A 54,832-nucleotide genomic window follows, 5' to 3' on the forward strand; every position below is an offset into this window, starting at 1 on the left:
GGGTGGCGCTGGTGCGCACCACCGCGTGGGTGGCCCGCCCGGCGACCACGACGACCCGCAGGTCGGCGGAGCGACCGTGCTGCGACGCCTTCGGCAGCCAGCGCTCCAGGTGCAGTCCGTCCGGGGCGAGCGCGTCGACCAGGGCGGCGATCTCCTGCTCCCGTTCGAGGCGCCGCACCCTCAGGGAGTTGTACAGCCGCCCGCCGACGGCGCGTTCTACCGATGTGGTCGCCCTGATCCGCCCTCGGGGGCCGGACTCGACGGCGAGCACCCCGGACGCGGACGAGCCGTGCGCCGGCTTCACGAACAGCCGCGGCATGCGGTGTTCGCGCATCAGCCGCCGTACGTCGCCCCAGCCGCCGACCCGCGCCGCGGACCGGCCCGAGGTCGGGGAGGCGGGTACGGGAACGCCGGCCGCGTCCAGGGCGGCGTGACAGCGCCGCTTGTCGAACAGCACGGCCAGCTCGTCCGGGTCGTCCAGGCGGACGCCGCCCTCCAGGCCGCGCACGGCGGTCAGGAAGCCGGCGTACCAGCGGGCGGAGCCCTCGACGCGGGTCGGGTCGTCGGTGCCGCGCAGCAACCGGTCCACCTCGGGATGCTCGCCGGGCGAGTCGATCCGCACGACCTCCTCCGGCGCGAAGACGGCCCCGCCGTCCCGCAGGACACGCGTCCAGGGAACGACGCGCGGCGCGGGCAGCCCGGCCGCCGTCATCGCCGCGGTGAACAGGGTCACCCGCCGGTTGCCGGGGTTGCCGACGACGGCGACGGGCGGGAACGGCCCGGCGGCGGGCGTGGTCGCCGGGGAGGCGGACGGCACCGGCCGGTGTGCGGGCACGGGCCCGGTCGACGCGGACGGCACCGGCCGGAGTGCGGACACGGCCCCGGTCACTCCCCCACCGCGACGTACCGGTTGACCGTGCCGTCGTCGTCCACGTCCTCGTCGGCGTCGTCCGCGTCGAGGTCGACCTCTACGCCCGCGGGCTCCAGCGTCTGCCGGATCCGCTCCTGGAGGGCCTCGGAGATGTAGTGGTGGTGCAGGTCGAGCCTCTTCAGATGGGTCAGCGGCTGCCCGGCGAGCAGCGCGGTGGCGCCCTCGTCGCTCAAGGTGCCCATCGACAGGTCGAGCACCTCCAGGCGGGCGACGACCGGCGCAAAGGCCACGGCCACGGCGACCGCGTCCTGTATCTCGCTGTTGCGCAGCGCCAGATGACGCAGCCGGGGCAGCCGTTCGCCGGACAGCAGCGGGGCGAGGTCGGCCGCCTCGCTGTCGGCGCCGTACCACGACGTGCCCAGCCACAGGTCGAGGTGTTCCAGCGCGGGCAGGTCGCTGGCGCCGATGCCGCGCACGACAGCGACGGGCAGGCCGCCGGTCTGCACGGTCAGCTTGCGCAGCCCCTCGTGGCGCAGGGCCGTCCAGCCCAGCCCCTCGCCGCCGCGCACCCCGAACTCCTCCAGCTCCGGGAAGCCGGCGAGCAGACCGCTGACGTCGGTCTGGTTGATCCAGGAGATCTCGCACTCCTCGTACGTCATGTCGCCGAGGAACAGCGCGCGCAGGGCCGGGAACCGGTCGCGGGCGGAGAGCAGCGCCTCGATGACGGCCGACGAGTCGGTGTCGAAGGCGTCCTCCCAGGCGCCCACGATCACCGCGCGCACCTCGGTGGTGTCCACGGCCGAGCAGAAGCGGGCGAACACCTGGGGCCACTCCTCCTCGGCGTCGTAGGTGTCGCTCGCGATCCGCCAGGCGACCGAGGCGGCCGCGGGCAGCTCCCTCTTCTCGTCGGGTCCGGGGAAGGTGCAGGCGGGCAGCCCGTACAGCTCCTGAAGGTGGTCGCCGATGGTCACGCGGACTGCTCCTGAACATGAGGTGGGCGTACTGGGGTCGTGCCGCACGGCGGTGCGACGTGCAGCAGTTCTACCAACAGGCACTGACAACGCGGGGCGCCGGGCGGAGGGCGAAAGGGCGGAGGGCAAAGGGGCGGAGGCACAGAGCGGTGGGCAAAGGTCTGCGTTCGCCGGGCGCCCACGCGTAGGGTCCGGCAGAGGTGGGCAGATCCGGTGCGCGCCCGGCAGACCGGCGGATCCGGCAGGCACGAGCAAGCACAGGCAGGCACGAGCAGGCACAGGCAGGAGGCACCGTGAGCGATTCCGAGGAACGGTCACCGGCGGCGGTGGTGTTCGACGCGCTGGGCGCGGACTACGAGAAGGCGTTCGCCGCCTCACCGGCCCATCTGGCGTCCCTGGACTGGCTGCTCGGGCGCCTGGCACCGGGCAGCCGCGTACTGGACGTGGGCAGCGGCACCGGCCGGCCCACCGCCGCCACGCTGGCCGGGGCGGGCCATGACGTGCTGGGCGTCGACGTCTCCCCCGTCATGGTGTCCCTCTCGGCCCGGCAGGTCCCGGACGCGCGCTTCCGCCGCGCCGACATCCGTGAACTTCCGCTGGAGGAGGCCTCGTTCGACGCCGTGTGCGTGTACTTCTCACTGCTGCAGATGTCCCGGCAGGAGCAGAGCGGGGTCGTCGGCAGGCTGGCGCGGGCGCTGCGCCCCGGCGGCACCATGGTGCTCGCCACGGTCCCGGCGGACGTGGAGGACCTGCCGATCGACTTCATGGGGCAGCCGGTCCGCGCGACCAGCTTCGGCGCCGAGGACTTCGCCACGCTCGCCCGCTCGGCGGGTCTGACCGTCCTGGCCCGCCACGCCCGGGAGTTCACCCCGGCGCACGCCTCGGCGGCGCCGGAGCCGCATCTGTTCCTGTACTGCTCGAAGGCGGAGGGCTGACACCCGCCCTGTCGTGCGGCCGGTGCGCGGACGGCGGGCTCCCGTCGCCCTGCCGGTGCCGTGCCCAGGCGCAGGCCCGCAGGTCGGCGTCGAACAGGACGTCCGCCGCCGTGCACGCGAGGGCCTGTGCGGCGGCGGTCAGCACCGCCCGGGCCCGGGGTGAGGCGGCCGCCCGGGCGAACTCGGGGGTGTGGTCGGATCCGTCGGCGTCCATGATGGCGACGAAGGGGTGGATGGCGGGGACCCGGGCGCTGACGTTGCCGATGTCCGACGACCCCAGCTGGACCCCGGGCACCGGTGGCGTCAGCGTGATGCCGGCCCGTGAGACGTGGGCGGCGAACCGCTCCGAGAGCACCTCGCTGTCCTGGAAGTGGTCGTAGCGCACCGTGACCCGCTCCATCTCCGCCCGGGTTCCCGTGGCCCGTGCGACGCCCTCGGCGCACTCGCGCACCTGGTCGGTCAGGGCGTCCAGTTCGGCCGTGGTGGCGGCACGCAGACCGAAGCGGCCCTCGGCGTACTCGGGGACGATGTTGGTGGCGGTGCCGCCGTGCGTGACGATGCCCTGCACATGGGAGGCCGGCGGCAGGCGCCGCCCGAGCGCGCGCACCACGTTGAACAGCTCGATCAGAGCGGCCAGCGCGTCGATCCCCTCGGTCGGGTTGCCCGTCGGATGCGCCGCGCGTCCGTGGAAGCCGATCCGGTACTGCACCTGCGCGGTCAGTGGCGCGCGCACCCAGTCGTACACCCCCGGATGGAACATCAGCGCGGCGTCGACCTCGTCGAACACGCCGGCCTCCACCTCCAGGGCCTTGCCCCCGCCGCCTTCCTCGGCCGGGGTGCCGACGGCCACCACGCTGCCGTGTGCCCCGCCGAGCACCGTGTGCAGGGCGAGCGCGGCGCCCAGGCCGGCGGCGGCGATCATGTTGTGCCCGCAGGCATGGCCGAGGCCGGGCAGCGCGTCGTACTCCAGGAGCAGGGCCACCGTCGGCCTGCCGTGGCCCGAGCGGGCGGTGAACGCGGTCGGCATGCCCGCCACCTCGCGTCGCACGCTGAGCCCGGCGCGCTGGAGCTCGCCGGTGAGCAGGCCGGCGGCCCGGTGTTCGGCGAAGGCGTACTCGGGCTCCGCGTGCAGGCGCAGGGCGACGTCCCACAGTGCGTCGGCCCGGCCGGCCACGTCGGCGCGCAGGGCGTCGTGGACGGCGTCCGGTGTCACAGTCACACGTCCTTTCGGGGGCCGGTGGTAGTGGCGGGACGGGTTCCAGGGTGCGCGGCGCTGACACCCTCGGAGTTTCACTCGCCGTGGCGGTGCAACACGGTGGGTACGGCCGCTCCGCAGCGGCCCCTCGGCGCGGCCGTCCGGCCCGCGGCCGGTGACCCGTGCGACCGGGAGGAACAATGGACCACTCGCGTGCCCCTGTCCTGGAGGCGCTGCAGGAGTTCCGGCGCCGTGGCGACATCGCCTACGGCCCGCCGGGCCACAAACAGGGCCGGGGCGCGGATCCACGGGTGGTGGACGTCGTCGGCATGGACGTCTTCCGCTCCGACGTGCTCAGCCTCAACGGGCTGGACGACCGCCGCCAGTCCCAGGGCGTGATCAGCCAGGCGCAGGAACTCATGGCGGACGCGGTCGGCGCGACGGAGGCGTTCTTCTCCACCTGCGGCAGTTCGCTGTCGGTCAAGACCGCGATGCTCGCCGTGGCCGGCCCCGGGGAGAAGCTGCTGATCTCCCGCAACGCCCACAAGTCCGTGGTGGCGGCCGTCGTCGTCAACGGGGTCGAGCCGATCTGGGTGCACCCGAAGTTCGACACCGAGCGGCACCTGGCGCATCCGCCGGAGCCCGACGACGTACGCAGGAATCTGCGCGAGCATCCGGACGCCAAGGGGATGCTGCTGATCACCCCGACCGACTGGGGCTCCTGCGCGGACATCGCGGGTGTGGCCCGGGTGTGTCACGAATTCGACGTGCCGCTCATCGTGGACGAGGCGTGGGGCGCCCACCTGCCGTTCCATCCCGGGCTGCCGGCCTGGGGCATGGACGCCGAGGCCGACCTGGTCGTCACGAGCGTGCACAAGATGGGCGGGGCCATCGAGCAGAGTTCCGTCTTCCATCTGCAGTACGACCGCATCTCCAGCGAGGCGCTCAAGCAGCGCGAGGACCTGCTGGGCACCACCAGCGCCTCGACGCTGGTGTTCGCGACCCTGGACGGCTGGCGGCGCCAGATGGTGGAGCAGGGGCACGACCTGCTGGAGGCGGCCCTCCAGCGGGCGCGGCGGATCCGTGAGGCGGCCGGCGAACTGCCCGGGCTGCGGGTCATGGGCCAGGAGATCGTCGAGGAGGGGCTGGCCGCCGCCTTCGATCCGCTCAAGATCGTGATCGATGTGCGTGAGCTCGGCATCAGCGGCATGCAGGCCAACGAGTGGCTGCGCGCGAACCGGCACGTGGACGTGGGAGGCTCCGACACCTGCCGGATCAGCGCCTCGATCACCCACGCCGACGACGACACCACCGAGCGGGTCCTGCTGGACGCCTTGCGGGCGCTGGTCGAGAAGGCCGACACCATCGAGCGGCAGCCGGCCGTGCGGTTGCCGGAGCCGTCCACGCTGGAGCTGGAGCAGGCCATGCTGCCCCGTGAGGCGTTCTTCGCACCGGTCGAGCACGTGCCCGCGGAGCGCGCCGCGGGACGGATCAGCGCCGAGACGATCAGCCCGTATCCGCCCGGCGTCCCGGCGATCGCGCCCGGCGAGGTCATCACCGACGCGGTGCTGGACTACCTGCGCAGCGGTGTCGAGCACGGAATGCTGATCCCGGACGCCGCCGACTCCACGGTGCGGACGCTGAGGGTGGTGGCCCGGCCGTGATCCGTGTCGGGGCCGGTGCCCCGGGTACTTGGACATCCGCTACGGGGTGCGACGAACGGGGTGGCGCGGTGCGCCCCGCCCCGCCGCGCCGAAGGGAGTGGTGATGACGCAGCACGGTGACGACCCGGCCTCGGCCCGGCGCGCGTCGAGCGCCGGCCTGCGGCTCGCGACGGTGCTGCCACCGGAGGTCACGGGGACGCAGGACCTGCCACGCGACCGTACCCAGGCCATTCTGGAGGCGACCAAGCAGGTGGGTGCGCTGCTGAAGCAGCAGGGCCATCGGTTCGCGCTGGCCGGCAGCGTCGCCGCGTACGCGCACGGCGCCGGCACCAATCTCCAGCACGACGCGGATTTCTGCGTCCGTGCCGAGGACGCCGACACGGTCGCGGACACCCTGCGTGAGGGCGGCCTCGAGGTGCTCGTCCCGCCGGAGGACTGGCTGCTGAAGACCGAGTGCTTCGGCCAGTCGATCGACATCATCTTCGAGCTGGCGCACCACCCCGTGACGACGGAGATGCTCGACCGGGCCGAGGAGATCCCGGTGGAGTCGGTCGTCATGCCGGTGCTGTCGGCGACGGACCTCGTCGCGAGCCTGGTCTCCGCGTTCTCCGAGCACTACTGCGACTTCGGCGCCGTCCTGCCCGTCGCCCGCGCCCTGCGCGAGAAGGTCGACTGGGAGCAGGTGCGGCGCGAGTGCGGTGAGGAGCCGATGCCCGCGGCGTTCCTCTTCCTCCTCGAACGCCTGAACGTGATCGCCCCGCAAAAGGAGCTTCCATGAGCACCATGGACTACCGCGTCGCCCATCTGCGCGAGCGCCTCGCCGAAGGGACGCTGGCCGAGCTGGGCGTGCAGGTCGTCGTCCACGGCGAGTCGGTCCTGGTGACGGGCACCGTGCCGTCCGCGCACTGCCGTGACGAGGTCGCGCGTCTCGTGTCCGAGGCGCTGGGCGGCCTCATGGTCCACTGCGACCTCGTCGTCGCCGAGGCGTCGTCCCCCGACCAGGCGGAGGAGCTGGCATGATCCGCATCGCAGCCGTCGGAGACATCCACATGGGCCCCGACAGCCAGGGCGTGCTGCGGCCCGCGTTCGAGACCCTGCCCGACTGCGCCGACGTGCTGTTGCTGGCCGGTGACCTGACCCGGCACGGCACGCCGGAGGAGGCCCGCGTGGTGGCGCGGGAGATCGCCGGCCTGGGCGTCCCGGTGGTCGCCGTGCTCGGCAACCACGACCACCACGACGAACGGCCCGAGGAGGTCACGGCGATCCTGAAGGACGTCGGCGCGCACGTCCTGGAGGGTGAGGAGACCGTACTGGACTGCCCCGCGGGCCGCATCGGGGTGGCCGGCACGAAGGGGTTCGGCGGCGGCTTCGCCGGGCGCAACGCCGGGGAGTTCGGGGAACCGCTGATGAAGGAGTTCGTGCGCTACTCGCGCCGCTGCGCCGACGGTCTTCGGTCGGCGCTGGAGCGGCTGGCCGGGCAGGACTGCGCGGTGCGGATCGCGCTCACCCATTTCTCCCCGGTGCCGGACACGCTCGCGGGGGAACCGCTGGAGATCTACCCCTTCCTCGGCAGCTATCTGCTGGCCGAGGCCATCGACGAGACGGGGGCCGACCTGGCGGTGCACGGGCACGCGCACGCGGGCACCGAGCACGGGATGACGAGCGGCGGGGTGCGGGTGCGCAACGTCGCCCAGCCCGTGATCGGGCGGGCGTTCCACGTCTACCACCTGTCGGCGCCGGACCGGGAGCCGGCCGTGGCGGGGGCGGAGCCCGCGCGCTGACGCCGGGGTGGACCGGTGGACCTGGACACCGTCGCCGACGAGCTGTACGGGCTGCGGCCGGAGGAGTTCACCGCCGCCCGCAACATCCGCGCGGCGGCGGCCCGCACGGCCGGCGACCGGACGCTGGCCGGGGAGATCGCCCGGCTGCGCCGCCCGAGCCTGTCGGCGTGGGCCGCCAATCTGCTGGTGCGCGAACGGCCCGACGCTGTCGCACCGCTGCTGGAGCTCGGTGAGGGGTTGCGGCAGGCGCACCGCGAGCTGGACGGCGGGCAGCTGCGCGAGCTGACACGTCGGCAGCGCTCGCTGGTCGGTGCGCTGGCCCGGCAGGCCCGGCAGCTCACCGCCGACGCCGGGCATCCGATCGGTGACGACGCCCAGCGCGAGGTGGAGGCCACCCTGCACGCCGTGCTCGCCGACCCGGAAGCGGCGCGCGAGTGGGCCGCCGGACACCTGGTCAAGCCGCTGGAGCAGCCGGTCGGATTCCCCACCGCGGGGCCGGATGCGGTGCGCCGGGCGGCCACGGCCCGGCCCCCGGCCGGGGCCGTGTCCGCCCCTACGGCTGAGCCCACGGCGGGTACGACGCGCAAGCGGGCACCCGCGGAGGCCCGCCGGGACAGGGCACGGGAGGCGGAGCGGCGTCGCCGGCTGGAGCGGGCGCGCAAGGAGGCCGAGGCCGCGCAGCGGGAACTGGACACGGCGGAGAAGGAGGCAGCGGCAGTCGCCGCGCAGGCCGACGCCGCCGGGCACCGCGCGGAGGAACTGCGTGGGCGCGTGAGCGAGTTGCGTGAGCGCCTGCGGCAGGCCGAGGAGGAGCAGCGCGAGGCGCACGCCGACGAACGCGAGACCCGCGAGCGGGCCCGGTCCGTGGACCGCCGCCTCAGGGACCTGCGCCGCCAGGCGATGACGGCGGCGACGAAACTGGCGGAACTGGAAGGCGCCACCGACACCTGAGCCCCGAGGCCGGCGAGACCTGCTCTCCCCGGGGACGGGGCCACGTAGGTCGCGTGTCCATGTCCTGCCAGGTCGTGTCCATGTCTTGCCGCGGACCGGCGCAGACGATTCAATTCCCTCACCTCCCACAGGAGAACGCCTGCCCACACCCAGCGAAGGGGTTCTTCTTGATCGCGCTCCGCATCACCGCCCTGACCGCGGCGGCCTGCGCCACCGTGCTGGCCGTCGCCGTGCCGTCCTCGGCGATCAACTCCTACAACGCCGTGCCCGCGCCCGAACGCACCGAGGTGGGCGCGCTGGTGGCCACCTGGGACGACGACGGCGACCCGAGCACACCCGACCGGGTGGACTGGGTCTGCTCCGGCACGATGATCGACGCCGACACCTTCCTGACGGCGGCGCACTGCACCACCGACTGGCCGGACGACGTGCGCTTCTACGTCTCCCTCGACCAGGACGTGCAGTCCGGTCTGGACGCCGCCGCGCAGAAGTACCCCGGCGACCCGGCGGCCCGGGCCCGCGCAGTCGGCGTCGAGGGCACGGCCCACACCCACCCCGACTACCCCGGCCCCTCCTCGGACCCGCACGACATCGCCGTGATACAGCTGCCGGCGGCGAAGGTCGCCGCCCGCTGGAGCTTCACCCCGGCCACCCTGCCCACCGCGAACCAGCTGGACGCGCTGGGCCCGCAGGGGCTGAACTCCGCCGACTGGGTCGTCGCCGGGTACGGCACCCAGGAGGCGGTCAACGGGCCCGGTGGCCAGACCCATCCGGGCGGCGGTGTGCGGATGAGGGCGCCGGTGTCCTTCGACGCGCTCAACAAGGCGTGGGTGCGGCTCGCGATGACGGCTCCGCAGGGCAACGGCGGTGCCTGCTACGGCGATTCCGGCGGCCCCAACTTCGCCGTGCTGGGCGGCAAGCGGGTGCTGACGTCGACGACCATCACCGGTGACACCCCCTGCTACGCCACGAACGTCACCTACCGGCTGGACACTCCGGGCGCCCGGGCCTTCCTGTCCCCCTTCGTGAAGCTGCCGTGAGGCCACGGCCGGGCGCCCGTGGGGCGCCCGGCCGCAGGTCACGTCCGTGTCCGCGTCACGGGGTGACGGGGACGTTCGTCAGCCCCCTTCCGCCGGTCACCTGGTTGCTGCCGTGGACGGTGGTCCGGCAGCCCGGGCCGGAGTTCGTGACGTCGATGGCCAGCCGGTCCGGACCGCTCGCCCCGGTCAGGTCGGACCGGTTGCCCCGGAAGACGGTGCCGCAGCCCCAGCCGGGCTGCTGGGTGTGGGTCTGGTAGCCGTCGTTGGTGGTGTGCCGGCCGGTGTTGTTCTCCACGAGGACGCCGTTGCCCTTCACATCGACCCAGGAGTCGTCGTAGTGGGCGCCGGTGAGGCCACTGCCGTCGAAGGTGTTGCCGACGATCCGGGCGCCGGTGGTGCCCTCCTTGATGTCGATGTTCTCGCCGCCGACGCCGGGGCCGATGGTGTTGTCGAGGATCTGCACACGGTCGCTGCGGTCGGAGAGATCGTTGGCGGTACCGACGTAGACGCCCTCCCCCATGCCGCTGCCGTCGTTGCCGGTGTCGCGGATGCGGGAGGCGCGGACGACTCCGTCGCTGCTGGAGTTGCGGAAGTGGACTCCTTCCATGGCGAGGCCGTGCACGGTCACGCCGTCGATCACAACGCCCTGGGCCGCGTCGATCACGATGCCCTTCTGTCCGCCGGTCACGGTCAGACCCGAAACGGTCCAGTAGGAGGCGCCGTTCAGGTGCAGCCCGTAACCGCCGCCCGCTTTCAGTACGGCCCTTGCGGAGCCGGTGAGCGTGATGCGGGCGGACGCCGACGCGGCCTTCGTCGCCTTGAAGTTGCCGGTGTAGGTGCCGTCGGCCAGGTGGATGGTGTCGCCGGGTGCCGCCGCGGTCAGGGCCGCCTTGAGCTGGGCCGCGGTGGCGACCTCGATCACCTGGGCGCCCGCCGTGGCGGGCGGGGCGAGCAGGAGAGCGCCGGTGAGCCCGGCCGCGGCGAGCAGGGAGGTGAGCAGCGTGCGCGGGTGGGATCGCATGAGCTGCCCGCCCGTCAGCCGATGTGGTAGCTGTCGCCGTAGACCTTCCAGTCCAGCGGCGGGTCGAGGTCGAGGTTGCCCTGGCGCAGGAAGACCCGCTGCGCGGTGTCGACGCGGCTGGTGTCGCTGTGGGCCTCCTCCTGCTTCATGGCCCACACCCGCGCGTCGAGGAAGGCGTTCAGGTAACGCACCTCGTCACCACCCTGGGCGGGCGGCTTGGCATTGCGCAGGGCCCGCTTGCGGATGCCGGAGAAGCTGGTGGGGTCGTCGCCGTCACCGTGCATGACGATGGCGTCGTAGTAGCAGAACTGGCCGAGGACGCGCAGCCCGTCGCTCTTGCCCTGGCGGACGGCCGGGTCGAAGTAGACACGGTCGCGTTCGTCGTTCTGCGCCTGCTGGAAGGCGCTGTCGCGGGCGGCCTTGCGCCAGTCGCGGGGGAAGTCGGGGTCCAGGCCCGCGTGCGAGTCGCTGCCGTTCACGCGGCGCAGAGCCGGCAGGTAGCGCGCGAGGACGTTGCCGGGCTTGCGGTCGGTGTAGAGCTGGACCAGGTCGAGCATGTCTCCGGTGCCGGAGCAGAAGCCGATGATGCCGGCGGTGTAGCCGCGGCCGTCGCCGATGTCCTCGATGTACTGGTACTGCGCCTTCCAGTCGAGCGAGGAGTTCTCCGCGCTCGAGACGAGCTTCATGGCGATCTCCTTCTTCGCCGGGTCGTCGAGCCCGGCGGCAGACGTCGGGGCCGCCGCGGCCCGGGAGATTCCGAAGAAGGATGCTGCGGTCAGGGCGCCGGTCATGCCGAGAAGCGTACGCCGGCGCAGGCCGGACTCCGGGCGAGGATGCGTCACGGGGACTCCAAGTGAAGGTGGGGGGTGGGGAGTTGAACCGTGGTGCCACTGACAGGAAGGTTTACTATCAGACCGCTCCGACCGTAACCCGGCGACAACGAAGTTCGTACGATCGAACAAAGTCACGCACGCACACGCGTGATCGACACCTCAGGGCGTCGCCCTTCGGGGCAGCGCGCCCCGGGCACGCCCGAGTCGACGAGCAAGGCGCAGGCCGCCAGGCCGGGCCGAAGGCCGCCAGGCCGCCAGGCCGCAGGCCGCCAGGCCGCAGGCCGCCAGGCCGCAGGCCGCAGGCCGCAGGCCGCAGGCCGCCAGGCCGCAGGCCGCCAGGCCGCAGGCCGCAGGCCGCAGGCCGCAGGCCGCAGGCCGCCAGGCCGCAGGCCGCAGGCCGCCAGGCCGCAGGCCGCAGGCCGCCAGGCCGCAGGCCGCAGGCCGCAGGCCGCAGGCCGCCAGGCCGCAGGCCGCAGGCCGCCAGGCCGCAGGCCGCCAGGCCGTCAGGTGTTCGGGAGGTCGTCCGGGGCCGGCCTGGTCACCTTGGTGACCGCTGCGGCCAGTTGCTGTTGCACGGCATCGGGCAGGGCCTCGCCGTGCACGGCGTCCACCAAGTCCCTGGCCAGGTGGTGGAGCTTGGTGTTGGTGTTCTGGGAGGCCGTGACCAGGACCGTCCAGGCGTCCTCGGCACTGAGGCCGAAGGAGGCCATCAGGATGCCTCGGGCCAGGTCGATCAGCGGGCGGGTCTGCATCGCCCGGCGCAGCTGCACGACCTCGACGCGGAGGTCCTCCAGGGCGTCGTCGCCCGTCGACACGGACTCCCCCGCGTCGTCGTCCGTGGCGAACAGGGCCAGCGTGCCGGTCAGCTCCATCAGCCGCAGGACCGCGGGGGCGGCGCCGCACAGGACGAGCATCTTCCCCTCGTCGAGGGCGCGACGCCGGTGGTTCAGCAGCACGTTGAGCGCCGAGCAGTCGCAGAAGTCGACACCGGAGAGGTCGAGTTCGATGTCCCCGGCAGTCAGGGCCAGCGCGGCACGCAGCGCGCGGTCCAGCGCGTCGTCGGCGTCGAGGTCGAGTTCGCCACGGACCGTGACCCGTACGCATTCTCCTTCGGGGCGCACGTCGATGAGCGGCAGGCGCCGGGGGCGTGCGGGCGGCACGCCTGTCCTGACCGTGTACCCGAGGCCGTCCCCGACGAAGGACCGCTCCTCGTCCACAGGCTCCGGCATGACCGCCTCCCCCGGTCAGTGATGACCGTCTCTCGCTCCAGGCTCCCCCGAGCACAACAACACGTCAACCTATACATGAAACCTTCTTCAGGTTTTTGTATACACGAAGGGGAGGCCGTAGAATCGCCCCATGGAGGGAGTGCCTGAGCCGCATACCGGGTGGACATTCCTGACCAATCACGCCCGGGTCCTGGCGGCCATCGCAGACAATCACAGCGCGCGCATCCGCGACATAGCCGCGCACTGCCGGCTGACGGAACGGGCCGTGCAGAAGATCATTGCCGATCTGGAGCAGGACGGCTACCTCTCGCACACCCGGGAGGGACGCGGCAACGTCTACAGCATCGATCCCTCCAAGGTGTTGCGACACCCTGCCGAGGCCGGACTCACGGTTGCCTCGCTGCTCTCCCTGCTGGTGCAGGACGAGGCGGACCGCTCCCGGTTGCCCGGTGCGGCGCAGCAGGCGCAGAAGGCGCAGAGCGGCTGACCGTCGGCGCACCTCCGGCCGCCGCACGCGCGTGCGGTCCCCCTCCAATGCACTGCCATCTCGTGCCGGTGCCTTCCGGATGTGTCAGGGTCGTGCCTGGCTGGAGGGAGGGTGCGCGGGATGGCCGACACGCCCCACGGCGACCACGGCAGGCCGCCGACACGTGCGCAGCGCTGGGCCGCGTTCCGGCACTCGCCCTTGCTGCCGGCGACCGTGCTGGCACTGATCCTCGCTGCGGCCGCCGGGCTGTTCGCGGGGTCCTACACGTACTCGATGGCCAACCCCACCCCGCACTCGATCCCCTCGGCCGTCGTCGGCTCCTACCAGCGGGCCCGGGGCCAGGGCTTCCTGGACGGCATGGAGAAAGCCCTGAACGCCTCGGTGAAGGTGCACACCTACGGCACCGTGGCCCAGGCCCGGCAGGCACTCGACGAGCAGAAGGTGTTCGCGATCTTCGACGTGCGCGGGGACGGGCGCAGCGTGACGCTGGACGTCTCCGGCGCCTCGGGCGCCTCCGTGGCGCAGGTGCTGTCCGAGACCGCTCCGGTGGTGGGGCGCGCGACGGGAGTCGCCGTCACCGTGCGGGACATCAAGCCGCTGCAGGAGGGTGATCCGCGGGGGCTGGCCATCTTCTACATCTCGCTGGCCGCCGTGATCATCGGTTTCGTCGGAGCGATCCAGCTGAGCGTGCACGCGCGGGCGCTCACCCCGGTGGAACGGATCGCGTTCACCGTCGGGTACGCGCTGCTCGGCGGTTTCGCGATCGCCGCCGTCGTGGACTGGCTGCTCGACGCCGTCCATCTGCCGTTCCTGGAGTCGTGGCTGATCCTGGCGCTGACGATGTTCGCGTCCGGCATGGTCTTCACGATGTTCAACACCCTGATCGGGCGCTGGGCCATGCTGCCGACGTGGGGGCTGATGGTGCTGCTCGGCAATCCCTCGTCCGGTGGCGCGGTCTCCTGGCCGCTGCTGCCCTCGCCGCTCGGGGTGATCGGCCGCTGGCTGCCGCCCGGCGCCTCGGTGAGCGCCCAGCACACGGCGGTGTACTTCGCCGGGCACCAGCACGCGTTCCCGTTCCTGGTGCTCGCCGGGTGGGCGCTGCTGTCGTGCGCGGTGTTCTGGACCTGGCGGCACCGGCATCCCGGCAGCCGCGAACGCCGACCCGCCCACGCGGCGTGACGAGGGGCGCGCGCATGGCTCCGTCCGCCGCCGGGAACCCGGCGATCACTGCCCGTCCAACCAGTCGAACCAATGGAGAGTTGCCATGAGTGTGCTGCGCCTTGTCGGCCGTCCCCTGCTCGCGTCCATGTTCGTCTCCGGCGGCCTGAACTCCCTGCGCTCCCCCGAGAAGGTCGCCCCGGCCGCGGAGCCGGTCGTCGGCCCGATCAAGGAACGGGTACCGCTGCTGCCCGAGCGCACCGAGCAGGCCGTACGGCTGAGCGGCGCGGTGCAGGTGGTGGGCGGGCTCATGCTGGCCACCGGGCGCATGCCCCGGCTGGCGGCGCTGGCGATCGCCGGGACACTGGTGCCGACCACGCTCGCCGGGCACCGCTTCTGGGAGGCGGACGACCCCGGGCAGCGGGCGCAGCAGCGCATCCACTTCCTGAAGAACCTGTCCATGCTGGGCGGGCTGCTCATCGCGGCCGACGACACCGGCAGCGCCCCGTCGCTGCTGTGGCGCGGCCGGCACGGCGCCCGGGACCTGAGCCGCGAGGCCCACCTGGTGCGCCGCACCGCCCGGGCGACGGCCCGTCCGGCGGCGACCGCGGGTGCCCTGCGCGCCAAGGTGCGCTGACTCACCCTCGGTGACACCCCTCAGTGACACCCCTCAGTGACGTGGCGCCGGCCGCGCGCAGTGCCGGGGCGAGGCTCTGTGACCGGGTGACGGGGACGATCGTGTCGTCGGCGCTGTGCAGGAGCAGGAACGGCGGCGCGTCGTCGGTGCCCTGCCCCAGCGGGGAGGCCTCCCGGGCGCGGTCGGGATCGTCGGCGGGGGCGTGGCCGAGGAGCAGCGCCTCAGGGGTGCGCGCCGCGGCACCAGTGAGGTCGGCGGGGCCGTACCAGACCACGCATCCGGCGACCGGCCGGCCGGTGGTGAAGGTGTGCACGGCCGCCAGGTGGCCGCCCGCCGACTCGCCCCACAGCACCAGGCGTTCGGCGGCCAGGCCGAGTTCGCCGCCCCGTGCGCGCAGCCAGGGCCCACCACGAGGCCGGTGCCGAGGGCGCGCGCGAAGGCCACGGTGGTCAGCTCTTCGTGCGCCACTGGTGGCCGGGCAGGAAGGTGACGTCGTAGCGCTGCGGCACGGTGGCGAACCTCTCCGGGGCGGGCACGAACGGACGGGCGGGCAGGCCGAGTTCGTCGGTGGGCGTGCCGAGGGACTCGAAGAAGCGCTCGAAGGTGCCGCCGGGCCCGGCGGCCACGCCCACGACCCGGCTGTGGTGGCGCTCGATGCGGTAGGAGTGCGGGCAGTTCTTCGGTACGAACCCGAAGTCGCCCGCGGTCAGCAGTTTCTCGCTCTGTTCGCCCCGGAGGTCCTCCACGAAGACGCGGACGGCACCGTCGGTGACGTAGAAGACCTCGTAGGTCTCGGGGTGCAGGTGGGCCGGGACGAGGTCGCCCTTGGGACCCTCGACGGTGAAGAAGTTGAAGCCGTTCTCCGTCTGCGGGCCGCCCGCGTAGACGGTGACCAGGTCGCCGAAGAGGTGCGCGCGGTCGCCCCTGCCCTTCTCGATGAAGTACGGCGTGCCCGGGTCGGCCGGGATGAGGGAGCCGGCGCGCCGGGGGTCGGCGAACTCGATGGTCATGCAATGCCTCCGGAAGACAGCGGCGTGCAGGGCCCCGTGACATTTGACCGTCAGGGGGACTGACAATTGTTCGTCAGGTTACCTGACATTCGGGCACGGGCAATATCCCCCGCGCACCGTCGCGGCCCGTATGCTCGGTCTCCGACCCGCCCCGAGGAGCCATGACCCACCCCGCAGACCCCGCACCGAACATGGCGCTGCTGCTCGCCGACGCCCGCCGCTGGTTCGAGGACGCGCTGTTCGCGAGCATGCGCGCCGCCGGCGAGCAGCCGGTGACCAGCGCCCAGGGCCTGGTCTTCGCCAGCCTCGACCCGCAGGGCACCACGGTGTCCGACCTCGCGCGCCGGATCGGGGTGACCCGGCAGACCGCCCACCAGGCCGTGCACGGCCTGGTCGCGCTGGGACTGCTGGAGCAGGTGCCCGACCCCGCCTCCGCCCGCACCCGGCTGATCCGCATCACCGCGGAGGGCGAGCGGGTGCACGCCCGCGCCCAGGCCGTCCTCGCCCGGGTCGAGGAGGTGCTGGCCGAGCGGATCGGGGCCGGTCCGGCCGCGGCGCTGCGCGAGGCGCTCAGCCTGCCGCGGGGCGAGCCGCCGCTGGTACGGGCGCCCTGACCGCTTCTTCTGCGGACAGCGGATTCCGGGCCGGACGCGGCGTCCCCGAGGCTAGCCTCCGGACATGGTGGATCACCGCACGATCGTCGTGAACGGCCTCCGGCTCGCCTACGAGGTCTCCGGGCCGCCGCAGGCACGGCCCGCCGTCCTGCTGCACGCGCTCGGCGAGGACTCCCGCAGCTGGCACGCGGTGGCACGGGCGCTCGCCGCCGAGCGGCGGGTGTACGCCCTGGATCTGCGCGGGCACGGGCGCAGCGCGTGGCCCGGGACGTACACGCTGGAACTGATGGCGTCCGACGTGCTCGGTTTCCTCGACGCTCTCGGGCTCGGCGCGGTGGACCTGGTCGGGCACTCGCTGGGCGGGGTCGTCGCCCATCTGCTGGCGCGGGAGCATCCGCGCCGGGTGGCACGGCTGGTGCTGGAGGACGTGCCCGCGCCACGGCCCCGGAAGCCGACCGTGCCGGTACGCCCGGACGGCGAGCTGAGTTTCGACTGGGACATGGTGACGGCCGTGCGGCCGCAGCTCGACACGCCCGATCCGACCTGGCTGGAGCGGCTGGCCGCGATCACCGCCCCGACGCTCGTCGTGGCGGGCGGGCCGGCCAGCCATGTCCCGCAGGACGGCGTGGCGGAGCTGGCCCGGCGCATCCCGGACGCCCGGATGATCACGATCCCCGTCGGCCACATGGTCCACGACGAGGCACCCGAGGACTTCACCCGGGCCGTCGTGGAGTTCCTGTCGGGGCCCTGACCGCCCGGCCGAGCGCCACGGCACCCAGCTGAACCGCTCCGACCGGCCGAGCACCACGCCGGCCCCGCCCGAACCGCCCCGACCGGCCGAACACCACAGCGGCCCTCGCCCGAACCACCCGCCCGGCCGACCATCACGCCGGCCCCGCCCGAAACACCCCGCCACAACCGCTCAGTCCAGCGGTACGGTCACCTCGCCCGCGCCGGTCACGCTCGCGCCGCCCGCCACCCGTACCGTGAAGGGCCGGTCCGCGCCGTGTGCGGTCACGCGCAGCCGGTCGCCGTCGCGCCGCAGCGTGAACGTGGCCGCCGGGGTGCCGGTCGGGTCGGGCACGGTGACCTCGGCCCGGTACGCGGGACCGGTGGTGGGATGGACGAGCAGGGTCGGCGCGTCCAGCCAGTCGCCGTCGGGCCGGCTGTCGTCCGACGCCAGCGGCAGGACGGCACCCTCGCGGACGTACAGCGGCAGGCTGTCGTAGCCGTGCCGCTCGGTGCGCCAGACCGGGCCGCTGACCCGCTCGCCGGTCAGCAGGTGGGTCCAGGTGCCCGCGGGCAGGTAGACCTCGACGTCGCCGTCCGCGGTGAGGACCGGGGCGACCAGCAGGTCGGGGCCCAGCATGTACTGGCGGTCCAGCGGCCGGCACGCCGGGTCGTGCGGGAACTCCAGCACCATGGGGCGCATCACCGGCACACCGGTGCGGTGGGCCTCGGCGGCGGCGCCGTACAGGTACGGCATGAGGCGGTGCTTGAGGAGGGTGAAGCGGCGCGTCACCTCGACCGCTTCCTCGCCGAAGCGCCACGGCACCCGGTAGGAGTCGGAGCCGTGCAGCCGGCTGTGCGAGGAGAGCAGGCCGAAGGCGAGCCAGCGCTTGAAGACGGCCGGGTCGGGGGTGCCCTCGAAGCCGCCGATGTCGTGGCTCCAGAAGCCGAAGCCGCTCAGCGACAGGGACAGCCCGCCGCGCAGGGACTCCGCCATGGCCTCGAAGGAGGACCAGCAGTCGCCGCCCCAGTGCACCGGGTACTGCTGCCCGCCCGCCGTCGCCGAGCGGGCGAACAGCACGGCCTCGCCCTGACCGCGCTCCTTCTCCAGCAGTTCGAAGACGGTCCGGTTGTACAGGTGCGTGTAGTAGTTGTGCATGCGCTGCGGGTCGGAGCCGTCGTGCCAGACGACGTCGGTGGGGATGCGCTCGCCGAAGTCGGTCTTGAAGCAGTCCACGCCCTGGTCGAGCAGCGCCTTGAGCTTGCCCTGGAACCAGGTGCGGGCGTCGGGGCTGGTGAAGTCGACCAGACCCATGCCGGCCTGCCACAGGTCCCACTGCCACACGTCGCCGTTCGGGCGGCGCACCAGGTGGCCCAGCCGGGCGGCTTCCTCGAAGAGGGGGGACTTCTGCGCGATGTAGGGGTTGATCCAGGCGCTGACCTTCAGACCCTTGGCCCTCAGCCGGGCCAGCATGCCCTCCGGGTCGGGGAAGACCTCGGGGTCCCACTCGAAGTCGCACCACTGGTACTCGCGCATCCAGAAGCAGTCGAAGTGGAAGACCGACAGCGGGATGCCGCGCTCGGCCATGCCGTCGACGAAGGACATCACCGTCGCCTCGTCGTAGTCGGTGGTGAAGGACGTGGTCAGCCACAGCCCGAAGGACCACGCGGGCGGCAGGGCGGGGCGGCCGGTGAGGGCCGTGTACCGGGTGAGGACGTCCTTGGGCGTGGGGCCGGCGACGACGTAGTACTCGATGGCCTGGTCCTCGACGCTGAACTGCACCTGGCCCACCGACTCGGAGCCGACCTCGAAGGAGACCGCGCCGGGATGGTTGACGAAGACGCCGTAGCCGCGTGAGGACAGGTAGAACGGGATGTTCTTGTACGCCTGCTCGCTGCTGGTGCCGCCGTCGGCCTGCCAGATGTCGACGACCTGGCCGTTCCTGACGTACGGCGTGAAGCGTTCGCCGAGGCCGTAGATCTGCTCGCCGACGCCGAGCGCGAGCTGGGCGAGGACGTGGTGCGCGCCGTCGTCGGTGGTGGCGAAGGCGGTGCCCTTGCGGCCGGCCCGGGTCAGCTCCCGGCCGTCGGCGTCGTGGAAGCTCAGCGTCCAGGGGGCCGCCCGGTCCAGACGCAGGGTGAGCGGGCCGCTGGTCAGCTCGGTGAGTGTGCCGTCGTCGCGCACCGCGCCGGCGCCGCCGGGGTCGGCGGCGAGGGCGAAGCCGGGGCCCGGGTCGCGCTTGCCCGCGTGGTGGGTGACGCGCACGCCGATGACGCCCTCGGCAGGCGAGAAGCAGTCGACCGTGAGGAGGGGCGCGTTGAGCGTGTCCCCTCTGCGGGTCACCTTCTGTACGGCGGCAGAGGCGGTGAAGCGCTTCGATTCCAGGCGTACGTCTCGCACCTCGGTGGCGTACGCGATGCGGACGCCGTCACGGATGCGCCAGAAGCCGTCGGTGAACTTCATGGTCTTCCTCGCAGGGAGAGGCGGGGGGCGAAAAGGGCCCGCACTGAGCGTCGCCCGAGGGTTCGGATCGTACATAAAACTAGGCGGTAACGGGGATCTCGGTGCGGACGGTGAGCGAGTGACCACGCAGGAGGTCTGGCGCCGGAGCCAGGATTGCCGTATTAGTCATCGCAGAAAACAAACTCGTCCGGCAAGGTGGCCGGGCGGACGACAGCAAGGTCCACCCTATGTCGAAGCGCTTCAACAACTCGCTCGCCGCGGCGTTGGTGCTGCTCGCCGGTACGGCCCTGACCGGATGCGGCCAGCAGCGCGACAGCGGTGTCTACACCGTCCTGAACTCCTCGACCGACGAGTCGTACCACCGCTGGGACGCCCAGGCGATGGCCCGCTGCAGCGAGCAGCTGGGGGTGACGATCGAGCAGCAGAGCGTCCCGGCCGCGCAGGTGATGACCAAGGCCCTGCGCATGGCGTCCTCGAAGTCGCTGCCGGACATCGTGCAGTTCGACGCCTCCGAGATGCCGACCTTCGCGGAGGCCGGCGGGCTGACCGACCTGCGCACGCTCGGGCTGAGCACCGACGGCGTCCCACAGGGCATCGTGAACTTCGGGTCGTACCGGGGCACCTACTACGGCGCGGCCCGCTCGGTGAACACGCTCGCGCTGTTCTACAACAAGGACCTCCTCGCCGAGGCCGGTCTGAAGGTGCCCGCCACCTGGGACGAGCTGCGCGCGACGGCAAGGAAGCTCACCGCGGGCAAGCGCTACGGCATCGCCCTGAGCGCGGGCGGCGCGGAGGACGGCGTCTTCCAGTTCACGCCGTTCATGTGGTCCAACGGCGGCGACGAGACCCGGCTGGACGGGCCGCGGGTCGTGCAGGCCCTGGACTTCTGGAAGGCCCTGCTGAAGGACGGCTCGCTGTCGAGGTCGACGGTCGGCTGGACCCAGGCGGACGTCAACGACCAGTTCATGGCGGGCAACGCCGCGATGATGATCAACGGTCCCTGGCAGGTCGAGACGCTCAACACCAAGAAGTCGCTGCACTGGGGCATCGCGCAGATCCCCGTGCCGAAGGCCGGTGAGAAGTCCGTGGGCCCGCTCGGGGGCGCGGTCCTGACCGTGCCGAACACCGGTGACCCGGCCCGGGAGAAGACGGCCGGACGCGTGGTCGCCTGCCTGTCGAGCGAGAAGGAGCAGCTCACCTACGCGCTCAACAGCTGGATGGTCCCCGCCGACGCCAAAGCCGCCGCCGTGTGGCGCACCCGGGTGCCGGAGCTGGACGCGCTCGCCGATCAGGTCGCCCAGGCCCGCTCGCGGACCGCCGAGCTCGGCGCCGGCTGGTCGGGCGTGTCACTCGCCCTGCAGAGCGCCTTCCAGTCCGCCCTGACCGGGCAGTCCAGCGAGTCCGCCCTGAAGCGCGCCCAGCAGCGGGCCACGAGCGGGAACTGAGGTACGCGATCCATGACCACGTCCACCATCACGGCCCCGGCGGCCTCCTCGGCCGGTCCCAAGGCCCCCGCGCCGGGTTCACGCGGGCTGCGGCGCCGGCTCGCGCAGTGGGGGTTCGTCGCCCCCGCCGTCGTCTTCATGCTGCTGTTCTTCGGCTACCCGCTCGTGCGCAACGTCGTGATGAGCTTCCAGCACTACACGCCGAAGACGTTCTTCACCGGCGAGGCTCCCTTCAACGGTGCCGACAACTGGTCGCACGTCTTCCAGGACGCCCTGTTCGGCAAGGCGCTGTGGCACACGCTCGTCTTCACGGCCGGCTCGCTGCTCGGGCAGTTCGGCATCGGCCTCGCCCTGGCGGTCTTCTTCAACCGGCGCTTTCCGCTCAACGGTGCACTGCGGTCGTTGATCCTGTTGCCGTGGCTGGTGCCCATGGTGGTGTCCGGCATCGTGTGGCGGCGCATTCTCGACCAGGACACAGGTGTGTTGAACACCTTCTTGGACACGATCGGTCTCGGCGGCCACACTCCATGGTTGACCAGTCCGCACATGGCCCTGCTGTCGGTCATCGTCGTCAATATCTGGATCGGCATCCCGTTCAACATGGTCATTCTGTACGGCGGTCTGCAGGAGATCCCCCGGGAGCTGTACGAGGCCGCTTCTCTCGACGGCGCGTCGGCATGGCGGACGTTCCGGTCCATCACATGGCCGATGCTCAAGCCGGTCGTCACCGTCGTCCTGGTCCTGGGTTTCATGTCGACGGTCAAGATTCTCGACCTGATCCTCGCCCTGACCGACGGCGGTCCCGCCGACGCGACGCAGACCCTGGGCACGCTCACGTACCAGAACTCCTTCGTGCAGCTGGACTTCGGTGCGGGCGCGGTGGTCGGCAACGTGCTGATCCTGATCTCCGCGGTGTTCGCGGTGTTCTACCTGCGGGCCAACCGCACCGAGGGGAAGTGACGAGACGATGGCCACCGAAACCGCCGCGCAGCCGCGCACCGCGAAGCGCCACTGGGGCTCCACCGCCGTGGGCCTGCTGGTCCTGTGCGTGATGCTGTTCCCCCTGTACTGGATGCTCAACACCGCGCTCCAGCCGAAGGCCGGCCTGCTGGAAGTGGATCCGGTGCCGCACGGCCTGGACCTGTCCGGCTTCTCCAAGGCGCTCGGCGACCAGGGCGGGCATCTGCTGACCTCCCTGGCGGTGTCCCTGGGCGCCGTCGTGATCTGCCTGGCCGTTGCCGCCCCGGCCGCCTACGGGCTCGCCCGGTTCCGGCTGCGCGGCAGCCGCGGCATCGTGTTCGGCACGCTGATCACACAGATGGTGCCGGGGATCGTCATCGCCAACGCCCTGTACAACACCTATGTCGACCTGGGCCTGGTCAACTCCTACGCCGGCCTGATGCTGGCGGACGCCTCGCTCGGCATCCCCTTCTCCATCGTGCTGATGCGCTCGTTCATGGTGTCCGTCCCGGGCGAGGTCGTCGAGGCCGCACAGATGGACGGGGCCGGCCGGCTGCGGACGTTCGTCCAGGTGGTGCTGCCGATGAGCCGCAACGCGCTGATCACCTCGGGGCTGTTCGCGTTCCTGTTCTCCTGGAGCGACTTCATGTTCGCGCTCACGCTGAACACCACCGACGAGGTCAAGCCGGTCACGCTCGGCATCTACCAGTACATCGGCGCGCACGTCGGCGACTGGGGCTCGGTGATGGCCGCCTCCGTGCTGTCCGCGGTCCCCGCCGCGATCCTGCTCGTCCTCGCCCAGAAGTACATCGCCGCCGGGATCACCGGCGGTTCCGTCAAGTGACCGCGAAGGCCGCCCCCATGACCGACTTCCCCCGCTTCCCGCCCGGCTTCGTCCTCGGTGCCGCGACCGCCGCGTACCAGATCGAGGGCGCCGCCTACGAGGACGGCCGTGGCCCCTCCGTCTGGGACACCTACAGCCACACCCCCGGCCGGATCACGAACGGCGACACCGGCGACGTCGCCTGCGACCACTACCACCGCTACGCCGAGGACGTGGCGCTGCTGCGCGACCTGGGCGTGGGCTCCTACCGCTTCTCCCTCGCCTGGCCGCGGATCGTGCCGGACGGCTCGGGCCGGGTGAACCCCAAGGGCCTGGACTTCTACGACCGCCTGGTCGACGAGCTGCTCGCGGCCGGGATCGAGCCGGCGGCCACCCTCTACCACTGGGACCTGCCACAGGCGCTGGAGGACCGGGGCGGCTGGCGGGTGCGCGCGACCGCCGAACACTTCGCCGCGTACACGGCCGCCGTCGCCGAACGCCTCGGCGACCGGGTGCCGCGCTGGATCACCCTCAACGAGCCGTGGTGCAGCGCGTTCCTCGGCTACGCGGTCGGCCGCCACGCACCGGGCGCCCAGGAGGGGCGCGGCGCGCTCGCCGCCGCCCACCATCTGCTGGTCGGCCACGGGCTGGCCGTGCGGGCACTGCGGGCGGCCGGGGTGCGCGAGGTGGGCATCACGCTCAACCTGGACCGCAATATGCCGGCCTCCCCCGACTCCCCCGCCGACCTGGCGGCGGTGCTGCGCGCGGACACCCAGCACAACCTGGTGTGGACCGAGCCGCTGTTCGCGGGCCGCTACCCGGCGAGCGAGGAGGAGACCTGGGGGGAGCTGATCACCGGTCAGGACTTCCGCCGCGACGGTGACCTGGAGCTGATCGGACAGCCGCTGGACTTCCTCGGCATCAACTACTACCGGCCGATCGTGGTCGCCGACGCCCCTTACAGTGAGGCGGATCCCGCCCGGCGGGTGGCGACGGACAACCGGTACGCGGAGGTGCGGCTGGACGGCGTGCGGCACACGGCGATGGACTGGCCGGTCGCGCCGGACACCTTCACCGACCTGCTGGTGGACCTCCACGAGCGCTACGGCGCGGCGCTGCCGCCGGTGCACATCACCGAGAACGGCTCCGCCGAGCACGACGAGGTGGGCCCCGACGGCGCGGTGCACGACACGGACCGGGTGGCGTATCTGCATGACCACCTCGGCGCGCTGCGGGCCGCGATCGACGCGGGCGTGGATGTGCGCGGGTACTACGTGTGGTCCCTGCTGGACAACTTCGAGTGGGCGCACGGCTACGGCAAGCGGTTCGGCATCGTGCGGGTCGACTACGACACGCAGCGGCGCACGCCCAAGGACAGCTACCGGTGGTACCGGGAGTTCATCGCCGCGCAGCGGGACTGAGCCGCCGGTGGGCACGGCGGTCCCGGGCCTCACACGTCCAGCAGGTCCCGCATGCGGGCGGCGGCGTCGACGGCTGCCGTGCCGCAGCAGTTGTTGAACAGCACATGGAGCCGGGCGGTTCCGTGGGCCAGGTCCCGCAGCCGCGGCACCCACTCCTTCAGTTCGGCGTCGGTGTAGGCGTGGCGGAAGCGGTCCTCCTTGCTGCCCGTCCCCCACGCGGGGCTGCGGCCGTGGAAGCGGACGACGGACAGCTCCGGCGAGGTGACGGGGGTGACGGGCGGGACGGAGGCCGGCAGCCCCTGCGCCATGTCGACGCCGACCGCGGCGAATCCGTGGCGTCGCAGCAAGGCCCGTGTCTCGTCGTACCGTTCGCCGCTCCACCACTGCGGGTGGCGGAACTCGACCGCGACGGGCCACCCGGCGGTCCGTGCGGCGCAGTCGGCGAGGACTTCGTCGGCCCGGGGGCCGGGCTTCAGCCAGGGCGGGAACTGGAAGAGCAGCGTGCCCAGCCGGCCTGCCTCGCGCAGCGGTGCGAGCGCGTCGGTGAAGCGCGACCACACCGCGTCCAGTACGGCCGCGTCCCGGCTGTCCGCGGGCAGGCCGTCCGGCAGGGAGGCGGGCCGGGTGGGGTGGCCGGTCAGCAGGGAGAAGGCCTTGACGTCGAAAACGAACCCGTCGGGTGTGCGTTCCGCCCACAGGCGGCTGTTGCGTGCGGAGGGCAGGGCGTAATAGGTCGCGTCGACCTCGACGACGGGGAACTGCTCGGCGTAGTACCGCAGCCGCCCCTCGGGATCGCGCCGCCCGGCCGGGTACCAGCCGCTGCCGACCAGTGCCCGATCGGTCCACGAGCACGTTCCCACGAGAATCTCACCCATGGCGGCCGGTTACCCCGACACGGCGGTCACATGGGGCCGTTGGGGACGCCGGCACGGACGAGAGCGGGGTGGCCCCCCGGGTCAGGGGCCACCCCGCTTTCGCTCGACACCGGCCGACAGGCCGTCAGAAGCGCGGTGCCGGTGCCTGTTCCTCCACCAGGCGGGCCGCCTCCTCGTGCGTCTCCACCGACGGCGGGGAGCCGTCGAGGGGGCGGCGGGCCGTCTCCTTCATGCACGCCACGGCGATGACGCCGACGAGCGCGGCGGCCATGGCGTAGTACGCGGGCATCAGCTCGCTGCCGGTGGCCGAGATCAGGGCGGTGATGACGAGGGGGGTCGTCCCGCCGAAGAGGGAGGCGGAGAGGTTGTAGCCGATGGACAGCGAGCCGTAGCGCACCTGGGTCGGGAACAGCGCGGGCAGCGCCGCGGACATCGTGCCGAGCAGACACACCAGGGACAGCCCGAGCATCAGCATGCCCGCCGAGACCGCCGCCAGGCTGCCCTGACCGACCAGCAGGAACGCCGGCACCGACAGCACCAGGAAGCCGAGCATGCCGGCCATCAGCAGCGGCTTGCGGCCTACCCGGTCGGACAGCCGGCCGACCTGGTTGATGAGCAGCATCAGCACCACCATGGTGCCGATGAGGATCAGCAGGCCGTGCGCCTCGGAGTACCCCATCTCGTCCGACAGGTAGGTCGGCATGTACGACAGCAGCATGTAGTCGGCGATGTTGTAGGCGCCGACCAGGCAGACGCACAGGATCAGCGTCCGCCAGTGCTCCCGGAAGATCTTCGCCAGGTCGCCGCGGGCGCTCGTCTCCACGCCGGAAGCCGCCTCCGACGCCCGGTGGACGGAGTCGTCCTCCAGCTTGCGGAAGGCCGGCGTCTCGTCCAGCCGCAGCCGCAGATAGAGGCCGACGAGCCCGATGGGACCGGCCACCAGGAACGGCACCCGCCAGCCCCAGTCCTGCATGCCGGTGTCGCCGAGCCACGCCGTCAGCGCAGTCACCAGGCCGGCCGCGCCGACGTATCCGGCGAGCGTGCCCAGCTCCAGGAAGCTGCCGAAGAAGCCCCGCCGCCGGTCGGGCGCGTACTCGGCGATGAAGGTGGACGCGCCGCCGTACTCGCCGCCCGTGGAGAAGCCCTGCACCAGGCGGAAGAGGATCAGCAGGGCCGGCGCCCAGAAGCCGATCACGGCGTAGGAGGGGATCAGTCCGATCGCGAAGGTGCCGACCGCCATCATGATCATGGTCAGGGCGAGCACCTTCTTGCGGCCGATCCGGTCGCCGAGCGGTCCGAACACCATGCCGCCGAGCGGTCGTACCAGGAAGGACACCGCGAAGGTGGCGAACGACGACAGCAGCTGGACCGTGTCGTTCCCGGACGGGAAGAAGACATGCCCGAGGGTGACCGCGAGATAGCTGTAGATGCCGAAGTCGAACCATTCCATGGCGTTGCCGAGCGAGGCAGCCTTCACGGCGCGCTGCACGGCCTGCTCGTCGGTCACCGTGATGTCGGTGCGGCGCAGCGGCGGGTTGCGGCGCCGTCTCGCCGCGCGGAACAGTGCGCGGTGTCGGCGTTCGGCCTCCGGATCGGCGGCTTCCTCGAAGGTGTCGGACACGCCGGGCACCATGGGGACTCCTTTCCTGCGGACTCCCGCGGACTCCTGCCGGACTCCCGCGGACTCCTGGGGACGGTCACAATCGCAAGATCGCCTGCTCGCTCGTGGCAGACGCAAACCAGGCAGGGCGGCAGAGGGATGTTCGTCACGCCACCGTGCCCGGTGGCGGGCCGCGGGCCCCCGCCGTACCCGGTGCGCCGCGCGAGCGCCGTCGCGCGGATGCGCCCCACCCTCCGGGAGGCGCATTCTTGCTGTGTCTTCTTGCTGTGTCGCCCACACGGCGGCGCACCGACGAGGTAGGGCCATGAGTGGGAGCGCCGGGGACGGACAGCGGCCGCCGGGATGGTCGGCCGCGCTGCTGACCGACGCCGTGTCGCAGGCGGCGCGTGCGGCCGACGGCCGGGTCGCGGCCGTGTATCTGCGCTCGTCCGCGCCCGGGCTGCTGCGGCTGGCCGTGCTGTGCGGCCTGCCCGGGGCGCTGTTCCGGCCGTGGTGGCGGTTGCAGATCGACTGGCCGTTCCCGGTGACCGACGCGTACCGGCTGGGCGTCCCGGTGACGCTGGCGAACCCGGCCGAGACGATGCGCCGCTATCCGCAGTTCGCGGCGGGGCTGCCGTTCCCCTTCGGTTCGGTGTGCGTGCCGATCGCCCGGGACACCCGGGCGTTCGGTGTGCTGGCCGTGCTGGGCCCGTCCGTGGCGGACACCACCGAGCTGGTGCCGCAGCGGCAGGCGCTGGAGGCGCTGGCCGGCCGGCTGGCCACGGCGCTGGCCGGCCCGGCGGCCACCGGCCCGGACGTCACCTGGGACGCGGCTCCGCTGGACGTGCGACCGCCGGGGCCGGGTCCGGTCGGCGGGCGCGTCGGGTGCCTGTCCTGGGATCCGGTGGCCGACCGCCTCACCGCCGACGGCCCGGCGCAGGCCCTGCTCGGGACCCCGGCCGGCCGGCTCCCCGGCGCCCTCGAGGCGCTGGGAGTGGTCGCTCCGGAGCTGCCCGCCCTGCTGCGGGAGGCGGCCCAGGGCCGGCCTCCGCCCCTGCCGGTGCCGGTGCGCGGCGCGGACGGCGCGCAGCGGCTGGTGCTGCTGTGGGCACCGCAGACGGCGGACGGCGGACCGGCACGATCCGTCGACGGCGTCGTCCTCGACCCGGGGTCCGGCGCGCTGGCCGACGGTGCGGCCGATCTGCTGCCGCAGGGGGTGTTCTGCCTGGACCGGCTGGGTGTGATCGGCTACGCCAATCCGCGCGCCGCCCAGCTGCTGGGGACGGAGCGCGACGGGCTCCTCGGCCGCCCGCTGTGGGAGGCCGTGCCCTGGCTGGACCAGCCCGGCTGCGAGGACCAGCTGCGTCATGCCCTGCTCTCCCTCGAGCCGGTGCACTTCCAGGTCCGGCGGCCGCCCGCGCACGCGCGGCAGTCCTACGAGGGCGACTGGCTGGCCGTGTCCGTGCACCCCGGCGCGCACATCCTGACGTGCACGGTCGCCCCCGCCAACCGGGTGCCCCAGTCCCCGCCGCCGACGGCCGCCACGGCCGGCGCAGCGCGCACACCCACGGCCGCCGCAGCTCCCCAGTACCGCCCGATCGCGCTGGCCATCGCGCTGTCGGAGGCGGTCACGGCACGCCAGGTGTCCGCGGTGGTCGTGCAGGAGCTGCTGCCCGCGTTCGGTGGTCGCCGGCTGGCGATCTACCTGCTCCAGGAGCGCCACCTGTACCTGGCCTGGGAGACCGGTTTCCCGGAGGGCTTCCTCTCGCCGTTCGAGGGGGTGGCGCTGGACGCGCGGCTGCCCGGTGTCGAGACGCTGGTGACGGGCCGTCCGCTGTTCTTCGAGTCCATGCAGCAGCTCCAGGACGCCTACCCGGGCATCCCGCTGGACGCCACCGAGGGCTCCCGCGCGTTCCTGCCGCTGATCGCCTCCGGCCGTCCGGTCGGTTCCTGCATCCTCGGCTTCGACCGCTCGCGCAGCTTCAGCACGGAGGAGCGCACGGTCCTGACCGCGCTCGCCGGCCTGATCGCCCATGTGATGGAGAAGGCCCAGCGCTACGACACCGAGGCCGCCCTGGCGCACGGGTTGCAGCAGGCGCTGCTCCCCCGCCGCCTGCCGGCGCATCCCCGGGTGGCGACCGCGGGGCGGTATCTGCCGGGCACCGAGGGGATGGACGTGGGCGGCGACTGGTACGACGTGGTGCCGTCCGGGGACGGGCTGGCGCTGGTGATCGGGGACGTGCAGGGGCACGGGGTGCAGGCGGCGGCGACGATGGGGCAGCTGCGCAGCGCGGTGCGGGCGTTCGCGCTGAGCGACCGGCCGCCGGAGGAGGTGCTCGGCGGCACCAACCGGCTGCTCATCGACCTCGACCCCGGCCAGTTCGCCAGTTGCTGCTACGTCCGGCTCGATCCGGTCAGCGGCTTGGCACGGGTGGTGCGGGCCGGGCATCCGCCGCCCCTGCTGCGGGAGCCGGACGGCCGGACCCAGGTCGTGGACCTGCCCGGCGGGGTGGTCCTCGGCGTGGACCCGGCCGCCCGCTACCCGGTGTCCGAGCTGCGGATGACGCCGGGCGCGGTGCTCGCGCTGTACACGGACGGGATGGTCGAGCGCCCCGGCTTCGACATCGACGACGGCATCACGGCGCTGCGGCTCGCCCTGTCCCGGGCGGGTGCGCCGGGCACGGACCCGGGCTGCCGGTCCCTGGCGGACGTGGCCGACCGCCTCACCGCGACGGCCCGCCACGCCGCGGACCGCCCCGACGACATCGCCCTCCTGCTGGCGTCACTCACACCGGTGGCTGCGGCTGACGGCTGACGGCGCACGGCTGACGGCTGACGGCTGACGGCTGACGGCTCCGACCTGCCAGGACGCCAGGGGGCGGCGCTGACGCGACGGCCACGGATGTACGGCCCTGCCGCCGGGCTCGTACGACCGCCACCGATACGCACTTCCTACGCCCTGGCCCCGGGATCATGCGACCACTGCCGATGCGCTGCCGATGCGCCGGGCCGCGCTCATGCGACCGCCGCGAATCCGCCGCCCTCGCGACCGGGCGCCGCGCCGGTGCTGCACGGGCGGTACCGCGACCCGCCCCGCCCCACGCGAGCCGCACCTACACGTCCCCCTCGAGTCCGCCGGGCGGCCCCGCTCGCCCGACGGGGCGCTGCCTCTGACACCCCGGGCCCAGGCTCATGCGGCCACTGCCGACGCGCTGCGCCGCGCTGCTCCGACCGCCGCGATGCGCGGCCCTGGCGCCCTGGCACCGCGCCGACATCACGCGGCCACGCGGCTGGGCGGCGGTGCCGCGGGCCGCCTCACCGGCGCGGGGCGCATACGTCGCCGTCGAGTCCGCCGTCCCGCGCCCGCACGGCCCCGCTCGCCCCAGGGGCCGCTGCCACGGTGTGACGCCCCTCGCCTCACGCGGCGCGGCAGTGTAGACATGGGCACATGGTCCGACTTCTGGGTCGATCCGGGACCCGCTCGCCCCGGCGTCCCGGCAGCCGGCGTGAACCGCACGGCCATGACGGCGTGCCTCGCACGGGCGGTGCGCGTCTGCGGCGGACGGCCGCGACGCCCGCGCCCGCCGCGCGGCACCAGGGGCCCGGCCGTACGCGCCGCGAGCCGGCGGCGGGCCTGCGCGCCCGGCTCGGCGGCCGCAGCCTGGCCGGGCAGGTGTTCTTCCTCAACGTCGTCATCGTGCTGCTGCTCGTCGTCGCCGCCGTGGTCGCGCTGCTGCTGCAGGTCCGCAACGACACCACGCAGGAGGCTCGCAACCGCTCCCTCGCGGTCGCCGAGACCTTCGCGAACGCCCCCGGCACACGGGAAGCGCTCGGCACCCCCAACCCCACGGCGGTACTGCAGCCGCGCGCCGAGGCGGCCCGCGTCGCCGCCGGCGTGGACTTCATCGTCGTCACCGACACCCACGGCATCCGCTACACCCACCCCAAGCCGGACCGCATCGGCAAGAAGTTCGTCGGGACCATCGCCCCCGCCCTCGCCGGGGGCACCGTGGTGGAAGAGGTCAACGGCACGATCGGCCGGCTGGTGCAGGCCGTGGTGCCGGTGAAGGCGCCCGACGGGAAGGTGGTCGGGCTGGTGTCGGCGGGCATCACGACCGCCCACGTGGGCGGCGCGGCCGACCGCCAGCTGCCGCTGGTGCTGGCCGCCGCGGCCACGGGCCTCGCGCTGGCCACCGGCGGCACGGCCCTGGTGAGCCGGCGGCTGCTGCGCCAGACGCACGGCCTCGGCCCGCGCGAGATGACCCGCATGTACGAGCACCACGACGCGGTGCTGCACTCGGTGCGCGAGGGCGTGCTCATCGTCGGCGGCGAGGGCGACCTGCTGCTCGCCAACGACGAGGCGCACCGCCTGCTGGGCCTCCCGGCCGACGCCGAGCGCCGGCACGTGCTGGACCTGGGCCTGGACGGGGACACCGCCGAACTGCTGGCCTCGGGGCGCGTCGCGACCGACGAGGTGCACCTGGTCGGCGACCGGCTGCTGGCGATCAACCAGCGGCCCACCGACCTGGAGGGCGGCCCGCCCGGCAGCGTGGCCACCCTGCGCGACTCGACCGAGCTGCGGGCCCTGCTGGGCCGGGCGGAGGCGGCCCGCGAGCGCCTCGACCTGCTGTACGCGGCCGGGGTGGGCATCGGCACCAGCCTGGACGTGACCGGCACGGCGAAAGAGCTCGCCGAGCTGGCCGTGCCGCGGTTCGCCGACTTCGTCACCGTGGACCTCTTCGACGCCGTCCTGTCCGGGGAGGAGCCGGAGCCGGGCGGCGCGCTGCGCCGGACGGCGGTCAGCGGGATCCGTGCGGACACGCCGCTGTTTCCGCTGGGCCACCAGCTGCGGTTCGTGGACTCCTCGCCGCACGGGGTGAGCCTGCGGACGGGCCGGGCGGTCAGCGAGCCGAGCCTGGCGGGGGCGGCGGGCTGGCAGGCGCAGGACCGGGAGCGTTCGGCGCTGGTCGTGGAGTACGGCATCCACTCGCTGATCACCGTGCCGGTGCGGGCGGGCGGCCGGGTGCTGGGCGTGGTGACCTTCTGGCGCGCCGAGCGGCCCGAGCCCTTCGACGAGGAGGAGTTGGCGCTGGCGGAGGAGCTGGTCACGCGGGCGGCGGTGGCCATCGACAACGCGCGCCGCTACACCCGCGAGCACGGTCTCGCGGTGACGCTGCAGCGCAGCCTGCTGCCGCGCACTCTGCCGGCGCAGAACGCCCTGGACATCGCCTACCGGTATCTGCCGGCCCAGGCCGGGGTGGGCGGCGACTGGTTCGACGTACTGCCGCTGTCGGGTGCCCGGGTGGCACTGGTCGTGGGTGACGTGGTCGGGCACGGGCTGCACGCGGCGGCGACGATGGGCCGGCTGCGTACCGCGGTGCACAACTTCTCCTCGCTGGACCTGGCACCGGACGAGCTGCTGACGCTGCTGGACGAGCTGGTGGGGCGGATCGACCAGGACGAGGCGGCGGACGGCAGCGCGGCCCCCGTGACGGGCGCGACCTGTCTGTACGCGGTGTACGACCCGGCGGCGCGGCGCTGCACCGTGGCGCGGGCCGGCCATCCGCCGCCGGCGGTGATCCGCCCGGACGGCAGCGTGGTGTTCGCCGAGGTGCCTGCCGGTCCCCCGCTGGGGCTCGGCGGCCTGCCGTTCGAGGCGGTGGAGCTGGACATGGCGCAGGGCAGCCGGCTCGTGCTGTACACCGACGGGCTGGTGGAGGACCGGGAGCGGGACATCGACACCGGTCTGGAGCTGCTGCGCGGGGCGCTGGCCGGGGCCGGTACGTCGCCGGAGGACACCTGCCGGGCGGTCCTGGACGCGCTGCTGCCGGCCCGGCAGGCCGACGACATCGCGCTGCTCGTGGCGCGCACCCGGGCGCTCGGCCCCGACCAGGTCGCCGAGCGGGAGGTGCCGATGGAGCCGTCGGCGGTCAAGGAGGTGCGCGCGTTCGTCACCCGGCAGCTGGCGGAGTGGGGCCTTGAGGAGCTGGAGTTCACCACGGAGCTGATCCTCAGCGAGCTGGTCACCAACGCGATCCGGTACGGCAGCGCCCCGGTGCGGGTGCGGCTGCTGCGCGACCGCAGCCTGATCTGCGAGGTCTTCGACGGCAGCAACACCTCGCCGCACCTGCGCTACGCGGCCCTGTCCGACGAGGGCGGGCGCGGTCTGTTCCTGGTGGCGCAGCTGACGGAGCGCTGGGGGACGCGCTACACCCAGCACGGGAAGATCATCTGGGCGGAGCAGCCGCTGCCGTGACCCATCAAGCAGACCTTTGACTTCCCATAAGGCTCACTTATGAGGTCATAGAGCGGACCCGCGTACCGACTTAGGCTTGCCTTAGTTTAGGCTTCCCGTCGACGATCATTCGCCGCTCGAAGGGAAACCCGTCATGCCTCGCCCCCTGCGGGTCGCCATCGTCGGTTCCGGCCCCGCCGGGATCTACGCCGCCGACGCGCTCCTCAAGTCCGAGGTGGCCGCCGAGCCCGGCGTGTCCATCGACATCTTCGAGCGCATGCCGGCGCCGTTCGGCCTGATCCGCTACGGCGTCGCCCCCGACCACCCGCGGATCAAGGGCATCATCACGGCCCTGCACCAGGTGCTGGACAAGCCGCAGATCCGCCTCTTCGGCAACGTCGACTACCCGACCGACATCTCCCTGGACGACCTGCGCGCCTTCTACGACGGGGTGATCTTCGCGACCGGCGCCACGGCCGACCGCGCGCTGCCGATCCCGGGCATCGACCTCGACGGCTCCTACGGCGCCGCCGACTTCGTCTCCTGGTACGACGGCCACCCGGATGTGCCGCGCACCTGGCCGCTGGAGGCCGAGAAGGTCGCGGTCCTCGGCGTGGGCAACGTGGCCCTCGACGTGGCGCGCATCCTCGCCAAGACGGCGGACGAACTGCTCCCCACGGAGATACCGGCGAACGTCTACGACGGCCTGAAGGCCAACAAGGCCGTCGAGATCCACGTGTTCGGCCGCCGTGGCCCGGCACAGGCGAAGTTCAGCCCGATGGAGCTGCGGGAGTTGGACCACTCGCCGAACATCGAGGTCATCGTCGACCCCGAGGACATCGACTACGACGAAGGCTCGATCGCCACCCGGCGCGGCAACAAGCAGGCCGACATGGTCGCCAAGACCCTGGAGAACTGGGCGATCCGCGACACCGGCGACCGCCCGCACAAGTTGTTCCTGCACTTCTTCGAGTCGCCCACCGAGATCCTCGGTGAGGACGGCAAGGTGGCCGGCCTGCGCACCGAGCGCACCGAGCTGGACGGCACCGGCAACGTGCGCGGCACGGGCAAGTTCACCGACTGGGACGTGACGGCGGTCTACCGCGCGGTGGGTTACCTCTCCGACAAACTCCCCAAGCTGCCCTGGGACCTGGACAGCGGCACGGTGCCCGACGAGGGCGGCCGGGTCATCGAGGAGGGCGGCACCCACCTTCAGTCGGTGTACGTCACCGGCTGGATCCGGCGCGGCCCGATCGGCCTCATCGGCCACACCAAGGGCGACGCCAACGAGACGGTGGCCAACCTGCTGGACGACCACGCGAACGGCCGCCTGCACACGCCGGCCTCGCCCGCCCCGGAGGCGGTCGACGCCTTCCTCGCCGAGCGGAACGTCCGCTTCACCACCTGGGACGGCTGGTACGCCCTGGACGCCGCCGAGAAGGCACTGGGCGAGCCCCAGGGCCGCGAACGCGTGAAGATCGTGGAGCGCGAGGAGATGCTCAAGGCGAGCGGCGCGTAAGCACACGGCTGGGCCGGTGCGGGGCCCTCGCGGCCCCGCATCCGGCTGCCGGGGCCCCGGCACCCGGCTGCACGAGGCCCGGCGCGTCGTCGTCGCCGGAGCCGGCGGTGGCTTCGACGTGTACCCGCGGCTGCCGCCGGCGCGCGCCCTGCGCTCCGGGCATGGACGTCCAGCCGGCCGGCCTCGCCTTCGTGGACCTGTACGGACTGCCGCGCGGGGCCTGGGGCCCACCCGCCCTCGCGGCACCGGACCGCGAGGGCGGCCGGCTCGGCGCGTTCTCCCTGCCCCGCGACAGCGCCGAGGGCGCCGCTCACCTGGACGCGGTGGCCCGTGCGCAGGCGTGCCCACCGGACCACGCGAGCGTCGTCAACGGCTCCGCTGCCGGGGCAGTACGCGGCGACTTCGGCAATGTGCGCTTCACTGCGCGTACGCAGGGCAGCGGGCTGTTCGTGAACCCGCTGATGGCGATCCACCTCTGCGGCAGCCCCGCCACTACCCCCACTGACGGGTCACCGCCCGCCCTCGCGGGCCCTGAGGCACCGTCCGCCGACCACCGCCGGCGCCGCGGTGAGCAGCAGCACCGCGCCCGTCTGTACGAGCAGTCCGGCGAGCAGCGCGCCGGGGAGGGGCACGGCGAGCCACGGGTACAGGGCCGCGACACGCGCCACGAAGACCAGCAGGCCGAGCGCGGTGAGGGCGGCGGCCGTACCCGCGTCGCCAACTCCTCGCCGACGGCCGCGCCACAGGAGCCAGCCGAGGACACCGACGACGAAACAGCTGCTCGGCGCCCACACCGTGTCGACCGTGCCCGGCATCAGGACCAGCGAGGCGCCGGCCACCACGCAGCAGGCGAGATAGGCCAGGCCGGGCGTTCCGGCGGGCAGGGCGGCCCGGGGCGCGTCACGGTGATGGGCCGCGCACACGGCGAGCGCGGTCAGCCAGGCGAGCAGCGCGGCGGCCGTGGCGTAGGCCGGGTCCGGCGGGAAGGCGTCGGAGACCAGCGGCGCCAGCGGCGGCCACAGCGTGGGCAGCGCGGCGAGCAGCGCCGTGGCACGGGCGAGCCGCCTGCGGTCGTGCAGCAGGGCGAAGTATCCGGCTGTCCACAGCAACGGCAGGATCCATTGGGCTAGCGCCGCCACGGTGCCGACCGTACCGCCCGGGCCGGTGAAACCGGACAGGAACATGCGCCACTGCGCGGGACCGTGCGTCGCCGCCCAGACCACCTCCAGGACGCGGTCCACGACTGCCCCGGCCGCCTGGAGCAGGACGGCGAAGAGCGCGAACTGGCGCAGGGCGGCGCCCAGCAGCGCGTAACGGCGGGGCGCGCCCGAGGCGCCGAGCCGGGTGCGCAGCGCGAGTCCGGCGATGCTCGCCGCCTCGCCCAGTGTCGGCCGGGACTGGTCCTGGGTGTCCCGGTCGACGTCCCACAGGTAGACGTCGACCATCTCCTCCTCGCGCTCGGCGCGGTAGTAGGCGGGGAGCAGACGCAGAACGGCGCGGTAACGCTTCTCGAGGAGTGTCGTCATGCCAGGCCTCCGGCGAGTCCGGGTCCCGCGGCGGGCGGGACGGCGGGGCGGTCGGCGGGGCGCGCGGGCGCGCGGCGGCCCTCGGCGATGCGCCGCTTGGCCGCGTTCGCGCCGGCGGCCATGCGCTCGGCCTCGGCGTCCAGGGCGTTCAGCCCGTCGTCGGTGAGGCGGTAGTAGCGCCGCAGCCGTCCTTGCTGCACCTCTTCGCGGTCCAGGACGATCAGCCCGTCCGCGGTGAGCCGGTCGAGCACGCCGTACAGCGTGCCGACCCGCAACTGGACGTCGCCGCCGGACAGTTCCTCTATCTCACGCAGGATGCCGTACCCGTGCCGGGGCTGGTCGGCCAGCGCCGTCAGCACGAGGAACGCCGCCTGCGTCATGGACTTCGTTGCCATGCGTACAGAATATATCGGCACCCGATATATTCCGCAGCGCGAAGCACAGCCCCGGGGCGCGGCGTCTGGCTCCAACGGCGGTTCGGCGCGCACGGGGGGCAAACGGGCGGTGGGGCGCGGTGGGGAGGTCCGGGGCGGCCACACCGTGATCCGCGTGTACGCGCTGGAGTGAGCCGGGTCGCGGCTCCCGCGTGGGAGGCGGATGGCGCGGGCCGAGCGTGGGCATGCTGTGAGCGAGGCCACTTCCGGGGGATCGGTGGATCTTCCTCGGTGCCCGCCCGCCTGATCGGCTCCCACGAAGGACAACCGCTCTTGTCTCTGACGATTCCTGACGCTCCCTCGGCGCGCCGCCCGGGTCGTTCCTGGACGATCCGGGTGGTCGGTCACCGCGACCGCAGCGCCTCGGTCACCTGCTCCTCGGCGTGCGTGATGCCGGCCCGCTCCCGCGACCTCACGGCGCTGCGCCGGTTCGCCGAGGCGCATGCCCTCGCGCACGCCCGGGCCGCGGCCGTGCGCTCCGACGCCGCCTGCTGGTGTCGCCATCACGGGTGCGCCCCGCACGAGGGCACCCGGGTCTCCTGCGGAGGCACCGTGGTGCTGGTGCTGCGCCACGATCCCGCGGTGGGGCAGGTGTGGACACTGAGCGAGGTGTGTTCCGCGTGCGCGCCCCTGATGAACCACGCGCGCGTGGTGGCCCGGGCCGCGGCCCGGCCGACCCCGCCCACCCCCCGGCCCGCGACCACCGGACACCATCCGACCACCGGACACCATCCGACCACCGGGCGCCCTCCGACCACCGAGGGTCGTCCGGCCGCAGGGAGTCATCCGACCACCGGGAGTCATCTGACCACCGCGAGTCGTCCCGCCGCCGGTGAGCCGTCCTCGCCGCGTTCCGGTCCGGTGGTGGCGCCGTTCGTCCCGGGCGGCTTCAGCGCGCCCCCGATCGACGGCGTACCCGCACCGAGGGAACCACGGCGGCGTGGCCGGCGCCGAGGCCGTCCGGAGCGGGAGGGCAGCGGCGGTTCCTGACCCGTCAGCACCGGATGAGGGCCTGCTCCGGCAGGCCCTGCAGTGTGCGCTGCTGTTCCGGACCCAGACCGGCCAACCGTGAGTCCTGTTCGAGCAGTTCCAGGAGCCGGACGCGCGGCTCGTACCCCTGTTCGGTGAGCACCAGGTGCCGGGCGCGGCGGTCGGTCGGGGGGGTGGCGCTCGACGAGGCCCTGCTTCTCGAGGAGATCGAGGCGGTGGCCTTCACCCACCTGCGCCCCGACCACACCGGCTGGGCCCTGCATCCGGCACCGGGTGCCGACCGGCCCCCGTTCGACACGGCCGTACATCTGGTCTCCGCGACGGGGTGGGCGGCGCACGGCCCGGTCCTGACGCCCAAGGCCGGGGTGCGCACACCGGCCGACGGCGAGGAGGTCTTCCCCGGCGTGCGGCTGCGGGTCAGCGGGTCACACCGCCGGGCACGCCGAATACGTGATCAACGGGTGCGGGCGCCGGCTGATCGCCTTCGACGACGCCCTTCACTCCCCCCTCCAGGACGACCACCCCGAGTGGTCCGCCGCCGTCGACCACGACCCCGCGCTCGCCGCCCGCCGCCGGCGCAGGCTCGTCACCGAGCTCGCCGAGCCCGGCACGATCGGCTTCGGCGTCCATTTCGCCGACGTGGTCTTCGGAGTCGTACGACCGGACGGCGCCGGTCCGTCCTGGCAGCCCCTGGATGACTGAGCGATACGGGACGCCGCGCGGCCCGTGGACGACTGAGCGATACGGGACGCCGGGCGGCCGAAACGGACAGGACCCGTCCCGATGCGGATGGTGGACGGGCCCTGTCCGCCCGGACGATTGTGCTGGGCCGCGCCCCGCCGGAACCACGGGTGTGCACCGCCCGCCGTGGTGCGCGGCGCACACACCGTGTGCGCGGCGCGCGTCCCGTGTGCGCGGCGGCCCGACGAGCGTGTGCGCAGTGCGCCTCCCGATTGCGCTGCGGCCGTCGAGGGCGCACGAGGCGACATGCGGCCGTACGCCCCGGGTACCCGGGCGGCATGAACGACCGCAAGACACCTGATCCGCGTGAGGCCGCCCAGGCGGCGGAGACCGCCGACGAGCAGCGGGCCGCGTCGCGGCCCTTCAGCTATCCCCACGACGAACGGCGCGCCGGCGTCCGCGCCACCCGGCACATCAGCCGCGAACAGGCCGACGCCGAGAGCGTCCCCGGAGTACCCGGCGGCTACGGCACAACGGGCGGCGGGCAGCCGAACGCCCGTGGCGCCGACGCCCGGCCGCGCCGGGACGAAGCCGACGAGGGGGCCGGTGTGACGGACGTCGTCGCGGGGCTTGAACCCCATCCCGACCGCAAGGAGTGACACCGGCGGCCGGCCGTCACGAGGGAGGTGCCCTCACCCCCGTGTGATCCACACGGTTCGCGGCGACGATACTGGCAGTGCACGTCGTCCCCGCCCTCACGAACGGACCCATGCCGACCTCGCCGACGGACCGCCCTGATCCCTCCACGACACCCCCGACGCTTTGGCCGGCCCGCGGCCGCTTCCTGGGGTCCGCAGCCGCCGGTGTGCTGCGCAGACACCTGCAGCGGCTGAAGGACGACGGAGCCGTCCAGGACTTCCTGGAACTGCCCGAGGACGAGTCTCCCGCCGGACGGCGCGTCTTCGAGGCGCGCTGGCAGGTGGCGGAGGCGGTGACCGTCCGGGCGCGGCTGACCGTCGTCATGGGCGCCGGGCACGGTCAGGAGTGGCTGCTGGTCGCGGAGGCCGAGCGGCCGTGGGACCTGCGCTGGCCGTCGCCGGCCGGCCTGTTCTGGCCGGGTGAACCGGACGGCGGATGGGCGCACGAGTCGGCGACGGGGCTGCGTTTCCTCCAGGTCAACGCGCTGCCGGAGGACGACAAGGCGCTGCGGCGGGTCCTGAAGGACGCGCTGCGCGACCGCTGGACCCTCCATGTCGTCGTCCACGAGGCGATGACGCCCGACGAGCGCGGCCGCGGCCCGCTCACCCGTTTCCTGCCCCCGGGCCTGCACCACCGCGTCGTGGAGCACCGGGCCGCCCCGCACCAGCTCCGCGCGCTCAACTACGCGCTGCGTGACGCCGGGGTCGAGGTACCGCGCGGCGGCGCAGCGGTCCTGCCCGGCGCCCCGGTCCCGGACGGCTGGAGCGCTGCGGACTTCTCGGTGCGCAGTGTGTTCCTGGACGGCTCCGAGCCGGTGGAGCTGGTCGACGCGGTGACCCGGTTCGCCGCCTTGCCGCGGCCGCTGCCGGACGGTGCCGCGGAACAGCTGGGCGCGCTGCGGGAGGAGTGGCACCTGTACACGCTCGAGGAGGAGCTGGAGCGCCAGCGCGCGCTGGTCGCCATGTACGCCGAGGCGCTGGAGGCGATGACGCGCTCCCGTGACCTGTACCGGGAGGCCGCCGAGCGTGCGCACGAGGCGCTGGCCGCCTACCGGGAGGCCGCCGCGGCGACCGCCGGTGACCCGCCGGCGCCGGCCCGGCCCGTCGGCGGTGCGCTCCAGCAGCTGACCCGGACTTTCGAGCGCTTGAAGATCTCCGGCCGCTCCCTGCGGCCCACCGCTTCCCGCGAGCCCGTCGCCACCCACGAGCCCGTCGCCACCCACGAGACGGCCGCCGCCAAGGAGACCGCCGCCGAAGGGGCCGGCTCCATAGGAGAACCCGCCGCCGTAGCCGGGGCCCCGTCCGTGGGTGAACCCGCGCCCCCGGCAGGAGCCACCTCCTCGGACGAGCCCACGACCCCCGACGGAGCCACGTCGTCCGGTAAACGCACCGCCCACGACGGGGCCACATCTTCCCGTAAACCAGCGGCCCCCCACGGGATCACCCCTTCGAGTGAATCCGCCGCCGAGGCGATCCCCTCGTCACGCGAACCCACGACGCCCGGCAAGGCCACCTCCTCCGGGTGACGGCGCCGCCGTCGGCGGGTCCGGTCAGGACAGCAGCGGCAGCCGTTCCGCGTCGGAGCCCAGCGCGCGCCGCTCCTCCTGGGTGAGGGGCACACGGCCGGTCGCGGCACGCGCGTAGTGCTCGTCGCTCCAGTCCACGGGCACGGGCCGGCCCAGCAGCCCGTCCAGGGTGGCCCGTACCGCGGCGAGGCCCTCCGCAGCCGGTCGCGCGGCCCCCGGCAAGGACACGGTGAGGTCGAGGTGGTGCACGGTGGCCTCGACGGCGAGCGTGGTCAGCAGGTCGCCCACGGTCAGGACGTGCCCCTGGGTGCGCACGGCGCGGGTCGGGTCGGCCGCAGCGCCGGCGATGACCGTGGCGGCCGCGGTCTCCAGGTACAGCTCGCGCAGCTGGCCGAAGTCGAGGAACATGCTCGCGCTCACCCGTGCCCAGCGCCGCCCGTGCGCCGCGCCGACCGGATCCGGCGCCCAGGCGTGCCAGTAGGTCACGGCGTCCCGGTCCGGCGGTGCGCTCGTCGGGGTGTGCAGGGCGACGAGCGCGCGCTGGGCGTCGGAGAGGCAGTGGAAGACCAGGTCGCGCGTGGCCCAGCCGGTGCAGCCCGTGGGCAACCACGACGCGTCGTCGCCGAGCGTCGCGACGACCGCGGCGAAGGCCCCGTAAGCGGCGCGCAGAGCGGCGACGGGGTCGGTGCCGTCCCGGTGATCAGCTGTCATGCGGCCAGCCTAGGAAGCGCACCCCGGCACTGCGCCACCGGTTTCCGGCCATCGGCAGGTGTCGCCCGGCGCGGTCGGGATACGCGGTCAGGACAGCAAAACGCCCCCGTCCGGAGGGGAAGACCACATGGGCAGCGAGCACCCCGCACCATCCGCCGCACACCGCTCCGACACGACCCTCCGGGTCGACGGAAAACCGCACACCCTCACCGTCGACCACCGACGCACCCTTCTCGACCTGCTGCGCGAGGATCTGGGCCTGACCGGCGCCAAGAAGGGCTGTGACCACGGCCAGTGCGGCGCGTGCACGGTCCTGGTGGACGGGCGACGCGTCAACGCCTGTCTGCTGCTGGCCGTGGCCGCGGACGGCTGCGAGGTGACGACCGTGGAGGGCCTCGCGGGCGACGGCGAGGCACCGCACCCGCTCCAGCGGGCGTTCGCCGAACGGGACGCCTTCCAGTGCGGGTACTGCACACCGGGCCAGCTCTGCTCCGCGCTCGGCGCGCTCGCCGAGGCCGAGGCCGGGCACCCCTCGCACGTCACGGACCCGGCGGCGCCGTCCGGCCGGCCCGTGCCGCTGACCCGTCAGGAGATCCGCGAGCGGCTGAGCGGCAACCTGTGCCGCTGCGGCGCGTATCCACGCATCGTCGACGCGGTGGAGGACGTGATCCCGTGAAACCCTTCGGCTATGTGCGCGCGGGCAGCGTCGCGGAGGCCACCGAGGCGTACGCCGCCCACCCCGGCGCCCGCTACCTCGGCGGCGGCACCAACCTGGTCGACCTGATGAAGCTCGGTGTGGAACAGCCGGCCGTCCTCGTCGACGTCACCCGGCTGCCCCTGGCCGGGGTGGAGGAGCTCGCGGACGGTTCCCTGCGGGTGGGCGCCCTGGTCCGCAACAGCGACCTCGCCGCTCACCCCCTGGTCCGCGACCGCTACCCGGCGCTCTCGCAGGCGCTGCTCGCGGGCGCCTCCGGCCAGCTGCGCAACGCCGCCACGACCGGCGGCAACCTGATGCAGCGCACCCGCTGCCCCTACTTCCAGGACCTGTCCAAGCCGTGCAACAAGCGTGAGCCGGGCACCGGCTGCGGCGCCCTCGACGGCGTCCACCGCGACCACGCGGTGCTCGGCCACTCCGAGCACTGCATCGCCACCCACCCCTCGGACATGGCGGTGGCGCTGGCCGCGCTCGACGCGCGGATCGAGGTGTACGGCCCCGGCGGCGCCCGGGAGATCGCGGCCGACGTCTTCCACCGGCTCCCCGGGGACCATCCGGAGCAGGACACCGAGCTGCGGCCCGGCGAACTGATCACCGGGGTGCTGCTGCCGGCAGCGACGGCCGGACTGCCCTCGCGCTACCGCAAGGCCCGCGACCGGGCGTCGTACGCCTTCGCGCTGGCCTCCGTCGCGGCGGTGCTGCACGTGGCGGACGGGGTCGTGGACCGCGCGGGGATCGCTTTCGGAGGGGTGGCGCACCGGCCCTGGCGTGCCCGCCGCGCGGAGGAGGCGCTGCGCGGAGCCGCGCCCACCGCGGCCGCGTTCGAGCACGCCGTCGACCTGGAGCTCGCCCAAGCGCGCCCGCTGCGGGACAACGCCTTCAAGGTGCCGCTCGCCCGCAATCTCGCCGTGGACGTCCTGACCGGCCTGGCCCGGTCCTCGGGGACCTGACCGGCATCCGCCAGGAGGAACCATGACCGACACCGCCGTGGGCGCGCCGGCCGAGCGCCGTGAAGCGCGCTTTAAGGTCTCCGGCACCGCCCGCTACGCCGCCGAGCACGCCCTGCCGGGCCGGCTGTACGCCCGACCGGTGCCCGCCACCGTCCCCCGCGGCCGGGTCACCGCCGTCGACGCCTCCGCCGCGCTCGCCCTGCCCGGCGTCGTCTCGGTGCTCAGCCACGGCAACGCGCCGCGCCTGGGCGAGTCCGACGATCCGACGCTCGCCGTGCTGCAGGACGCACGGGTGCCGCACCGGGGCTGGTGCGTCGCCCTGGTGGTGGCCGAGACCCTGGAGGCGGCCCGGGCCGGTGCCGCCGCGGTCCGCGTGACGTACGCGGAGGAGCCGTACGACGTGACGCTCACCGAGGACCATCCGGAGGTGTACGTCCCCGAGAAGGCCAACGGCGGCTATCCCGCGGTGCGCGAACACGGTGATCCGGAGGGCGAGTTCGCCTCCGCGGCCGTGCGCGTGGACGCCACCTACCGGGTGCCGCCGCTGCACAACCACCCCATGGAGCCGCACGCCAGCACCGCGCACTGGGACGGCGACCGGCTCACGGTGTACACCTCCAGCCAGGGCACGTCCGTGGTGCGGATGGTGCTCGCCGGGTTGTTCGGCCTGCCCGAGGAGCGGATCTCGGTGGTGGCCGAGCACGTCGGCGGAGGCTTCGGTTCCAAGGGGACGCCGCGCGCGGACGTCGTCCTCGCGGCGATGGCGTCGCGGGCGACGGGACGGCCGGTCACGATGGCCTATCCGCGCCGCTTCCTGCCGAGTTCCGTCGGCCATCGCGCCCCCACCGTGCAGCGGGTGAGGCTCGCCGCCGGCGCCGACGGCCGGCTGACCGCGCTGCTGCACGAGAGCACCACGCACACCTCGCGCATCAAGGAGTTCGTGGAACAGGCGGCGGTGCCCGCCCGCGTCATGTACGGCGCCCCCGGCCACCGCACGGCGCACCGCGTCGTCCGGCTCGACGTGCCCACCCCGTCCTGGATGCGGGCGCCCGGCGAGGCCCCGGGGATGTACGCGCTGGAGTCCGCGATGGACGAACTGGCCTGCGCCCTCGGCATGGACCCGGTGGAGCTGCGGGTCGTCAACGAGCCGGAGTCCGAGCCGGACAGCGGCAAGCCGTTCAGCAGCCGGCACGTCGTGGACTGTCTGCGCGAGGGCGCCCGCCGGTTCGGCTGGGCGGAGCGCGACCCGCGGCCCGGGACGCGGCGGCAGGGGCCGCTGCTGCTGGGCACGGGGGTGGCAGCGGCGACGTATCCGGTCCTGGTCCAGCCGTCGACCGCGCGGGCGCACGCGCGGCCCGACGGCACGTTCCTCGTCGAGATCAACGCCACGGACATCGGCACGGGCGCCCGGACGGTGCTGGCGCAGGTCGCCGCAGACGCCCTCGGCGTACCGCTGGAACGGGTGTCCACCGAAGTGGGGTGCAGCGACCTGCCGTACGCGGCGCTCGCCGGCGGTTCCTCGGGCACCGCCTCCTGGGGCTGGGCGGTGCACGAGGCGTGCGCCCGGCTGGCGGAACGGCTGGCCGCGCGGACCGGGCCGCTGCCGCGCGAGGGGATCAGCGCCGAGGCCGACACAGCCGGTGCGGCCGACGCCGACAGCCCCTACTCACGGCACGCTTTCGGGGCGCACTTCGCCGAGGTCGCCGTGGACACGGTCACCGGTGAGGTCCGGGTGCGCCGGCTGCTGGGCGTCTACGCGGCCGGACGGATCCTCAACGCCCGTACGGCGCGCTCGCAGTTCGTGGGCGGGATGACGATGGGCCTGGGCATGGCGCTGACGGAGGACAGCACCGTGGACCCGGCGTTCGGCGACTTCGTCCAGTCCGACCTGGCGTCCTACCACGTGCCCGTGAACGCCGACGTACCCGACATCGAGGCGCACTGGATCGAGGAGGACGACAGCCATCTCAACCCGATGGGAAGCAAGGGCATCGGCGAGATCGGGATCGTCGGCACGGCCGCGGCGATCGCCAACGCAGTCCATCACGCCACCGGCACCCGGCTGCGCGACCTGCCGCTCACGCCGGACAAGGTCCTGGGGGCGCTGACGGGCCCGGGGTGAGCGACGTGCGGGCGGGCACCACGACGGCGACGGCCGCCACGGGGTCCTGCGACCCTCGTGGCGGCCGTCGCGCCGCGCGATCCCCCGAACCGCGTCTACTCGGAGGAGGCCCGCTCCCCCACTGCCGCAGGGGCCGCGGCCGGTTGCGGGGCCGGGCGTTCGGCGGCCGGGCGCACGCACAGCGCCGCGAGCGCGGTCAGGGCGGCGGCGAGGGCCAGCGGGCCGGTGATCCAGGGCGGTGCGGCCGTCAGCTCGAGGGAGCGTGACAGACCCGCCACGTCGATCCGGCCGACCAGCAGCCGGACCGCTGCCAGGGCCGCCGGTACCGCCACCGCCGCGCCGAGCACGGGCAGTGCCGGGCGTCGGCGGGTCAGCAGCAGGGCCAGCAGCAGGCACAGGGCGGACAGCCCGAAGGCCACGCCGTACACCCGGGCCGGTGCGCCGTCGCGGTGCAGCGGGAACCAGGCGACGCCGCACAGGGTGAGCACGAGCGCGGCGAGGCGGCCGGCCCAGGACGCCAGCGCGGCGGGCGGCCCGTCCTCACGGGGCGGCGCCGCCGGTTCGCTCGCCCGGTCCGTCTCGGCCGCAGGTTGCTCCGTGCCGGACGGTGCGGACGGCGCGGGCGGCGCCTGCGCGGCGCGCTGCTCCCGCTCACGGGCCAACCGCCCGACGAGTTCCACCAGTTCCTCCACCGGGCGGCCGGTCGCCGCCGCCCGTACGGCCTCGTCGCCGCAGTGCTGCTCCGCCGGTTCGCGGTAGAGCAACTCCATCAGCCGGGTGACCTCCGCGACCGGGCGGTGCGCGGCGGCGGCACGGATCATCTCGTCGGCGTCCCCGGGGCGGTACGGGGGCCGGGAGAACACGGCGACCAGCCGGCTGACGTCCTCCACGGGCCGTTCGATACCGACGGCGCGCAGCACATCGGCCGCCGCGCCCGCGTACTCCCCGGACTGCTGGAGGAGGGTGATCAGCTGGACGATGTCCTCCAACGGCCGCTGCGCGGCGGCGACGTGGAGCAGACCGCCGACGGGGTCGGTGCCTTCGACGGGGTCGGTGCCTGCGGCCGGGTTCGCGTACGCGTATTCGGCCGGACCGGTGCCTCCCGCCGGGGCGGCGCCTCCGGCCGGATCGGTGCCTGCCGGATCGGTGCCTCCCGCCGGATCGCGCTCGGCTGCGGCCTCGGCCTCAGCGGGGGCGCCCGCGGCCGGGGCGGCGTGCTCGTCGAAAACGCCGTCCATGGTGACGGGGGCGCCCGTGCCGGACGGAACGCCCCCGGCCGGACGGGGACTCACGTCGGCCGGAACAGCTGAGGGCGAGGACGGCTCCCCAACGGGCGGCATGTCCGCACGCGGGGACGGTCCCGGCTCGGACGGGGCATCCGGGGACGGGACCGGGCCGGACGGCACATCCGCGTGCGGGGACGCCCCCGGGCCGGGCGGGACCACCGCACCCGGGGACAACCCCACGCTGGACGGGGCCTCCGTGCCCGGCTGGACTCCCGCACCCGCCTGGGCATCCGCGCCCACCTGGGCCCTCGCATCGAAGGGAACATACGGAACATATTCGACAGACGGGACCTCAGCGCCCGCGCCCCGCCCCATGCCGCACGTGCCATCCGCGCCTGAGGCTGACGCGCCCGTCCCGGCACCGCCGCTGAACGGCGCGTCCGCACCCGCCCCGGCGCTCAACCCTGCTACGGCGCCCACGCCTGACGCGGCGCCGGAGGCCGCTGCGGCGCCCGCGCTCAAGGCGGCACCCATACCGGAAGCGGCGCTCACGCCACACGCGGCGCTCATGCCCGAGGGGGCGCTCACGCCGGCCGACGCCGCACCCATACCGGCCGCGGCGCTCACGCCACCGGCCGCGCCCGCGACAGCCAGGCCGGCCCCGGCGGCCCCGGCCTCCGCCGCCGCGGCAGGGTTCGCCCCCGGCGCGGCGCAGGCCGCGGACGGGGCGTCCGGCCCCGCGCCGGCTCGCGCAGCGGGATCGGCAGCCGACGCGGACCCGGGTGCGAGCCGGATGTCAGGCGCGGGAGCCGGTGCGAGCTCGGTTGCCGGGTCGGGTGGACGTTCGGCGGCACGCGCCGGACCGGCGTCGCGAACCGGGACCGCTTCAGACGCGGGGCCCGGATCGGGGCCCGCCTCTGGCGCGGGGCCCGGATCGGGGCCGGCGGGAAAGGCGGCGTGCCCGGGGCCCCGCGATACGGCCTGAGCCTCGGCGGGGTCGGTCTGGGCGGTGTGGGGACGGTCCGGACCTTGCCGTGAAGAGCGGGTGATCATCATGGGCTCTCTCTGAGGGGTGCGGTCGCGCCTGGCCCCCGAGCTGCGACACGCGGCTTGCCCTGCCCATTACTAAGGGGCCGAGGACGGACCCGCCACTCCACCCGCGCACACGTGTGAATACGGAAACGCGCGGGGCTCGGGGACCCTGAGAACGGACGTTCGCGGGAACGGTTCCGCCGCGCGAGGCGGTAACCGGGCCCGGAAACGGGAATCCGTCAATCGAAAGCGGGGGAAGAGCAGACGTGGCGCGGCGCTCCGCGCTGGGGGAGGACTCGTGGACACGACCACCACGCGCGCCGTCCTGCCGGCCGACGTTCTGCCCGGCGCCCTCCATCCGGACGACATCGCCGCGCTCCTGCGCACACCGCGGCCCCCGCGCCCTCTCGCGCACGGCGCCGCACCGGCGAGCTGACCATCCGGAGCCCGGCCCGCACATCCTCTTCACCACCGCGTCACCGACGGGCGACGAGGCCCAACTCCGCGCCGATCACGCAGAGTAAGGAAACCATTCACCCGTTCGATTCGTATAAGTGACTGGAGGTCGCAGGAACGCGCCGGCCAAGGGGCTCCGCACGGCGGCACCACTTGTTCGATGCAGTACCGACGAGGGAGAGACGATGCAACCGTTCGCGCTCAACTACGCACGGCCCGCTGTGGAGTTGGAGTCCTCCGTTCCGTACACCTACGACTCCGGGCTGCAGTTGAACGTGCTCATCGACGGCCGGATCGCCGCACGCGACCACGCGCTGCTGAGGGAGCTCGGGACCACGACGTCGACGGCGGGCTCCAAGACCCACTTCGACGACTGAACGCGAGAGTGCCGACAATGACCGTGCTGATCCTCACCTGTGAAGAGGACGTGACGGCCGACATGGTGGTGGTTCACCTGAACGCCGCCGCGATACCGGTGGTCCGGCTCGACCCGGCCGATCTCACCGGCGGCGTCGCGCTCTCCGGCGAGTACGTCCACGGGGCGTTCCGCGGCCATCTGTCCTCCGCGGGACGGCTGGTGAGCCTGGACGGCCTGCGGTCCGTGTGGGTCCGCAGACCCGGCGCCGCAGCCGCCCGGGCGCCGCACGCGTCGGCGTGGCTGTCTGAGGAGTCGGCGCAGGCGCTGTACGGCATGCTCCGCGGCAGCGGCGCACGCTGGATGAACCATCCGGACGCGGCCCGCCGCGCCCGGCACAAGCCCTGGCAGCTCCACCTGGCCCAGCGCTGCGGGCTGCCCGTTCCGGCCACGCTGATCACGACGTTCCCGCAGGCGGCCAGGGAGTTCGCCGAACGCTATCCGGACCTGGTCGTCAAGCCGGTCTCCGGCGCGCATCCCCAGGACCCGCCGCGGGCGGTGCCGACCAGCCGGGTCGCACCGGACACCGACTTCTCGGCCGTCGCCTACGGACCCACCCTCCTCCAGCGCCGGATCGCCAAGCGGGCCGACATCCGGCTGACCGCCGTCGGGGAGCGCCTGCTGGCCGCCCGCAAGCCGGCCGATCCGCACGCGCACCCGGACCTGGTCGACGTGCGTTTCGACACGTCGGGCCGGCCGTGGGAGCCGGCCGAGGTGCCCGCGCGGGTGGCGGAGGCGGTGCGGTGCTATCTGCGGGAGGCGGAACTGGCCTACGGGGCCTTCGACTTCGCCGAGGACGCCGACGGGACCTGGTGGTTCCTGGAGTGCAACCAGTCAGGTCAGTTCGGTTTCGTGGAGGTGGACACGGGCCGGCCGATCGCCCGCGCCATCGCCGAGTGGCTGGGGCGGCCCCTGACGGACCACCGGCCCCAGCACGTCAACTGCACCGGCTGCGCCCTGCCCTGAACCCTCAGCTGGTCGCGGCCGGTGCGGGGGTCACTGCGGGCGCGGCGCGGGCAGCATGGCCGTGCGCTGCCAGCCCGCGCCGGGATGGGCGGCGCGCGGGGACGGGTCGGGGTAGCCGGGAGAGCGCAGCGGGCGCATGACCATCTCCAGCTCCCTGTTCACGCGCTCGGCCTCCCGGCGCACCTCGGTGGGCACGTCTCCGCATTCGGCGATCAGTCGGTCGTAGATGGGGGAATCCTGGAACACCCGGCGCTCTTCCTCTCGTGGGCCCGTGTGGTGGGCACGAGGGTCGAGTCTAGGCGGCCTCGTCCGCGCCCGGGTGCCTTACCCCGCAGTCCCGCACACCGGCGATCGGGCCGGTGTGCGGGTCGTCAGGGGTTCGTGCGGGTCAAACCGCAAGGGAGAGGCCGTTGTCGCCGTCCGTCTCGTGGGTCTGCGGCTGTGGCCGGTTCGCGGCCAGAAGCAGGGCGTCCGCCTTGGCGATCGCGTCGTACACGCTCGTGGTGCCCATCAGGACGCACAGGGTGTAGCTCACGTCCTCCAACTCCCGGGCCGTCGCCGGCCTCTCCCTCTCCGCCTGGGCGATCTTGAGTGATGCGTACTGCGTCAGCAGATGCCTGACGACCTTCGGGTCCGGAACCAGCACGGAGCTCCCCTCTCTCGATTTTTTGCTCCGTATGCCCCGCCCTGGCAGGATCATGCACGCTTTCCCCGCCCATTGGCAGGATTTACGTCGATGACGGGCCGTGGCGGCCGAAAATGTCACGTGCCGGTCGCGGAACCATCACGGCACGGGTACGTCCGCCGAATTCACCCGAACCGTGGGCGCGGCGCCGGGAACCGCTTCTTCGCCGCACCGGGGGCAGTTGGACAGGAGGCATGACCCCCTGTCTACGAACGGTGTCCACCGATGAGTTGGTCCGCACGCGCCCTGTGCGCGCTCTACGTCGTCACCAGCGCCGGCCTTGCCTGGACGGCCGTCCTGGAGTTCGGCCACGGTCCCGCGTGGGTCGGTTGTCTGTTCAGCGCAGCGAGTCTGGTCCCGCTGATCGCCGTGGTCCGGGAGACGGAGCGTCCCGGTCCCGGCGGCACCGTCGCCCCACCCGCGACCCCGGACGCCACCGAGGCCCTCGTCCGCGCGGAGCTGGGGGCGGCGTGCTGTGAACGGTGGTGGACCACTCTCGGCACGTCCCACGACGCGACCTGTCGCCACCACACCCACCGCAGCAGCGCGGCCTGATACCTGCCGCGTCGCCGGTGACCGGCTCAGGCGTCGGCCGCCAGGGCGGCCACGAGACCGTTCAACCGCAGGCGGGTGGCGCCGCGCAGGTGCGGAACGTCGTGTTCCGGCTCCGCTGACGCCGCCAGGAAGGCCGCCTGCTCGGTCCACCGCAGCCGGGTGCCGTCCGCCTCCGGCTCCAGTGCGACAGTCACGAGCGAAGCCCACCGCACGACGTCGTCCACCCGTGCCGTGTACGCGTACACGATCCGCGAGGACGGGGTGATGTCGAGGTAGCGGGACGCGTACTCGAGCCGTTCCGGCGGTGCGCCGGGAACCGGGAAAAGGCTCGACGCCCTCTCCCCGCCGTTCACCGTGAAATCGTGCCGGTAGGCCGTCTGACGGCCCGGCAGCTTGAACCACCGGAGCCGGACCGGCGTGTCGGAGAACGCCTCGAACACGGCGCTCGCGGGTGCGGGCAGGTGGAGTGAGATCGTGAAGGTGTCGTGCCGCGCCCCTGCGAGCGCGCCCTCGGAAGATCCCTCTGCAGCTGCGTCGGGCGCGGTGGCTCCCATGGTGGACGTGTCTCCTCAGTCGGTCTCGGATCGTTGAAGACGGGCGCCGGCAGCGGCTTCGAGGACGAGAGCGAGAGCCATCGCCGCCGTACGTTCGAGCTCGGCGCGCGGGACCCCGGAGGCCGCCTGGACGGCGTGCCGTCGGTGACCGTGTGCAGCAGGCGGACCGGGCTCGCCGGATCGGCTCCCTTGTTGCCGAAGGCGGCTTACATGCCGGGCTTGTTGATACCCATCGCGCCGGTCAGGTCCGCGAGCGACGCGCCCTCGCGGCCATGGCGCCAGAACACCTCGAGCGCGCCGTCCAGCGCTGCTTCGGCGTCGAACGCGCGCGGTCGGCCACCGGGCATGGGGGCCCTCCCCCGTTTCTTGCCGATCGGTACAGTACGGCTCGCGTCCCCGTCGTCGCCAGCCGTTTTCGGCGGCGCGTCTCACCTGGCCCCCGATGCGTGAACGGCGACGCGCGGACAGCCGACGCTCAGGCCGCCTGCCCCTCCTGCAGCGCCGTGCCGTTGTGGGCACACAGGCGGGACCGCAGCCGCGCGACGACGAGGGCCGCCGCCGACGTCACCCACCACCTTGGCCTGCTGCACGCCCGCGCTGACCCGGGAGTGGCAGCCGAGGGAGAGTTGCTGCATACGCTTGCACAGCGCCGAACGCAGGGTGGTGCCCATGCGGCGCACGCTGCCGTGGAGGAGGCGGACGTAGGGCATGTGCAGCGGGTAGTGGACGACCAGGATGAACATGATGATCCCGGTCGAGGTCCAGATCCGGTCCACCGGTCCGTGCCGGACGACGGTGTCGATGATGGACGCGGCGATCAGCGGCAGCAGCCAGACGGGCTGTGCTCGACCGTGAAGACGACGACCGCTGCGGCGAGGCGGCGGCGGTCGGCACGGAAGAGCTGGGCGAGCGTGCGGAGCGGGCGTTCGTCCCGGTAACGACGGTCGAGCGGTCTGTCGAGCGACGACGCCATCGGCGGCGGCCCTCCCAGATGTGGGAGTCAGGGGCAAGCGCTGGGGCAAGCGCCTTCTCCAACGCTGCGGTCCACGGCTACACCGGGCGCGTCGGCCTCACACCCGCTGTCCGCTGTCCGAGACGTGCGATCCCCACTCGCCGAGCGCGCGGGCCAGTTCGGTGGTCGCGCGGGCGATCTCCGCGTCGCCCTCGGCCATCAGATGGCGCAGGACACCGCGCCGGTCGCGCACGGCCTGACGGGCGGCCCGCTCCCAGGTCACATGGTTCTCACGGTGGTTGAGGAGCTTGGGATAGGCGGCGGCGGTGCTCTCCCACTGCCGGGCGTCCGCGATGCTCTTGAGCAGCTGGATGATCCGCGCCCGGCAGGAGACGTGGGGCAGCTGGGCCAGCTCCCACAGGAACGGGACCGTGACGGCGGTGGCCTGTTCCACCACGAAGCCGTACTGGCAGATGCGTTTCCGCACATCCTCCAGCGCGGCGCGGGCCGTCGCGGGGTCTCCCCACGCGATCTGGTTGAGCAGCAGCGGGATCGCCGCGGCGGAGCCGGTGGAGTCCTTGATCTCGGCCCAGGGCACCTGCCCGAGGCCGGCGAGCGGCGCCTGCCGGGCCGCTGCCGCGGCGGGGACGTCGCGATCCGTGCGCGATGTGCTCTGCTGTCCGGTCGGAGCGGTGCGCATGACGTGGGGCCTTTCCACGGCGGTCGGGTCAGCTCGCAGGGGCCGGTCGGCCCGGGAGGCCGGACGGTTCGCCGGCCGAGTGCCTCGCGTGCCCGCACACCCCGGCGACGCCCGCTGTCCGCGGCGTTGTCGGCGCAGGTGAGAGCACGTTTTCTCCCTGAAATGACGTCAGGACCGGGCGCCCGCCCGAGGGTTGACGCCACGGCTATTATCCACGCAGACGGCGCTCGCGTGCAATTGCACGAGAAATTGCGCGAGACTGCGTCGACGGGTCGGTCACGGCAAGGAGACTGCGATGCCACCAGTACGCAACGGAGTGCGAGCGAGTTCGCTGGACGCCCGGTGGATGAAGAGCCGGCACAGCAACGCCGAGGGGAACTGCGTCGAAGTGGCACCCCTCGTCGAGGGCGGCATCGCGATGCGCAACTCCCGTGACCCGGACGGGCCCGCGCTGATCTACACGGCCTCGGAGATGGCGGCGTTCCTGGCGGGCGCGAAGGACGGCGAGTTCGACCACCTGGTGTGAGGCGGACCAGGCACCCGTTCGGCCGATCCGGCCTCGGACCCAACTCCCCCGGATCCGAAGGATGATGGGACCATCGGGAACGAGTGCGATATTCTGGCCGTCAGGTCTGCCGGTCAACGGGGAGTGAAGGATGTCCGCTCAGTCGCATCGCCTCTCCCGGCTGGAATCGTATCTGGACCGGTCGGAGCCCGCGCCGACTTTGCTGAAGATGCTGGTCGGCGTCCAGCTGGCCGGTTTCCGCGAGGACGCCGGGTACTCCCAGGACCAGGCCGCCAAGGAACTCGGTTTCAGCGGCGCCAAGCTGTCCCGCATCGAGGCCGGAAAGAGCCGTCGCCCTCCGGCCGAGAGCGATGTGCGCGCCCTGCTGACGCTGTACGGCACCGAGGAGTACGAGGCGTCGGTGCTGCTGCGGCTTTTGCAGCGGGCGGGTGAGCCGGGCTGGTGGCAGCGCTACGACAAGCGGCTGATGCCGGAGTGGTTCGAGCGGCTGGTGGGACTCCAGGAGGCGGCGGCCACCATCCGTACCTTCGAGATCCAGTACGTTCCCGGTCTGCTGCAGACCTCGGCCTACACACAGGCCGTCGTCAAGCGTGGTCTGCCGAACGCACCGGCGGGTGAGGTCCAGCGCCGCGTGGAGCTGCGGATGCGCCGGGCCCAGCTGCTGCGGCGGGAGGCCGCGCCGCAGCTGTGGGCGGTCATCGACGAATCGGTCCTGCTGCGGGTGCTGGGCAGCAAGGACGTCATGCGCGAGCAGCTCGAGCACCTCATCGAGATGGCCGAACGCCCGAACGTGACCGTCCAGGTCGTGCCGCTGGACGTCACGGACGCGTCGGCGCCCGCCATCCCGATCACCTATCTGCGCTTCGACGGTCTCGATCTGCCGGACGTGGTCTATCTGGAGCACATCCGCAGCGCGAACTTCCTCGAGGACCGCGACGAGACCGAGGAATACCGGTTCGCCCTGGACCGCCTGGCCGACGAGGCCCTGAAGCCGCGCGAGACGCTCGAGCTGCTGCGCGAAACGGTGAAGAGCCGCTACAGCTGAGGGCCGCCGCGGGCGGCTGTGACGGGCCTGCCGCCGTCGGCCGACCGCGAGGTGAGGACGGGCCGGCGCTGGGCGCCGGCCAAAGCGTGCGGTCAGACGACCCGGCCCACTCCGCCGAACTCGATCCACTCGTGGGTGAGCTGGCGCGGGGCGACCTCGGTGTCCGGACGCCAGGTGGAGACCTCCACCAGCCCCGGCTCCAGGATCTCCAGACCCTCGAAGAGTTCGGCGACGTCCTTCTCCTCGCGCACACGGCCCCAGCGGCCCTGCGTCGCCTGGTCCATGAAGCCGGTGACGAACGCCCGCACCTCCGGGTCCTCGCTGACCAGCTGGCACATGACCAGGTAGCTGCCCGGCACGAGGCGCCGCGCGACCCGGCGGGCCACCGCGAGCGGTCCGTCGGTGTCGCTGTCCGGGATGCAGTGGAAGACGGAGTTGAACAGCACGGCGACGGGCTGGGAGAAGTCGATCAGGCGCCGCGTGTCGGGGTGGTCGAAGATCTGGTCCGTGTCGCGCAGGTCGGCGTGTATGACGGTGGTGCGCTCGTCCTGCTCCAGCAGCGCCCGGCCGTGCACCAGCACCATGGGGTCGTTGTCGACGTAGACGACGTGCGCCGTGGGATCGAGCCGCTGGGCGACCTGGTGGACGTTGTTCTGGGTGGGCAGGCCTGAGCCGTGGTCCAGGAACTGCCGGATCCCGTGCTCCCCGGCGAGGGTCCGCACGACGCGCTGCAGGAAGTGGCGGTTGTTCACGGCGAGCCGGCGGGTGCTGGGAACGACCTTGTCGAGCTGCTCGCACGCCGCGCGGTCGGCGGCGTAGTTGTCCCTGCCGCCCAGGTAGTGGTCGTACATGCGCGCGGCCGTCGGCACGCTGGAGTCGATCTCCGTGGACAGCTTCCT

53 protein-coding genes and 2 pseudogenes (2 of these 55 cut by a window edge) are annotated in these 54,832 nt (G+C 73.3%); 32 read left to right on the forward strand and 23 right to left on the reverse strand.

All coding sequences use genetic code 11. From position 1 onward, the window contains the following. Positions 1 to 817, reverse strand: the 5' portion of a protein-coding gene (locus tag ACZ67Q_RS12725; RefSeq protein WP_471181067.1) for an STM4014 family protein. 437 nt of this gene lie to the left of the window's left edge; 817 of the gene's 1,254 nt are visible here — the first part of the coding sequence; it begins with the start codon at positions 815 to 817; the stop codon falls past the left edge of the window. A 68-nt stretch (positions 818 to 885) separates the two neighbouring features. Continuing rightward, positions 886 to 1,842, reverse strand: a complete 957-nt coding sequence (locus ACZ67Q_RS12730; protein WP_471180256.1) for an STM4015 family protein — start codon at positions 1,840 to 1,842, stop codon at positions 886 to 888. A 293-nt stretch (positions 1,843 to 2,135) separates the two neighbouring features. On the opposite strand from ACZ67Q_RS12730, the gene ACZ67Q_RS12735 reads away from it, so the two are divergent. Continuing rightward, positions 2,136 to 2,777, forward strand: a complete 642-nt coding sequence (locus tag ACZ67Q_RS12735) for a class I SAM-dependent methyltransferase (RefSeq protein ID WP_471180259.1) — start codon at positions 2,136 to 2,138, stop codon at positions 2,775 to 2,777. Here the strand turns inward: ACZ67Q_RS12735 and ACZ67Q_RS12740 are convergent. Further along, positions 2,707 to 3,996: an amidohydrolase gene (locus tag ACZ67Q_RS12740; RefSeq protein WP_471180261.1), complete on the reverse strand. Its 1,290-nt coding sequence runs from the start codon at positions 3,994 to 3,996 to the stop codon at positions 2,707 to 2,709. The two genes, ACZ67Q_RS12735 and ACZ67Q_RS12740, sit on opposite strands and share 71 nt — an antisense overlap. A gap of 176 nt (positions 3,997 to 4,172) precedes the next feature. Between ACZ67Q_RS12740 and ACZ67Q_RS12745 the strand changes: the two genes are divergently transcribed. The 6 genes from ACZ67Q_RS12745 (at position 4,173) to ACZ67Q_RS12770 (ending at position 9,408) form a co-directional block, all read left to right on the forward strand. Further along, positions 4,173 to 5,636 carry an aminotransferase class I/II-fold pyridoxal phosphate-dependent enzyme gene (locus ACZ67Q_RS12745; protein ID WP_471180264.1) on the forward strand — a complete coding sequence of 488 codons (1,464 nt, stop codon included), beginning with the start codon at positions 4,173 to 4,175 and terminating at the stop codon, positions 5,634 to 5,636. A 103-nt stretch (positions 5,637 to 5,739) separates the two neighbouring features. Continuing rightward, positions 5,740 to 6,414 (forward strand): hypothetical protein, encoded by a 675-nt coding sequence (locus ACZ67Q_RS12750; RefSeq protein ID WP_471180267.1) that lies wholly within the window; start codon positions 5,740 to 5,742, stop codon positions 6,412 to 6,414. After that, complete coding sequence (locus tag ACZ67Q_RS12755) at positions 6,411 to 6,656, forward strand: BON domain-containing protein (RefSeq protein WP_471180270.1); 246 nt, start codon at positions 6,411 to 6,413, stop codon at positions 6,654 to 6,656. The genes ACZ67Q_RS12750 and ACZ67Q_RS12755 overlap by 4 nt, the downstream gene beginning before the upstream one ends. Continuing rightward, positions 6,653 to 7,417 carry a metallophosphoesterase family protein gene (locus ACZ67Q_RS12760; RefSeq protein ID WP_471180273.1) on the forward strand — a complete coding sequence of 255 codons (765 nt, stop codon included), beginning with the start codon at positions 6,653 to 6,655 and terminating at the stop codon, positions 7,415 to 7,417. Before ACZ67Q_RS12755 ends, ACZ67Q_RS12760 begins: the two co-directional genes overlap by 4 nt. A 15-nt stretch (positions 7,418 to 7,432) precedes the next feature. Continuing rightward, on the forward strand, positions 7,433 to 8,368 hold the full coding sequence (locus tag ACZ67Q_RS12765; RefSeq protein ID WP_471180275.1) for a hypothetical protein: 936 nt from the start codon (positions 7,433 to 7,435) through the stop codon (positions 8,366 to 8,368). Positions 8,369 to 8,535: 167 nt separating this feature from the next. After that, positions 8,536 to 9,408, forward strand: coding sequence for a trypsin-like serine protease (locus tag ACZ67Q_RS12770; protein ID WP_471180278.1), 873 nt, complete (start codon positions 8,536 to 8,538; stop codon positions 9,406 to 9,408). Between the two features lie 55 nt (positions 9,409 to 9,463). Here the strand turns inward: ACZ67Q_RS12770 and ACZ67Q_RS12775 are convergent, their stop codons facing one another. The 3 genes from ACZ67Q_RS12775 to ACZ67Q_RS12785 all read right to left on the reverse strand — a co-directional run bounded on the left by ACZ67Q_RS12775 (position 9,464) and on the right by ACZ67Q_RS12785 (position 12,491). Further along, on the reverse strand, positions 9,464 to 10,429 hold the full coding sequence (locus tag ACZ67Q_RS12775) for a right-handed parallel beta-helix repeat-containing protein (RefSeq protein ID WP_471180280.1): 966 nt from the start codon (positions 10,427 to 10,429) through the stop codon (positions 9,464 to 9,466). 14 nt (positions 10,430 to 10,443) lie between these two features. Further along, positions 10,444 to 11,220: a chitosanase gene (locus ACZ67Q_RS12780; protein WP_471180283.1), complete on the reverse strand. Its 777-nt coding sequence runs from the start codon at positions 11,218 to 11,220 to the stop codon at positions 10,444 to 10,446. Between the two features lie 545 nt (positions 11,221 to 11,765). Next, on the reverse strand, positions 11,766 to 12,491 hold the full coding sequence (locus ACZ67Q_RS12785) for an anti-sigma factor antagonist (protein WP_471180285.1): 726 nt from the start codon (positions 12,489 to 12,491) through the stop codon (positions 11,766 to 11,768). Between the two features lie 130 nt (positions 12,492 to 12,621). On the opposite strand from ACZ67Q_RS12785, the gene ACZ67Q_RS12790 reads away from it, so the two are divergent. The 3 genes from ACZ67Q_RS12790 (at position 12,622) to ACZ67Q_RS12800 (ending at position 14,773) form a co-directional block, all read left to right on the forward strand. Next, positions 12,622 to 12,978, forward strand: coding sequence for a helix-turn-helix transcriptional regulator (locus ACZ67Q_RS12790; RefSeq protein WP_471180288.1), 357 nt, complete (start codon positions 12,622 to 12,624; stop codon positions 12,976 to 12,978). A 120-nt stretch (positions 12,979 to 13,098) separates the two neighbouring features. Then, the gene (locus ACZ67Q_RS12795; protein ID WP_471180290.1) at positions 13,099 to 14,157 is read left to right on the forward strand and encodes an ABC-2 transporter permease; all 1,059 of its coding nucleotides are present in this window, start codon (positions 13,099 to 13,101) and stop codon (positions 14,155 to 14,157) included. A gap of 85 nt (positions 14,158 to 14,242) precedes the next feature. Then, on the forward strand, positions 14,243 to 14,773 hold the full coding sequence (locus tag ACZ67Q_RS12800; protein ID WP_471180293.1) for a DoxX family protein: 531 nt from the start codon (positions 14,243 to 14,245) through the stop codon (positions 14,771 to 14,773). A gap of 1 nt (position 14,774) precedes the next feature. Here ACZ67Q_RS12800 and ACZ67Q_RS12805 read toward each other — a convergent pair whose 3' ends face one another. Both ACZ67Q_RS12805 and ACZ67Q_RS12810 read right to left on the reverse strand, forming a co-directional pair. Continuing rightward, the gene (locus ACZ67Q_RS12805; RefSeq protein WP_471181070.1) at positions 14,775 to 15,170 is read right to left on the reverse strand and encodes a prolyl oligopeptidase family serine peptidase; all 396 of its coding nucleotides are present in this window, start codon (positions 15,168 to 15,170) and stop codon (positions 14,775 to 14,777) included. A 52-nt stretch (positions 15,171 to 15,222) separates the two neighbouring features. Continuing rightward, positions 15,223 to 15,783 (reverse strand): quercetin 2,3-dioxygenase, encoded by a 561-nt coding sequence (locus ACZ67Q_RS12810; protein WP_471180296.1) that lies wholly within the window; start codon positions 15,781 to 15,783, stop codon positions 15,223 to 15,225. Positions 15,784 to 15,944: 161 nt separating this feature from the next. Between ACZ67Q_RS12810 and ACZ67Q_RS12815 the strand changes: the two genes are divergently transcribed. Continuing rightward, positions 15,945 to 16,397 (forward strand): MarR family winged helix-turn-helix transcriptional regulator, encoded by a 453-nt coding sequence (locus ACZ67Q_RS12815; RefSeq protein WP_471180298.1) that lies wholly within the window; start codon positions 15,945 to 15,947, stop codon positions 16,395 to 16,397. A gap of 64 nt (positions 16,398 to 16,461) precedes the next feature. Then, positions 16,462 to 17,148 carry an alpha/beta fold hydrolase gene (locus tag ACZ67Q_RS12820; protein ID WP_471180300.1) on the forward strand — a complete coding sequence of 229 codons (687 nt, stop codon included), beginning with the start codon at positions 16,462 to 16,464 and terminating at the stop codon, positions 17,146 to 17,148. A gap of 171 nt (positions 17,149 to 17,319) precedes the next feature. On the opposite strand, the gene yicI is transcribed toward ACZ67Q_RS12820, so the two are convergent. Continuing rightward, a complete protein-coding gene (yicI, locus tag ACZ67Q_RS12825) occupies positions 17,320 to 19,590 on the reverse strand; it encodes an alpha-xylosidase (protein ID WP_471180303.1) in 2,271 nt (756 codons plus the stop codon). A gap of 227 nt (positions 19,591 to 19,817) precedes the next feature. Between yicI and ACZ67Q_RS12830 the strand changes: the two genes are divergently transcribed. The 4 genes from ACZ67Q_RS12830 to ACZ67Q_RS12845 are packed head-to-tail and all read left to right on the forward strand — an operon-like array spanning position 19,818 to position 24,239. Beyond that, positions 19,818 to 21,035 (forward strand): ABC transporter substrate-binding protein, encoded by a 1,218-nt coding sequence (locus ACZ67Q_RS12830; protein ID WP_471180306.1) that lies wholly within the window; start codon positions 19,818 to 19,820, stop codon positions 21,033 to 21,035. A 12-nt stretch (positions 21,036 to 21,047) separates the two neighbouring features. Further along, a complete protein-coding gene (locus ACZ67Q_RS12835) occupies positions 21,048 to 21,995 on the forward strand; it encodes a carbohydrate ABC transporter permease (protein ID WP_471180309.1) in 948 nt (315 codons plus the stop codon). A gap of 7 nt (positions 21,996 to 22,002) precedes the next feature. After that, on the forward strand, positions 22,003 to 22,839 hold the full coding sequence (locus ACZ67Q_RS12840) for a carbohydrate ABC transporter permease (RefSeq protein ID WP_471180312.1): 837 nt from the start codon (positions 22,003 to 22,005) through the stop codon (positions 22,837 to 22,839). 17 nt (positions 22,840 to 22,856) lie between these two features. After that, the gene (locus tag ACZ67Q_RS12845) at positions 22,857 to 24,239 is read left to right on the forward strand and encodes a GH1 family beta-glucosidase (protein ID WP_471180314.1); all 1,383 of its coding nucleotides are present in this window, start codon (positions 22,857 to 22,859) and stop codon (positions 24,237 to 24,239) included. 29 nt (positions 24,240 to 24,268) lie between these two features. Here ACZ67Q_RS12845 and ACZ67Q_RS12850 read toward each other — a convergent pair whose 3' ends face one another. Both ACZ67Q_RS12850 and proP read right to left on the reverse strand, forming a co-directional pair. Beyond that, on the reverse strand, positions 24,269 to 25,114 hold the full coding sequence (locus ACZ67Q_RS12850; protein ID WP_471180317.1) for a DUF72 domain-containing protein: 846 nt from the start codon (positions 25,112 to 25,114) through the stop codon (positions 24,269 to 24,271). Between the two features lie 124 nt (positions 25,115 to 25,238). After that, complete coding sequence (gene proP / locus ACZ67Q_RS12855) at positions 25,239 to 26,747, reverse strand: glycine betaine/L-proline transporter ProP (RefSeq protein ID WP_471180319.1); 1,509 nt, start codon at positions 26,745 to 26,747, stop codon at positions 25,239 to 25,241. Positions 26,748 to 27,039: 292 nt separating this feature from the next. On the opposite strand from proP, the gene ACZ67Q_RS12860 reads away from it, so the two are divergent. From ACZ67Q_RS12860 to ACZ67Q_RS12870, 3 genes are all read left to right on the forward strand, one after another. Beyond that, complete coding sequence (locus ACZ67Q_RS12860; protein ID WP_471180321.1) at positions 27,040 to 29,529, forward strand: SpoIIE family protein phosphatase; 2,490 nt, start codon at positions 27,040 to 27,042, stop codon at positions 29,527 to 29,529. Between the two features lie 633 nt (positions 29,530 to 30,162). Continuing rightward, positions 30,163 to 32,970, forward strand: coding sequence for a SpoIIE family protein phosphatase (locus ACZ67Q_RS12865; protein WP_471180324.1), 2,808 nt, complete (start codon positions 30,163 to 30,165; stop codon positions 32,968 to 32,970). Between the two features lie 133 nt (positions 32,971 to 33,103). Then, positions 33,104 to 34,468, forward strand: a complete 1,365-nt coding sequence (locus tag ACZ67Q_RS12870; RefSeq protein ID WP_471180326.1) for an FAD-dependent oxidoreductase — start codon at positions 33,104 to 33,106, stop codon at positions 34,466 to 34,468. A gap of 509 nt (positions 34,469 to 34,977) precedes the next feature. Here the strand turns inward: ACZ67Q_RS12870 and ACZ67Q_RS12875 are convergent. Together ACZ67Q_RS12875 and ACZ67Q_RS12880 are read right to left on the reverse strand one after the other, a co-directional pair. Continuing rightward, positions 34,978 to 35,994: a hypothetical protein gene (locus ACZ67Q_RS12875; RefSeq protein WP_471180329.1), complete on the reverse strand. Its 1,017-nt coding sequence runs from the start codon at positions 35,992 to 35,994 to the stop codon at positions 34,978 to 34,980. Then, complete coding sequence (locus tag ACZ67Q_RS12880; protein WP_471181073.1) at positions 35,991 to 36,374, reverse strand: PadR family transcriptional regulator; 384 nt, start codon at positions 36,372 to 36,374, stop codon at positions 35,991 to 35,993. Before ACZ67Q_RS12880 ends, ACZ67Q_RS12875 begins: the two co-directional genes overlap by 4 nt. Before the next feature lie 327 nt (positions 36,375 to 36,701). Here ACZ67Q_RS12880 and ACZ67Q_RS12885 point away from each other — a divergent pair, with 327 nt between their 5' ends. Continuing rightward, complete coding sequence (locus tag ACZ67Q_RS12885; protein ID WP_471180331.1) at positions 36,702 to 37,418, forward strand: hypothetical protein; 717 nt, start codon at positions 36,702 to 36,704, stop codon at positions 37,416 to 37,418. Between the two features lie 4 nt (positions 37,419 to 37,422). On the opposite strand, the gene ACZ67Q_RS12890 is transcribed toward ACZ67Q_RS12885, so the two are convergent. After that, complete coding sequence (locus ACZ67Q_RS12890) at positions 37,423 to 37,644, reverse strand: hypothetical protein (protein WP_471180334.1); 222 nt, start codon at positions 37,642 to 37,644, stop codon at positions 37,423 to 37,425. 224 nt (positions 37,645 to 37,868) lie between these two features. Between ACZ67Q_RS12890 and ACZ67Q_RS12895 the strand changes: the two genes are divergently transcribed. The 3 genes and pseudogenes from ACZ67Q_RS12895 to ACZ67Q_RS12905 form a co-directional block, all read left to right on the forward strand. Beyond that, positions 37,869 to 38,120 (forward strand): hypothetical protein, encoded by a 252-nt coding sequence (locus ACZ67Q_RS12895; RefSeq protein ID WP_471180336.1) that lies wholly within the window; start codon positions 37,869 to 37,871, stop codon positions 38,118 to 38,120. 317 nt (positions 38,121 to 38,437) lie between these two features. Next, on the forward strand, positions 38,438 to 38,758 hold the full coding sequence (locus ACZ67Q_RS12900) for a hypothetical protein (RefSeq protein WP_471180338.1): 321 nt from the start codon (positions 38,438 to 38,440) through the stop codon (positions 38,756 to 38,758). Between the two features lie 110 nt (positions 38,759 to 38,868). Then, positions 38,869 to 40,005, forward strand: a pseudogene (locus tag ACZ67Q_RS12905) (hypothetical protein); the annotation flags it as partial. Positions 40,006 to 40,347: 342 nt separating this feature from the next. Here ACZ67Q_RS12905 and ACZ67Q_RS12910 read toward each other — a convergent pair. Then, positions 40,348 to 41,034: a maleylpyruvate isomerase N-terminal domain-containing protein gene (locus ACZ67Q_RS12910; protein ID WP_471180339.1), complete on the reverse strand. Its 687-nt coding sequence runs from the start codon at positions 41,032 to 41,034 to the stop codon at positions 40,348 to 40,350. Between the two features lie 127 nt (positions 41,035 to 41,161). Between ACZ67Q_RS12910 and ACZ67Q_RS12915 the strand changes: the two genes are divergently transcribed. Genes ACZ67Q_RS12915 through ACZ67Q_RS12925 form a run of 3 tightly spaced genes read left to right on the forward strand, consistent with a single transcriptional unit; the run spans position 41,162 to position 44,821 of the window. Then, positions 41,162 to 41,710: a (2Fe-2S)-binding protein gene (locus ACZ67Q_RS12915; RefSeq protein ID WP_471180341.1), complete on the forward strand. Its 549-nt coding sequence runs from the start codon at positions 41,162 to 41,164 to the stop codon at positions 41,708 to 41,710. Further along, a complete protein-coding gene (locus ACZ67Q_RS12920) occupies positions 41,707 to 42,699 on the forward strand; it encodes an FAD binding domain-containing protein (RefSeq protein ID WP_471180342.1) in 993 nt (330 codons plus the stop codon). Before ACZ67Q_RS12915 ends, ACZ67Q_RS12920 begins: the two co-directional genes overlap by 4 nt. A 22-nt stretch (positions 42,700 to 42,721) precedes the next feature. Then, positions 42,722 to 44,821 (forward strand): xanthine dehydrogenase family protein molybdopterin-binding subunit, encoded by a 2,100-nt coding sequence (locus ACZ67Q_RS12925; protein WP_471180345.1) that lies wholly within the window; start codon positions 42,722 to 42,724, stop codon positions 44,819 to 44,821. 95 nt (positions 44,822 to 44,916) lie between these two features. Here the strand turns inward: ACZ67Q_RS12925 and ACZ67Q_RS12930 are convergent, their stop codons facing one another. Further along, positions 44,917 to 46,113, reverse strand: a complete 1,197-nt coding sequence (locus tag ACZ67Q_RS12930) for a hypothetical protein (RefSeq protein WP_471180347.1) — start codon at positions 46,111 to 46,113, stop codon at positions 44,917 to 44,919. 1,264 nt (positions 46,114 to 47,377) lie between these two features. Here ACZ67Q_RS12930 and ACZ67Q_RS12935 point away from each other — a divergent pair. From ACZ67Q_RS12935 to tgmB, 3 genes are all read left to right on the forward strand, one after another. Further along, positions 47,378 to 47,515, forward strand: a complete 138-nt coding sequence (locus ACZ67Q_RS12935) for a hypothetical protein (protein ID WP_471180350.1) — start codon at positions 47,378 to 47,380, stop codon at positions 47,513 to 47,515. Between the two features lie 205 nt (positions 47,516 to 47,720). Beyond that, positions 47,721 to 47,912 (forward strand): putative ATP-grasp-modified RiPP, encoded by a 192-nt coding sequence (gene tgmA / locus ACZ67Q_RS12940; RefSeq protein WP_471180353.1) that lies wholly within the window; start codon positions 47,721 to 47,723, stop codon positions 47,910 to 47,912. 17 nt (positions 47,913 to 47,929) lie between these two features. Further along, on the forward strand, positions 47,930 to 48,916 hold the full coding sequence (tgmB, locus tag ACZ67Q_RS12945) for an ATP-grasp ribosomal peptide maturase (RefSeq protein WP_471180356.1): 987 nt from the start codon (positions 47,930 to 47,932) through the stop codon (positions 48,914 to 48,916). A gap of 30 nt (positions 48,917 to 48,946) precedes the next feature. Here tgmB and ACZ67Q_RS12950 read toward each other — a convergent pair whose 3' ends face one another. Together ACZ67Q_RS12950 and ACZ67Q_RS12955 are read right to left on the reverse strand one after the other, a co-directional pair. Further along, complete coding sequence (locus ACZ67Q_RS12950; protein WP_471180359.1) at positions 48,947 to 49,162, reverse strand: hypothetical protein; 216 nt, start codon at positions 49,160 to 49,162, stop codon at positions 48,947 to 48,949. A gap of 142 nt (positions 49,163 to 49,304) precedes the next feature. Further along, positions 49,305 to 49,562, reverse strand: coding sequence for a DUF5133 domain-containing protein (locus ACZ67Q_RS12955; RefSeq protein ID WP_471180362.1), 258 nt, complete (start codon positions 49,560 to 49,562; stop codon positions 49,305 to 49,307). Positions 49,563 to 49,826: 264 nt separating this feature from the next. Here ACZ67Q_RS12955 and ACZ67Q_RS12960 point away from each other — a divergent pair, with 264 nt between their 5' ends. Next, complete coding sequence (locus ACZ67Q_RS12960) at positions 49,827 to 50,156, forward strand: hypothetical protein (protein WP_471180365.1); 330 nt, start codon at positions 49,827 to 49,829, stop codon at positions 50,154 to 50,156. A gap of 26 nt (positions 50,157 to 50,182) precedes the next feature. On the opposite strand, the gene ACZ67Q_RS12965 is transcribed toward ACZ67Q_RS12960, so the two are convergent. From ACZ67Q_RS12965 to ACZ67Q_RS12980, 4 genes and pseudogenes are all read right to left on the reverse strand, one after another. Continuing rightward, positions 50,183 to 50,710: an SRPBCC domain-containing protein gene (locus tag ACZ67Q_RS12965; protein WP_471180368.1), complete on the reverse strand. Its 528-nt coding sequence runs from the start codon at positions 50,708 to 50,710 to the stop codon at positions 50,183 to 50,185. Between the two features lie 206 nt (positions 50,711 to 50,916). Further along, positions 50,917 to 51,057 (reverse strand): hypothetical protein, encoded by a 141-nt coding sequence (locus ACZ67Q_RS12970; protein ID WP_471180371.1) that lies wholly within the window; start codon positions 51,055 to 51,057, stop codon positions 50,917 to 50,919. 213 nt (positions 51,058 to 51,270) lie between these two features. Further along, positions 51,271 to 51,683 (reverse strand): annotated as a pseudogene (locus ACZ67Q_RS12975) (ABC transporter ATP-binding protein); the annotation flags it as partial. Between the two features lie 97 nt (positions 51,684 to 51,780). Further along, positions 51,781 to 52,362, reverse strand: coding sequence for a hypothetical protein (locus tag ACZ67Q_RS12980; protein ID WP_471180373.1), 582 nt, complete (start codon positions 52,360 to 52,362; stop codon positions 51,781 to 51,783). 295 nt (positions 52,363 to 52,657) lie between these two features. On the opposite strand from ACZ67Q_RS12980, the gene ACZ67Q_RS12985 reads away from it, so the two are divergent. Continuing rightward, positions 52,658 to 52,888, forward strand: coding sequence for a DUF397 domain-containing protein (locus tag ACZ67Q_RS12985; RefSeq protein WP_361629877.1), 231 nt, complete (start codon positions 52,658 to 52,660; stop codon positions 52,886 to 52,888). Between the two features lie 130 nt (positions 52,889 to 53,018). Continuing rightward, positions 53,019 to 53,933 (forward strand): helix-turn-helix domain-containing protein, encoded by a 915-nt coding sequence (locus ACZ67Q_RS12990; RefSeq protein ID WP_471180377.1) that lies wholly within the window; start codon positions 53,019 to 53,021, stop codon positions 53,931 to 53,933. A 92-nt stretch (positions 53,934 to 54,025) separates the two neighbouring features. On the opposite strand, the gene ACZ67Q_RS12995 is transcribed toward ACZ67Q_RS12990, so the two are convergent. Next, positions 54,026 to 54,832, reverse strand: partial view of an SAM-dependent methyltransferase gene (locus ACZ67Q_RS12995; RefSeq protein WP_471180380.1) — the 3' portion only. Its footprint extends 12 nt past the window's final position; 807 of the gene's 819 nt are visible here — the last part of the coding sequence; the start codon falls outside the window, past its right edge; the stop codon is at positions 54,026 to 54,028.

It is taken from the genome of Streptomyces sp. NPDC036813 (assembly GCF_055609245.1).

What these genes read in the sequence shown, in the direction of transcription:
- ACZ67Q_RS12830 (WP_471180306.1), top strand. Translation starts at nt 19,818, where the DNA reads ATGTCGAAGCGCTTCAACAACTCGCTCGCCGCGGCGTTGGTGCTGCTC.
- ACZ67Q_RS12795 (WP_471180290.1), top strand. Translation starts at nt 13,099, where the DNA reads ATGGCCGACACGCCCCACGGCGACCACGGCAGGCCGCCGACACGTGCG.
- ACZ67Q_RS12785 (WP_471180285.1), bottom strand. Translation starts at nt 12,491, where the DNA reads ATGCCGGAGCCTGTGGACGAGGAGCGGTCCTTCGTCGGGGACGGCCTC.
- ACZ67Q_RS12865 (WP_471180324.1), top strand. Translation starts at nt 30,163, where the DNA reads ATGGTCCGACTTCTGGGTCGATCCGGGACCCGCTCGCCCCGGCGTCCC.
- ACZ67Q_RS12875 (WP_471180329.1), bottom strand. Translation starts at nt 35,994, where the DNA reads ATGACGACACTCCTCGAGAAGCGTTACCGCGCCGTTCTGCGTCTGCTC.
- tgmB (WP_471180356.1), top strand. Translation starts at nt 47,930, where the DNA reads ATGACCGTGCTGATCCTCACCTGTGAAGAGGACGTGACGGCCGACATG.
- ACZ67Q_RS12880 (WP_471181073.1), bottom strand. Translation starts at nt 36,374, where the DNA reads ATGACGCAGGCGGCGTTCCTCGTGCTGACGGCGCTGGCCGACCAGCCC.
- ACZ67Q_RS12775 (WP_471180280.1), bottom strand. Translation starts at nt 10,429, where the DNA reads ATGCGATCCCACCCGCGCACGCTGCTCACCTCCCTGCTCGCCGCGGCC.
- ACZ67Q_RS12845 (WP_471180314.1), top strand. Translation starts at nt 22,857, where the DNA reads ATGACCGACTTCCCCCGCTTCCCGCCCGGCTTCGTCCTCGGTGCCGCG.
- ACZ67Q_RS12760 (WP_471180273.1), top strand. Translation starts at nt 6,653, where the DNA reads ATGATCCGCATCGCAGCCGTCGGAGACATCCACATGGGCCCCGACAGC.
- ACZ67Q_RS12750 (WP_471180267.1), top strand. Translation starts at nt 5,740, where the DNA reads ATGACGCAGCACGGTGACGACCCGGCCTCGGCCCGGCGCGCGTCGAGC.
- ACZ67Q_RS12835 (WP_471180309.1), top strand. Translation starts at nt 21,048, where the DNA reads ATGACCACGTCCACCATCACGGCCCCGGCGGCCTCCTCGGCCGGTCCC.
- ACZ67Q_RS12780 (WP_471180283.1), bottom strand. Translation starts at nt 11,220, where the DNA reads ATGACCGGCGCCCTGACCGCAGCATCCTTCTTCGGAATCTCCCGGGCC.
- ACZ67Q_RS12915 (WP_471180341.1), top strand. Translation starts at nt 41,162, where the DNA reads ATGGGCAGCGAGCACCCCGCACCATCCGCCGCACACCGCTCCGACACG.
- ACZ67Q_RS12960 (WP_471180365.1), top strand. Translation starts at nt 49,827, where the DNA reads ATGAGTTGGTCCGCACGCGCCCTGTGCGCGCTCTACGTCGTCACCAGC.
- ACZ67Q_RS12900 (WP_471180338.1), top strand. Translation starts at nt 38,438, where the DNA reads ATGAACGACCGCAAGACACCTGATCCGCGTGAGGCCGCCCAGGCGGCG.
- ACZ67Q_RS12965 (WP_471180368.1), bottom strand. Translation starts at nt 50,710, where the DNA reads ATGGGAGCCACCGCGCCCGACGCAGCTGCAGAGGGATCTTCCGAGGGC.
- ACZ67Q_RS12840 (WP_471180312.1), top strand. Translation starts at nt 22,003, where the DNA reads ATGGCCACCGAAACCGCCGCGCAGCCGCGCACCGCGAAGCGCCACTGG.
- ACZ67Q_RS12790 (WP_471180288.1), top strand. Translation starts at nt 12,622, where the DNA reads ATGGAGGGAGTGCCTGAGCCGCATACCGGGTGGACATTCCTGACCAAT.
- ACZ67Q_RS12925 (WP_471180345.1), top strand. Translation starts at nt 42,722, where the DNA reads ATGACCGACACCGCCGTGGGCGCGCCGGCCGAGCGCCGTGAAGCGCGC.
- yicI (WP_471180303.1), bottom strand. Translation starts at nt 19,590, where the DNA reads ATGAAGTTCACCGACGGCTTCTGGCGCATCCGTGACGGCGTCCGCATC.
- ACZ67Q_RS12970 (WP_471180371.1), bottom strand. Translation starts at nt 51,057, where the DNA reads ATGCCCGGTGGCCGACCGCGCGCGTTCGACGCCGAAGCAGCGCTGGAC.
- ACZ67Q_RS12800 (WP_471180293.1), top strand. Translation starts at nt 14,243, where the DNA reads ATGAGTGTGCTGCGCCTTGTCGGCCGTCCCCTGCTCGCGTCCATGTTC.
- tgmA (WP_471180353.1), top strand. Translation starts at nt 47,721, where the DNA reads ATGCAACCGTTCGCGCTCAACTACGCACGGCCCGCTGTGGAGTTGGAG.
- ACZ67Q_RS12745 (WP_471180264.1), top strand. Translation starts at nt 4,173, where the DNA reads ATGGACCACTCGCGTGCCCCTGTCCTGGAGGCGCTGCAGGAGTTCCGG.
- ACZ67Q_RS12860 (WP_471180321.1), top strand. Translation starts at nt 27,040, where the DNA reads ATGAGTGGGAGCGCCGGGGACGGACAGCGGCCGCCGGGATGGTCGGCC.
- ACZ67Q_RS12910 (WP_471180339.1), bottom strand. Translation starts at nt 41,034, where the DNA reads ATGACAGCTGATCACCGGGACGGCACCGACCCCGTCGCCGCTCTGCGC.
- ACZ67Q_RS12990 (WP_471180377.1), top strand. Translation starts at nt 53,019, where the DNA reads ATGTCCGCTCAGTCGCATCGCCTCTCCCGGCTGGAATCGTATCTGGAC.
- ACZ67Q_RS12755 (WP_471180270.1), top strand. Translation starts at nt 6,411, where the DNA reads ATGAGCACCATGGACTACCGCGTCGCCCATCTGCGCGAGCGCCTCGCC.
- ACZ67Q_RS12820 (WP_471180300.1), top strand. Translation starts at nt 16,462, where the DNA reads ATGGTGGATCACCGCACGATCGTCGTGAACGGCCTCCGGCTCGCCTAC.
- ACZ67Q_RS12810 (WP_471180296.1), bottom strand. Translation starts at nt 15,783, where the DNA reads ATGACCATCGAGTTCGCCGACCCCCGGCGCGCCGGCTCCCTCATCCCG.
- ACZ67Q_RS12815 (WP_471180298.1), top strand. Translation starts at nt 15,945, where the DNA reads ATGACCCACCCCGCAGACCCCGCACCGAACATGGCGCTGCTGCTCGCC.
- ACZ67Q_RS12870 (WP_471180326.1), top strand. Translation starts at nt 33,104, where the DNA reads ATGCCTCGCCCCCTGCGGGTCGCCATCGTCGGTTCCGGCCCCGCCGGG.
- ACZ67Q_RS12980 (WP_471180373.1), bottom strand. Translation starts at nt 52,362, where the DNA reads ATGCGCACCGCTCCGACCGGACAGCAGAGCACATCGCGCACGGATCGC.
- proP (WP_471180319.1), bottom strand. Translation starts at nt 26,747, where the DNA reads ATGGTGCCCGGCGTGTCCGACACCTTCGAGGAAGCCGCCGATCCGGAG.
- ACZ67Q_RS12850 (WP_471180317.1), bottom strand. Translation starts at nt 25,114, where the DNA reads ATGGGTGAGATTCTCGTGGGAACGTGCTCGTGGACCGATCGGGCACTG.
- ACZ67Q_RS12985 (WP_361629877.1), top strand. Translation starts at nt 52,658, where the DNA reads ATGCCACCAGTACGCAACGGAGTGCGAGCGAGTTCGCTGGACGCCCGG.